At 56.0% G+C, this 57671-nt stretch carries 31 protein-coding genes (2 of these 31 cut by a window edge); 12 read left to right on the top strand and 19 right to left on the bottom strand.

Features of this window, described 5'->3' with window-relative positions:
* On the bottom strand, window positions 1-201 hold the 5' end (the start) of the coding sequence (gene araD / locus ABIE64_RS20055) for an L-arabinonate dehydratase (protein WP_114094859.1). The gene continues 1545 nt to the left of window position 1, outside the view; only the first 201 of its 1746 coding nucleotides appear in the window; its start codon is at window positions 199-201; its stop codon lies off the left edge, out of view.
* Between the two features lie 346 nt (window positions 202-547).
* Between araD and ABIE64_RS20050 the strand changes: the two genes are divergently transcribed.
* The 4 genes from ABIE64_RS20050 to ABIE64_RS20035 all read left to right on the top strand — a co-directional run bounded on the left by ABIE64_RS20050 (window position 548) and on the right by ABIE64_RS20035 (window position 4834).
* Entirely contained in the window at window positions 548-1594 is a 1047-nt protein-coding gene (locus ABIE64_RS20050; protein ID WP_354378385.1) for a hypothetical protein, read from the top strand.
* A 138-nt stretch (window positions 1595-1732) separates the two neighbouring features.
* On the top strand, window positions 1733-2158 hold the full coding sequence (locus ABIE64_RS20045; RefSeq protein ID WP_114094861.1) for a tripartite tricarboxylate transporter TctB family protein: 426 nt from the start codon (window positions 1733-1735) through the stop codon (window positions 2156-2158).
* A 26-nt stretch (window positions 2159-2184) separates the two neighbouring features.
* Window positions 2185-3690, top strand: a complete 1506-nt coding sequence (locus ABIE64_RS20040; protein ID WP_354378384.1) for a tripartite tricarboxylate transporter permease — start codon at window positions 2185-2187, stop codon at window positions 3688-3690.
* Between the two features lie 130 nt (window positions 3691-3820).
* Window positions 3821-4834: a LacI family DNA-binding transcriptional regulator gene (locus ABIE64_RS20035; protein WP_040059961.1), complete on the top strand. Its 1014-nt coding sequence runs from the start codon at window positions 3821-3823 to the stop codon at window positions 4832-4834.
* A 6-nt stretch (window positions 4835-4840) separates the two neighbouring features.
* On the opposite strand, the gene fdhD is transcribed toward ABIE64_RS20035, so the two are convergent.
* The 6 genes from fdhD to gstA form a co-directional block, all read right to left on the bottom strand.
* Window positions 4841-5641 carry a formate dehydrogenase accessory sulfurtransferase FdhD gene (gene fdhD, locus ABIE64_RS20030; protein ID WP_354378383.1) on the bottom strand — a complete coding sequence of 267 codons (801 nt, stop codon included), beginning with the start codon at window positions 5639-5641 and terminating at the stop codon, window positions 4841-4843.
* A gap of 8 nt (window positions 5642-5649) precedes the next feature.
* Entirely contained in the window at window positions 5650-5874 is a 225-nt protein-coding gene (locus tag ABIE64_RS20025; protein ID WP_071240620.1) for a formate dehydrogenase subunit delta, read from the bottom strand.
* 96 nt (window positions 5875-5970) lie between these two features.
* A complete protein-coding gene (gene fdhF, locus ABIE64_RS20020; RefSeq protein WP_354378382.1) occupies window positions 5971-8850 on the bottom strand; it encodes a formate dehydrogenase subunit alpha in 2880 nt (959 codons plus the stop codon).
* A 5-nt stretch (window positions 8851-8855) separates the two neighbouring features.
* On the bottom strand, window positions 8856-10412 hold the full coding sequence (locus ABIE64_RS20015; RefSeq protein ID WP_354378381.1) for a formate dehydrogenase beta subunit: 1557 nt from the start codon (window positions 10410-10412) through the stop codon (window positions 8856-8858).
* Window positions 10409-10888, bottom strand: coding sequence for a formate dehydrogenase subunit gamma (locus tag ABIE64_RS20010; protein WP_354378380.1), 480 nt, complete (start codon window positions 10886-10888; stop codon window positions 10409-10411). The genes ABIE64_RS20015 and ABIE64_RS20010 overlap by 4 nt, the downstream gene beginning before the upstream one ends.
* Before the next feature lie 221 nt (window positions 10889-11109).
* The gene (gene gstA / locus ABIE64_RS20005; protein ID WP_354378379.1) at window positions 11110-11724 is read right to left on the bottom strand and encodes a glutathione transferase GstA; all 615 of its coding nucleotides are present in this window, start codon (window positions 11722-11724) and stop codon (window positions 11110-11112) included.
* Window positions 11725-11825: 101 nt separating this feature from the next.
* On the opposite strand from gstA, the gene ABIE64_RS20000 reads away from it, so the two are divergent.
* The gene (locus ABIE64_RS20000; RefSeq protein ID WP_354378378.1) at window positions 11826-12707 is read left to right on the top strand and encodes a LysR family transcriptional regulator; all 882 of its coding nucleotides are present in this window, start codon (window positions 11826-11828) and stop codon (window positions 12705-12707) included.
* Window positions 12708-12729: 22 nt separating this feature from the next.
* Here the strand turns inward: ABIE64_RS20000 and ABIE64_RS19995 are convergent, their stop codons facing one another.
* The 6 genes from ABIE64_RS19995 to fhuF form a co-directional block, all read right to left on the bottom strand.
* Entirely contained in the window at window positions 12730-13617 is an 888-nt protein-coding gene (locus tag ABIE64_RS19995; protein ID WP_354378377.1) for a LysR family transcriptional regulator, read from the bottom strand.
* A 182-nt stretch (window positions 13618-13799) separates the two neighbouring features.
* Complete coding sequence (locus ABIE64_RS19990) at window positions 13800-15533, bottom strand: OFA family MFS transporter (RefSeq protein ID WP_354378376.1); 1734 nt, start codon at window positions 15531-15533, stop codon at window positions 13800-13802.
* 259 nt (window positions 15534-15792) lie between these two features.
* Window positions 15793-17820 carry a sensor histidine kinase gene (locus ABIE64_RS19985; RefSeq protein WP_354378375.1) on the bottom strand — a complete coding sequence of 676 codons (2028 nt, stop codon included), beginning with the start codon at window positions 17818-17820 and terminating at the stop codon, window positions 15793-15795.
* On the bottom strand, window positions 17820-19247 hold the full coding sequence (locus ABIE64_RS19980) for a sigma-54-dependent transcriptional regulator (RefSeq protein WP_354378374.1): 1428 nt from the start codon (window positions 19245-19247) through the stop codon (window positions 17820-17822). Before ABIE64_RS19980 ends, ABIE64_RS19985 begins: the two co-directional genes overlap by 1 nt.
* 203 nt (window positions 19248-19450) lie before the next feature.
* Window positions 19451-21526, bottom strand: a complete 2076-nt coding sequence (locus ABIE64_RS19975) for a TonB-dependent receptor (RefSeq protein ID WP_341364252.1) — start codon at window positions 21524-21526, stop codon at window positions 19451-19453.
* Window positions 21527-21786: 260 nt separating this feature from the next.
* Window positions 21787-22443, bottom strand: coding sequence for a siderophore-iron reductase FhuF (fhuF, locus tag ABIE64_RS19970; protein ID WP_354378373.1), 657 nt, complete (start codon window positions 22441-22443; stop codon window positions 21787-21789).
* Between the two features lie 234 nt (window positions 22444-22677).
* On the opposite strand from fhuF, the gene ABIE64_RS19965 reads away from it, so the two are divergent.
* Window positions 22678-24387, top strand: coding sequence for an ABC transporter ATP-binding protein/permease (locus tag ABIE64_RS19965; protein ID WP_354378372.1), 1710 nt, complete (start codon window positions 22678-22680; stop codon window positions 24385-24387).
* A gap of 70 nt (window positions 24388-24457) precedes the next feature.
* On the opposite strand, the gene ABIE64_RS19960 is transcribed toward ABIE64_RS19965, so the two are convergent.
* On the bottom strand, window positions 24458-25957 hold the full coding sequence (locus ABIE64_RS19960) for a CoA-acylating methylmalonate-semialdehyde dehydrogenase (RefSeq protein ID WP_037992680.1): 1500 nt from the start codon (window positions 25955-25957) through the stop codon (window positions 24458-24460).
* A gap of 147 nt (window positions 25958-26104) precedes the next feature.
* On the opposite strand from ABIE64_RS19960, the gene ABIE64_RS19955 reads away from it, so the two are divergent.
* The 4 genes from ABIE64_RS19955 to ABIE64_RS19940 all read left to right on the top strand — a co-directional run bounded on the left by ABIE64_RS19955 (window position 26105) and on the right by ABIE64_RS19940 (window position 52850).
* On the top strand, window positions 26105-26992 hold the full coding sequence (locus ABIE64_RS19955) for a LysR family transcriptional regulator (protein WP_354378371.1): 888 nt from the start codon (window positions 26105-26107) through the stop codon (window positions 26990-26992).
* Between the two features lie 360 nt (window positions 26993-27352).
* Window positions 27353-33760, top strand: coding sequence for a hybrid non-ribosomal peptide synthetase/type I polyketide synthase (locus ABIE64_RS19950; protein ID WP_354378370.1), 6408 nt, complete (start codon window positions 27353-27355; stop codon window positions 33758-33760).
* Entirely contained in the window at window positions 33760-49329 is a 15570-nt protein-coding gene (locus tag ABIE64_RS19945; RefSeq protein WP_354378369.1) for a non-ribosomal peptide synthetase, read from the top strand. Before ABIE64_RS19950 ends, ABIE64_RS19945 begins: the two co-directional genes overlap by 1 nt.
* Entirely contained in the window at window positions 49329-52850 is a 3522-nt protein-coding gene (locus ABIE64_RS19940; protein ID WP_354378368.1) for an alpha/beta fold hydrolase, read from the top strand. The genes ABIE64_RS19945 and ABIE64_RS19940 overlap by 1 nt, the downstream gene beginning before the upstream one ends.
* On the opposite strand, the gene ABIE64_RS19935 is transcribed toward ABIE64_RS19940, so the two are convergent.
* The 5 genes from ABIE64_RS19935 to ABIE64_RS19915 form a co-directional block, all read right to left on the bottom strand.
* Window positions 52847-53620, bottom strand: coding sequence for a 4'-phosphopantetheinyl transferase family protein (locus ABIE64_RS19935; protein ID WP_354378367.1), 774 nt, complete (start codon window positions 53618-53620; stop codon window positions 52847-52849). The two genes, ABIE64_RS19940 and ABIE64_RS19935, sit on opposite strands and share 4 nt — an antisense overlap.
* A gap of 99 nt (window positions 53621-53719) precedes the next feature.
* Window positions 53720-54280, bottom strand: coding sequence for a YcjF family protein (locus ABIE64_RS19930; protein WP_114094871.1), 561 nt, complete (start codon window positions 54278-54280; stop codon window positions 53720-53722).
* 101 nt (window positions 54281-54381) lie between these two features.
* Complete coding sequence (locus ABIE64_RS19925) at window positions 54382-55635, bottom strand: SPFH domain-containing protein (protein ID WP_354378366.1); 1254 nt, start codon at window positions 55633-55635, stop codon at window positions 54382-54384.
* Window positions 55636-55816: 181 nt separating this feature from the next.
* Entirely contained in the window at window positions 55817-56014 is a 198-nt protein-coding gene (locus ABIE64_RS19920) for a hypothetical protein (RefSeq protein WP_037992693.1), read from the bottom strand.
* Between the two features lie 44 nt (window positions 56015-56058).
* Entirely contained in the window at window positions 56059-56565 is a 507-nt protein-coding gene (locus ABIE64_RS19915; RefSeq protein WP_063094787.1) for a YcjF family protein, read from the bottom strand.
* A 206-nt stretch (window positions 56566-56771) separates the two neighbouring features.
* Here ABIE64_RS19915 and ABIE64_RS19910 point away from each other — a divergent pair, with 206 nt between their 5' ends.
* Both ABIE64_RS19910 and ABIE64_RS19905 read left to right on the top strand, forming a co-directional pair.
* On the top strand, window positions 56772-57566 hold the full coding sequence (locus ABIE64_RS19910) for a hypothetical protein (RefSeq protein ID WP_354378365.1): 795 nt from the start codon (window positions 56772-56774) through the stop codon (window positions 57564-57566).
* Window positions 57563-57671 carry the 5' portion of an MFS transporter gene (locus tag ABIE64_RS19905; RefSeq protein ID WP_354378364.1) on the top strand. It continues 1922 nt past the right edge of the window, so the window shows 109 of its 2031 coding nt (coding positions 1-109); its start codon is at window positions 57563-57565; its stop codon lies off the right edge, out of view. The genes ABIE64_RS19910 and ABIE64_RS19905 overlap by 4 nt, the downstream gene beginning before the upstream one ends.

Genomic DNA, 57671 nt, shown 5'->3' with positions numbered 1-57671 from the left:
ACGTTCGCGGAAATGAGCGTGGCACGGGTTCAATTCCGACCAGGTATTCAGAATTCCGATGACCGGGCGACCTGTCCAGTCTTCCGGATCAAGCCCCATCTGCATCAGACGCGAACGGTGACCAAACGAACGCAGATCGTCGGGCGCAAACCAGCGCGCGCTTCTAAGGTCTTCGGCAGATTTTTTTTGTTTTTCGGACATGGCGTTCCTCCCGTGTATCTGCCCTGCCGGGTGACTATGCACATGCAAACCCGACAGAACAATGCAATTTCATTTATGATGTCATGTATGCGCATACACATCAATGTTGTCAAGTTATCTTACAGGTATTTTCCCGTGTGAAGCCCATACAAAAAGACCAAATATTCCGGGATTGACAGAAGTTAAATCGACTTGTATGAATTTATGTATGCGCTTTCATTAAGCTTGGAATTTTACAGGCAACAATAACAAGAACAAGCAAAGCGCAGGCCTATCGGGAACCACCCCGGCCGGGCATCTCGGGCAAGGAGCCCTTATTCAGGATCGCGTCATTCGGGAGGAAACAATGACCGGACTTTTCAAAACCCTCGCCACTGCCGTCGGGCTTGCAGCCATGCTCGCAGCACCGTCTCTTGCCAACGCAGCCGACCTGCCAAGCAACGTTCGACTGGTCATCGGTTCGAAGTCAACCGGTGGCGACACCTATCAGAACAGCGCAATCATCGCCGAAGCACTTTCGAAAAAACTCGATATCAACGTCAAGGTTGATGCCGTTGGCGTGAGCGAAGCCTTCAAGGCACTTGATCGCGATTCACGTGGCACGACGCTTATGATGTTCCATGACGGTGCCTATATGGGCAACCTTTATGGCGTTCGCGGTTACGACAATATTTTTGAAAAATACAATGTCGGCGCCACCGTCTCGATCAATCCGGGCAACGCATACCTTGTCGCAAAAGACTCTCCGTTCAAATCAATGGAAGACGTCTTTGCCGCTGCGGCTGCCGGACAGCGCATTCGCGTCGCCATTCAGGCTGGTGGCGTTTCGGAAATCGGTCTTTCTGCAATGAAAAACGCAGCAAAAATCATGTATCCGGGCGCTGAAGAAAACATCGTCGCCGTCAATACCGGTTCGCAGGCAGATAAAAACCAGCTTCTGTTTGATCGTCAGGCCGATGTGATCAACGGCTCCGTACAGGCAAACGAACAGTTCACCCAGCTTCCGCAGGACGACCAGAAAGCGATGCGTTTCATCTGGGTAACAGCCCGTGAAAAAACCATCAAACAGGCAAATCCGGAAGGCATGGGCAACACGACCAGCGAAGAATTGCTCGGCTACACCACACCGAATGTAAGCGTCACGATGGACGGCACGAACGACTTCACCTTTGATAAAGAGTTCTTCTTCCTCTTCAACAAAGACATGGATCCGGCAATCGTCGAAACCATCGACAATGCCCTTGCCGAAATCTATGCCGAAGGCAAAATTCAGGAAACCCAGAAGAATTCCTTCTTCATTCCGAACTTCCTGCCATCGAAAGAAGCCTCTGCCTATCTTGAAGATAAAAGCGAAACAATCCGGAAAATCATCTCTTCGATTTCGACGAACTAGCCATTCCCTGTTGGCCCGGCCATCTGCCGGGCCAACAGGAACATCGACAGATGAAGACTATTCCGACAACCGTGCCCGCCGCTAAAACCGACACGTTTTCAGCACATTGGGCAGCGCGGGATAAGAAGGAGATACTTCATGTCACTGGAATCGCTTTTATCAGTGTCCATTGATTTCGATACATCGCACACGGTATTTCCAACCATCGTTGCCATTGTGCTTGGCATTTTACTGGTTGCGATACTGGCAACGCGCAGTCGCGCGATTTTGGCAACGGTTGGCTCCGTCTCCTGGTGGCCGGCCAAAATTGACCATATGCGTTTTTTCGGAACCCTCGCCGGTACCGTTCTTTATTTCATCGCCATGCCATGGGTGGGCGACTTTTATCCGAATACCGGCCTCGGGTTTTATATCTGTTCGATCCCCTACCTGTTTGCCATGAGCGTGCTTTACCTGCAGCAGCGCGATAAGCGGCATCTGCTGATCGCGGGCCTGAATGCCCTGATAGCACCAAGCGTTGTCTGGTACCTGCTGTCGGAACTTTTCAACATATCGCTTCCTTAAGCCAAGAACGACACGAGAGATTTGATATGGATTTTCTTTCCATTTTAACGCCGTTCTTCTTTACCCTGGTTGCATCCGGCACGGTGATCGGCATCATTTTTGGTGCGATCCCCGGGATGACGGCAACCATGGCGGTCGCGGTGTGTTTACCCCTGACCTATTCCCTTGGTCTGGAAAACGGTCTGGCCCTTTTGCTGGGTCTTTATGTTGGCGGCATTTCGGGCGGACTTGTTCCGGCTATTCTTTTGAATATCCCGGGAACGCCATCCTCAATCGCCACCACATTTGACGGCTACCCCATGACCCAAAAGGGCGACGGTGAAAGCGCCCTTCGGATCGCAGTCATTTCATCTTTTGTCGGCGGCATCATCAGTCTGGCGGCACTCTTCTTCTTTGCCCCCGCACTTGCCGACTTTGCGATCAAATTTTCATATGTTGAAAAATTCCTGATCATCTTCTTTGCGCTGACCGTTATGGCAGCACTTAGCAGCAACATGCTCGTTGGCGTTTTCAGTGGCGTGCTTGGTATCTTCCTTAGCCTGATCGGTGCCTACGATATTTCGCGCGGCGGCAACGGCGAATTGCGTCTGGTACCTGAATTTCTGGAATATTACCTTGAAGGTGGCTTCTCGCTGCTGCCGGTACTGATCGGCATCTTTGGCCTGTCGACCATCCTGATCGAAGCCGAAAGTGGCATGAAGGACGAAAAAGGTCTTTCATCGGTCAAGATCGGCAAAGGCAGACGTTTCGATTTTTCCGTATTCAAAGGTCAGTTCGTCAACCTGATACGATCTTCGGGGATTGGTACTTTTGTGGGAATTTTGCCCGGTGTCGGCGGCAGTGCCGCATCGATCCTGGCCTATAGCCAGCAAAAAAACTTTTCAAAAAATCCGGAACGCTTTGGCAAAGGCGAGCCTTCCGGCGTCATGGCATCGGAAAGTGCGAATAACGGCCTGACCGGCGGCGCGCTGGTACCGTTGCTTTCGCTTGGCATTCCCGGTGATTCGACAACCGCCATCCTGATCGGTGCCTTCACCTTGCAGGGCATTCAGGTCGGCCCCCTGTTTATCGGCAACAATCCGGTAACCTGGGATGCGATGATTGTTGCCATGCTTGCAGCAAACATCGTGATGCTGATTGTCATGATCTTTGCCATCCGGCACATCGCCAAGGTGGTGATGATCCCGAAAAACATCCTGTTTCCGATCATCTTGATGATGTGCGTTGTTGGCGCATACACCATCAATTACGGCGTGATGTTTGATGTCTGGACGTTGTTGATATTCGGTTTGTTTGGCTACTTTGCCCATAAAGTCGGCTTGGAAATCGCCCCCTTCATCATCGGTTTTATCCTTGGTCCGTCGGCGGAAATCTATTTCGTCAAAAGCATTGAATCGTTTGGCACGCTCTCGATCTTCTTCACCAAAAGCTGGATCGCGGTTCTGTTGTGGATACTGATTGCACTTTCCGTCTGGTTCTCGGTTGCAATTTCTCGCAAAAAGAAACGGGACCTGACGGCATCTGGCAATTAAGATAAAACGCGATTGCCATCCAGTGATGCCAATGTGCCGGTGCCCTCGGATCAAGCCGATGCCAAGGGCGCCTTCACAAAATGACTTCAACAGAGAAACCGTTTTGCCGAAAAACGAAACATCGCACACAATGTCTCAGAACAAAGAACACCATTCGGGCACCGTAACGATGGAATCCGTCGGGCGACTTGCCGGTGTGTCGCAGGTGACGGTTTCGCGTGCCCTTAACGATCCGTCCAAAGTCTCCGCAAAGACACTCCAACGCATCAAAGATGCAATCGAACTGACCGGTTATGTGCCAAACATGGTAGCCGGGGCCCTGGCATCCAAGCGAAGTCACCTGATTGTTGCCCTGATCCCGTCCATCACCAACTTCGCCTATTCCGAATTCATCAAGCATTTCATTCAGGTGATGCGCGGGCATGGCTATCATGTTCTGACTGCTGAAACCGGCCTTTCGATGGAAGAAGAAGAATCGGTCCTCGCAACCATGCTAAGCCGCCGCCCCGATGGCATCATGATGACCGGGATCAATCATTCGGCAAAATGCAAACGGATGCTTCTGGGATCCGGAATTCCGGTTGTTGAAATCTGGGACATGACGGAATCCCCGATTGATACCTGTGTTGGCTTTTCACATGCAAAATCGGGCGAAGAAACCGCGAAATTCGCGCATAAAAAGGGCTATCGCAATGCGCTGGCCATTTCGGCCGCCGACGAACGTGCGCTGCGACGTAAGGATGCTTTCTGCGAAACCTTTCGCAAGCTAGGCAACAATCCCGTCAAAGAGATATGCCTGGATAGTCCCGCCAGTCTGGAACTGGGACGAAAGTCGCTTGCACAGGCTATTGATGAGGGCTTCCAGAACGGCGTTGTCATGTGCAGCTCCGACCTGCTGGCGCATGGGGTCATCATCGAAGCACAGACACGCAATCTGCGCATCCCCGAAGACATTGCAGTGATCGGCTTTGGGAACCAGAATTTTGCCGCTTTCACAGTACCAAGTTTGACATCGCTTCACGTTGACCGGGCTTATCTGGGCTCTCAGGCGGCGACAGCCTTAATGGCACGCATCGACAAAAAGCCGCTGCAAAAAAACTGCATCGATATCGGATTTGAAATTGTCGAACGGGATTCCGCCTGATTTGGCTTAGGCAAAACGCCGGAACAAACCGCGCCGTTCGCGACAGATCATTGTCAATCCCGCCTGTCGCGCCAGATTGACCGCGGTTAATGTCGGCCCCGAAAGGGTTACAAGTCCGCCCACCCCGCATTGCACGGTTTTGGTGACGATTTCATATGAACAGCGGCTGGTCATAAGGATGAAACCACCGGCTTTATCAACACCCTGACGCACCACCGCACCAAGAACCTTGTCGAGCGCATTGTGACGCCCGATATCCTCGCGCACAATGCGGACGGAGCCAGTCGCATCGACAAAGGCACTGGCATGCAAAAGACCGCCGCCTTCGCGGTTGCGTGTCTGCTGATCGGGAAGGGCGTCAATCGCACCAAGCACGATGTCTTGTGGCATATTTGAAGGCGTCACCTTACCGATCCGGTCCATCGCCACCGCCTCAAGCGACTGCACCCCGCAAAGCCCGCAACCCGAACGCCCTTCAAGAGTGCGCTTACGGATTGCAAGCCGGTCCAGAATATCCTCATCCAGATCGGCCTCGATCACATAACCCTGCAAGGTTTTCCGCACATCACGCAAATTGATCTGCCCGGCATGATCGGCAATGCCTTCGGACAGGGCAAACCCGATCATGAAATCTTCAAGATCGTGCGGCGACACCATCATTACCGCGTGGGACGTGCCATTGAACGTCAGTGCCGCCGGGATTTCCGGCTGCAGGATCATCGGTGCATCACCAGTGCCATCGCCGCGCGTCACGGCACGCGCCGGATCATGGTCACGGCCATCAATGATGCGATTTGCCGATGTCATTTTTGCTGTCACGCCGGTTGTTTGACCTTGCGGATCAATGGGACGGCTTCGATCACCAGCGGATGGAAACCGCCATTGCCTCTTTCGATCATGTCAAAAAGCTGCTTGCGCATGCGCGGTTCCCAGAAATCGCTGATATGCCCGGCCACCCCCTCGACCCCTTCGGCGTGGGGTTTTGATGTGAAAAAGGTCGCGATCTGATTGGCCATATAGACGAGTTTGTCAGGTTCCATTAACGTTTAATCTCCCGCCGGAATTCTTGATTTTACGGACGAAAACACCCGGTTTCATGACACGATCCTATCATGAAACCGGGCAACATTTCGCGCCTATTCGGCCGCATCGACACGTGGAAGGATCCGGCGTGACTGTTCAGCCTGCTTGTCATACTCCACCTGCCATTCGGTCGGCCCGTTACTCGGCGTGACCTGAACCGCGGTAACCTTGTATTCCGGGCAGTTGGTCGCCCAGTCGGTATAATCGGTGGTGATCACGTTGGCCTGTGTGCCCGGATGGTGGAAGGTCGTGTAAACCACCCCCGGTGCAACCCGGTCGGTAATCGTTGCTCGCAACGACGTTTCACCCGACCGCGAGGCCAGACGGATCCAGTCCCCTTCGCGAATGCCACGCTGTTCGGCATCATGGGGATGGATTTCCAGCAGGTCTTCCTTGTGCCATGCGCTGTTTGCTGTACGGCGGGTTTGTGCCCCAACATTGTATTGCGACAGGATACGCCCGGTGGTCAGCAATAGCGGGAACCGCGGACCGGTACGCTCGTCAGTCGCAACATATTCGGTCACAACAAACTTGCCCTTGCCGCGCACAAACCCGTCGATATGCATCACTGGGGTACCCAACGGTGCCTTTTCATTGCACGGCCACTGAACCGAACCCTCGCGTTCCAGAAGATCATAATTGACCCCGGCAAAGCTTGGCGTGGTGCGGGCTATTTCATCCATGATCTGCGACGGATGGGTATAGCTCCAATCAAGCCCCATCGCACGCGCCAGATTCTGGGTCACTTCCCAATCGGCAAAGCCGTTTTTCGGGCTCATCACCTTGCGAACACGGTTGATACGACGTTCGGCATTGGTAAATGTCCCATCCTTCTCAAGGAAGGTCGAACCGGGCAGGAACACATGCGCATGATTTGCCGTTTCGTTCAAAAACAGGTCATGAACCACAACGCATTCCATCGCCGCAAGACCGGCGGCAACATGCTTGGTATCCGGGTCCGATTGCAGGATGTCTTCACCCTGAATATAAATACCCTTGAACGTGCCTTCGACAGCGGCATCAAGCATGTTGGGAATGCGAAGACCCGGTTCGTCATCAAGTTTGACGCCCCAGATTTTTTCAAACACGTCGCGCGTCGCATCATCGCTAATATGGCGATAACCCGGTAATTCATGCGGGAACGATCCCATATCACACGAACCCTGCACGTTGTTCTGCCCACGCAGCGGGTTCACACCCACGCCCGGACGCCCGATATTACCCGTCGCCATCGCAAGGTTGGCAATCGCCATTACCGTGGTTGATCCCTGGCTGTGTTCGGTCACGCCAAGCCCGTAATAGATCGCGCCATTGCCACCGCGCGCAAAAATACGCGCCGCCTTGCGTACGGTTTCCGCCGGAACCCCCGACAGGCGTTCGACTTCTTCCGGGCTGTTTTGCGGATCGGATACAAACGCCGCCCAATCCTGGAATTCATCCCAGTCGCACCGTTCGCGAATGAATGCCTCGTCAAACAGGCCTTCGGTAACGATCACATGCGCAAGCGACGTCAGAACCGCAACATTGGTACCCGGACGCAATGCCAGATGGGCGGCGGCCTTGATGTGCGGTGACTGCACCAGATCAATGCGACGGGGATCAATCACGATCAGCTCCGCCCCCTGACGCAACCGCTTTTTAAGGCGCGATGCAAAAACAGGGTGCCCGTCCGTCGGGTTGGCCCCGATCAGGATCACAACATCGGTGTGTTCGACACTATCAAAATCCTGCGTCCCGGCTGATGTCCCGAATGTGGTTTTAAGGCCATAACCGGTCGGCGAATGGCAGACACGCGCACAGGTATCGACGTTGTTATTGCCAAACCCGGCCCGGATCAGCTTCTGCACAAGGAAGGTTTCCTCGTTCGTGCAACGCGATGACGTAATCCCGCCAATCGCGGCCTTGCCGTATTTTGCCTGAATCGAACGGAACTTGTCCGCCGTGTATCTAAGGGCTTCTTCCCAACTGACTTCGCGCCACGGATCAGACGTGTTTTCGCGGATCATCGGGTTCAGGATACGGTCCTTATGGCTGGCATAGCCATAAGCAAAACGCCCCTTAACGCACGAATGCCCGCGGTTGGCCTTGCCATCCTTGTACGGCACCATGCGCACCAACTCATCGCCGCGCATTTCCGCCTTGAACGAACAGCCGACGCCGCAATAGGCACAGGTGGTGACGACCGAATGTTCCGGCTGACCGATTTCGATCACCGATTTTTCCTGAAGCGTTGCCGTCGGGCAGGCCTGAACACAGGCGCCACACGACACGCATTCTGAATCCAGGAAGTTTTCATGCATGCCCGGCGACACCCGGCTTTCAAACCCGCGCCCCTCAATGGTCAGGGCAAAAGTCCCCTGCACTTCCTCGCACGCCCGCACGCACCGCGAACAGACGATACATTTCGACGGGTCATAGGTGAAATACGGGTTGCTCTCGTCCTTGGCCATATAGCGCGGGTTTTCCTCGCCATTCTGGCGGGTCTTGACGTGGTTGCCCCCATCATAGCCATAACGCACATCGCGCAGGCCAACCGCACCGGCCATATCCTGCAATTCGCAGTCACCATTCGCCGCGCAGGTCAGGCAATCCAGCGGGTGATCGGAAATATAAAGTTCCATCACGCCTTTGCGGATTTTCTTCAATCTTTCGGTCTGGGTATGAACCACCATGCCATCCGCGACCGGGGTCGTGCAGGATGACGGGGTGCCATTGCGGCCTTCGATTTCCACCAGACACAGGCGGCATGAACCGAACGCATCGACCATGTCGGTCGCGCATAGTTTCGGCACCTGAATGCCCGCCTCCATTGAGGCCCGCATGATCGACGTGCCTTCGGGCACGGTCACATCAAATCCGTCGACATTAATTGTCACGGTCTTTTCGGATTTCGCGGCGGGGGTTCCGTAGTCGACTTCTTGTATCAAGGACATCGTTCTCACTCCGCGGCTATGTCAAGCGCATGGGGCTTGAAATCATCAGGGAAATGGGTCAGCGCGCTCATCACCGGATAGGGCGTAAACCCGCCCAGCGCACATAGCGACCCGAACTTCATCGTTTCACACAGATCGGCCAGAAGTTCCTTTTGCATTTCGGGATCTTCGCCGCGCGCGATTTTATCCACAACTTCGGTGCCGCGTGTTGATCCGATGCGGCATGGCGTGCATTTGCCACATGATTCAATCGCACAGAATTCCATGGCAAAACGGGCCTGTTTCATCATATCGACACTGTCGTCAAACACGACAACACCGGCATGACCGATCAAACCGTCTGCCTTGGCGAATGCCTCGTAATCAAACGGCGTGTCAAACAATTCGCGCGGGAAATATGCGCCCAGCGGGCCACCAACCTGAACCGCCTTGACCGGGCGACCACTTGCAGTACCCCCACCGATCTGATCAACGATTTCACCCAGTGTCAGGCCAAAGGCCGTTTCATAAAGGCCGCCATGTTTGACATTGCCCGCGATCTGGATCGGGATGGTCCCGCGCGAACGGCCCATGCCAAAATCGCGGTAATATTCCGCACCCTTTTCAAGGATTACCGGCACCGAACACAACGAGATAACGTTGTTAACAACCGTCGGTCGTGCCATGAAGCCCTCAAGTGCTGGAAGCGGCGGCTTGGCGCGAACAACGCCCCGTTTGCCTTCCATGCTGTTCAAAAGCGAGGTTTCCTCGCCACAGACATAGGCACCCGCCCCCATGCGGACTTCCATGTCGAACGCGTAATCCGATCCCAGAACCTTGGGCCCCAGCAGTTTGTTTGCTCGTGCGACTTCTATCGCTTCGTTCATGATGCGGATCGCATCGGGATATTCCGACCTTGTATAGACATATCCCTTGGTCGCCCCGGTCGCGAGACCGGCAATGATCATCCCTTCGATCAGAACAAACGGCTCGCCCTCCATGATCATGCGGTCGGCAAATGTACCACTGTCGCCTTCGTCGGCGTTACAGACGATGTATTTCTGATCGCCCGGTGCCTGCCGGACCGTATTCCATTTGATACCCGTCGGGAAACCGGCACCACCGCGCCCGCGCAGACCTGAACCCGTCACTGCCTTGACGATATCCTCGGATGTCATCTTAAGGGCATTTTCAAGCCCCTTGAGCCCGTCATTGGCACGGTAATCGTCAAGCGACACCGGATCAATAATCCCGCACCGCTGGAAGGTCAGGCGCGTCTGCGCCTTCAGGAACGGGATATCCTGCGTATGGCCAAGGTAACGTTTATGATCGCTACCGTTCAGGAAACCGGCATCAAACAGACTATCGACATCTTCGACCGCGACCGGGCCATAGGCCAGACGACCGCGCGATGTTTCGACCTCGACCATCGGCTCCAGCCAGTACATGCCAAACGAACCGTTACGCACGATCTTTACATCTTCGCCGCGTTTCGCCGCCGTCGCAGCAATGGCAGTTGCGACTTCGTCCGCACCAAGGGCAACGGAACCTGAATCAAGCGGGACGTAAATCTTGACTGTCATGATCCCACCTCGCTCAGGATGCGATCAAGGCGATCCTTGCTGACCCGTCCGATGACCTTGCCATCCACCATGGCGGCCGGCGCACAGGCACAAAGCCCAAGACAGAAAACCGGTTCAAGCGTCACATTCTGGTCGCTGGTCGTTTCCGACCAGTCGACTTTCAGTTTGCGCTTTGCATGATCGCTCAGATCATCCGCGCCCATCGACTGGCACGCCTCGGCGCGGCAGATCTTGATCACGTGTCTGCCCGGCTTTTCTTCACGGAAATCATGATAAAAACTGGCAACCCCGTGGACTTCCGCCCGGCTGAGATTGAGCTTCTTGGCAATGGTCTGAAGGGCACCTTCGGGAATAAAGCCGAATTCTTCCTGCACTTCATGCAGGATCGGCAAAAGCGGGCCTTCAAGCCCGGCCAGACCATCACAAATGGCACCGACCCGGGTGGTTACTTCCTCGGACGTCACAGATAAAGACATGCAGCCTCTCTCACAAAGCAGTCTTTGTTTATTTTTTCCAGTTTCGGCAAAACCGTCCCCGGGTTCAATAGGGCGTTCCCGTTACGCGATAGCAAAATCCTATCATAACCCTACTGAATCTAATGTTATTATCTGCGGTGAGGCTGGATATCTATCAGCGCCACACGCCGCTTTGGGCATATGACGCTGACTTTTCAGGTGGTTGGTGATGCGTCGCCTTTCTAAACGGTCGGGAATTGTGCTTCGCGTTTGCGTGCGGTGACAGCAGCGCGTCGCGCTGCAATTTTATCCCTATAGGCCGCTATTTTGGGCCATGTTTCCAGGCCGATTTCAAAAAAGCGCATCCAGTCCAATACGGTAAACAAATAGGCATCCGCGACTGTGAAATTGGCTCCCATCAGATAGGCACGATTTGCGAGATGATTTTCAACGAATTCAAACCGGGCGAATAGCCGCGTTTTGAAATGGAGTTTTACGTCCCGGGGCAGGGTTTTGTTAAATAGCGGGGCCGAACCGGCATGAATTTCACCGGTGATGAAGTTCAGCCATTCCTGCAAACGAACCCGTTCAAATGTGCCCGGTTTTGGGGCCAATCCGGATTCCGGCGCCTGATCGGCCAGATATTGCAAAATTGCGGCCCCTTCGGTCAGGATGTTGCCATCATCAAGCATCAGCGCCGCGACATATCCCTTTGGGTTTATGTCTCGATAATCACCACCGTCAGACATCACTTTGCTTTGCATGTCCACGCGCACAAGCGTGTAGGGCAATCCGGTTTCCAGTAGCACGATATGGGGCGAGAGCGAACAGGTATTGGGGGCGAAATAGAGTTTCATGACAGAGCCTTTGTCATATGTGGATAACTTCCCCGATATTGACGGCGGCGGTAATATAAGACAAATTACTTTAAAATTTTTATCTCATTATAATTGCTAATATGAATATCACACAAATCAGAAGCCTGATTGCGATTGCGGAAACCGGCAGCTTTACGGCTGCTGCACATCGCATTGGTATTACCCAGTCGGCCATGAGCCAGGCCATTGCCGGGCTGGAGGAAAATCTGGCGGTAAAATTGCTGGTTCGGCAACCCGATGGCGTGTTTTTGACGGCCTTTGGCGAAAGGGCACTTGAACACGCGCGACGTGCCATGAAACATCTAAACGCCATTCAAACGGAAGCCGCGATCGAGGCCGGGCGTCAGGCTGTTTCCCTTCGACTGGCGGCTTTTGCCAGTGTTTATGCCACCATATTGCCGCGTTTGATTGCGCGGTTTCGGGTGCTGTATCCCGATATTAATCTTACCTTGCTGGAAAGCGACGACAGTGAAATTGAAAACCTGCTGGCGGCGGGGCACGTGGATTTGGGGGTGGTTTTGAACCCGGCACCAGAGGATAACGCGCTTTTACTGGGGCAGGATGAATGGATGGCCATTTTCCCGCGTTCTCATTATTTGGCGCGGCGAAAAAACGTGTCTCTTGCCGATCTTGCCGGGCAGCCCTTTGTTCTGGCAACGGGGGGATGCCAAATTCATGCACAAAGCCTGCTGGCGGATGCCGGGCTGACATTGTCTGATATTCGTATTCGTGTCCGGGACTGGAGCAGTGCGATTGCGCTGGTTGGCGCAGGAGAGGGAATTGCTCTTGTCCCGGAATCTGCCTTGCCGGGCCATGACAGGATGACCGGGAAAAAAGCCGTGGCGGCAGTGCGGCTTGATCCGGGGCTTTATCGCCAATTCGGATTGCGGGCATCCCTGGCGGATAAAAAGTTACATGCCGCGCGATTGTTCTGGGAGATGGCAGAACGTCGTATTGCCTAACGGTGGCCGAGGGCAAACTGTCTTAAACCAGGGTGGATATTCTGGCGGCCTCTTTTAACAAGGCCGAAACCACAGGCGTTGCCGGTTCGCGATTAACCGCAATCAGGCCGATTTGATGGGTGGCATCAGGATCGGTGATGGGAATGGCGCGAATGCGGTCGGGCAGGCCAAAAGCCTCGATCATTTTTTCCGGCATGATGCTGGCCCAGTTGCCGGTTTGGACATGGGAAAACAGCGCAATCATGGAATCGGAAACCAGGGTTGGATTGGCTTCGGCCCCGGCCTCGGCCAGGTGACCATCAATGATGCGGCGGTTTTGCATGTCGGACGTTAACAGGCACAGGGGCAGTTTGCTGGCATCATGCCAGGTAATGCTGTCCTTGTGGTCATCATCGGCATGGATCGACGTCACCAGCAAATAGCGTTCATCATAAAGCGGTACTTTGGTGACACGCCCCACCGGCTCATTATCCAGATAGGTGATGCCGGCATCAACCTCCAGATTTTCCAGCAAGGTGCGAATTTCGCCCGATGTACGCGACAGGATGGAAAAGGTGATGTCGGGGTGTTTCTCGCGAAAGGGGGTTGTCAGTTCCTGCACCATTGCAAGCGCGGTGGGAATGACGGCAATTTTGACCTTGCCGGTCAGGCCCAGGCGCATGGCGCGCATTTCGTCGCGCATGGACCGTGCACTGCCAACAATATGGCGCGCCCAGTCCAGCACCCTTTCGCCTTCCAGGGTTAGCCCCTGAAACCGCGAGCCACGCCGCACCAGCATCACGCCCAACTGTTCTTCCAGTTGGCGAATGGCGCTTGACAGGGTGGGTTGGGTTACGCCGCATTCCTCGGCGGCATGGCCGAAATGTTGCTCGCGGGCGAGCACCATAAACATTTCCAGTTTGTCGATCATTCTTGCCCCGTCCCGGTCATGGCAACCATGCCGGTGCGTTTAAGGTGGTTTTGTTGCAGGCAGATTAACCGATTTGGGCGGCAAAGCTGCAACAAAACCTTTTTCTTCGTGTGGGTATTCTCGCAAAACCCGGCAAACGACGCACGATGATTCCGGTTGCCATCATCGTGCGTCTGCAAGGGTCAGGCCTTGGATGCCGCCGGGGCGGTGGCATCGCTCTCGTCTGCTGCGGTTTCCATGTAATGCTTGTCATGGATCGGCTTGACCAGCGCGTTGGCAATCAGGCCAATCACCAGCAAGGCCGCCATGGCATACATGGTGGTGTTATAAAGGCTTGGCGTCGGATCAACCGTCCCGGCCGGGGCGATTTCCATCAGACGGCCAATCGTCACGGTTTTGGCCGCAATCAGCTGATCAAGCTGTTCCATACCCGCACCGAACTTTGCCTGAAACGCTGCCGGATCGATCTTGGCAGCCAGCTCCTTGATCGAATTGCCGACCGATGTCTGACGCAGTTGGGTGATGGCAAGCGGGCCAAGCACGCCCGCGACACTCCATGCGGTCAGAAGACGACCATGAATGCCACCGACATATTTGGTTCCGAAAACATCTGCCAGATAGGCCGGAATGGTCGCAAAACCGCCACCATACATGGTGAAGATGATCATGGTTGCGCCATAGAACATCACAAGCCACGTCACGACCGGGTTCACACTGACCTGCCCCGCTGCATACGGGATCGACAGATACAGGATGATGCCAAGGATGAAGAAGCAGTAGTAGGTATTCTTGCGTCCAATATAGTCCGAAATCGACGCCCAGAAAAACCGGCCACACATGTTAAAGACCGAAATCATGAACACATAGGTCGCGGCAAAGCCGGAATTGACCACCAGCGGCAGGGTGCTGCCGAAAATCTCGCTCATCATGGTTTTGGCAACGCCAATCACCCCGATGCCTGCCGTCACGTTAAAGCACAGCACGATCCAAAGCATATAGAATTGCGGGGTTTTCAGGGCCTGATCGATATGAACGTTGTTCTGGGTGATCATGCGCTTGGATGCAGTATCCGCGGTCGGCGGTGTCCAGCCAGCCGGGAGCCATCCTTCGCGCGGTACACGATACGAAAACGCCGCAATGACCATGACGATGAAATAGGCAATGCCAAGCGTAAAGAAGGTCGCCGCCGCACCGGTATTGCCCGTGCCCGCAACATATACGCCCTGCTCGATCGTCACCGGCGCCGACGCAACCTGTGCCGCACCGGCGACAACAACCTCGACCATCTGGCCGCCGACTTCGGCCATACGCTTGCCGCCTTCGGTGACAAGGTTCACGGCACTTTCCGGGCCAAGATATTCCGGCACCTTATAGAAGAATGAAAGCAGGCTTTCCTTGATCGGCGTTGCGATCATCGCACCACCGCCAAAGCCCATGATCGCCATACCGGTTGCCATGCCGCGACGGTCCGGGAACCAGCGGATCAGAGTTGATACCGGCGACACATAGCCAAGCCCAAGGCCACAACCGCCAAGCGCGCCATAACCCAGATAAACCAGCCAAAGCTGATGGGTCGCAATGCCCATGCCACCGATGATGAAACCTCCGCCCCAGCAAAATGCGGCAACAACACCCACCATACGAGGGCCGACTTCTTCAAGCCATTTTCCGCCAAATGCCGCGGCCAATCCCAGAAATACAATCGCGACTGAGAAAATCCAGACAACAGATTGCAGGCCCCAGTCACCAGAGCTTGACGCAACCACGCCGAATTCCTTGATCAGTGGCGGGTTGAAAATCGACCAAGCATAGACAGAGCCGATACAAAGATGAATGGCGATGGATGCTGGCGGAACTTTCCAGCGATTGAAATCGTCCCCTGCGACGATATGTTCTTTTTTAAGGCGATCAAACATTTGTGTTTTTCCTCCCGGTATTATGTTCATCCGGTGGCCCCATCCCCCCAAATCGGATGAATGCTGCAAGGCCATATCGGTAAGACCCGGAAACCACACCGTCGCAATCGCTATGCCATTCAGCCTGTTGCCTGATTTTCTGGAAGTTTTGGAAAGACAATCATCATGTTGCAGCGCACGCGGGTGGACAAAATGTCCAACAAATTTTTACTGTGCAATGCACCATCCGGACAAAATGTCCAACCTAATGGCAGAACAATCAATCCGCTTCAGGCAACCAGATGGTGAATAACGTGCCCTTGCCTGGCTCGCTCTCAACCGCCATGGCCCCGCCCTGCCGGTCAATCAGGGTTTTGCTGATCGATAAGCCCAACCCCGTGCCTTCGCGGCGCTTGGTCGTATAGAAAGGATCGAAAATACGCCCCAGTATGTCGGACGACATCCCCGTTCCCGTATCGCGGATCGAAATGCGAATGCCAGGTTTTCCGTTTCGATCAAAATCCTCGTCAATCAGGGTCAGGGTGCCACTTCCGGGCATGGCATGCAGGGCATTGACCATCAGATTGACCACCACCTGCTGCAATTCCGTCCGGTTCATCAGAATAAGCCGTCTGGCCCGGCTCTCGCGCGCAACCTCGATATCGGCCTTGTTCAACAGATGCTGCACCAGCGGCAGGCAGTCGCCAATCACCTCGCCTGGTGAATGGCGTTCGACAAATCCGGCATATTCTTCGGGTTTGGCAAATTGCAGAAGCTTGGTGACAATCAGGTTGATACGGCTGACCTGTTCGTCAATCAGGCGGAATTCGGTTTCGGCAATTCGCACATTTTCGCCCAGTAAATCACGCACCACATCAAGGTTCCCCTGAAGCACCGCCACCGGATTGTTGATTTCATGGGCCACACCGGCGGTAATTTCACCGATGGCTGCCAGTTTCTCGGACATGATCAATTGCTTGGTCGTCGCTTCAAGCTGGCGGTTGGCTTCGCGCAGTTCGCTGGTGCGCGCATCCACCCGCGCGTTCAGTTCCTCGTTCCAGGCGCGCAAACGTTTGTCACGTTCCTGCACCTGATCAAGCAGATCATCAAGATGTTCCGCCACCAGCGATATTTCATCCTGCACCTGATCAATATGGGTTCGCGCGCCAAAGTCTCCGCTCTCGACCCGTGCAATCGTCTGGGTCATACGTTCAAGCGGCTTGAAAATACCGCGCGCCCATCGCAGGAAGATCGGAACGCTCAGCGTCGCGACAAACAGAAACGCCGCAATGATGATCAGAAGGCTTTCATATTTCGTCTGGGCAAACGGCGCTTCAAGGAACCCGACATAAAGCATCCCGACACGGTCGCCAAAGCTGTCCACAATCGGCTCATAGGCTGAAATGTACCAGTCATTGACGACAAACGCGCTATCAAGCCACACCTTGCCGTCTTCCAGAACATTCTGGCGCACCGCACTCGAAACACGGGTGCCCAGCGCACGTCGCCCTTCAAACAGCCGCACATTGGTGCTGATTCGCACATCATCAAGAAAAAGCGTCGCCGTCCCCTGACTGCCTTCCGGAAGGCTGCTTTCGCGGTAAACCAGATCATTGATCGTATCAATGAACACAAGGTTCTGGTTTAACAATATGCCCCCGACCAGCGCGCAATCAATGTCCTCCAGCCCCACCATCGGCAGGGAAACATGACTTGCCGAATGCACAACCATGCCGCGCGTTTCGGCATCGCGCGTGGTTGGCACTGCATTGGGTGTCGGCACCAGATCAAGCCGCGCGCGTGCCGCCAGATCGGGCGAAATCGCCGCCAGATCGGCATTGTCAAAGATGTCCACCCCGGTCAAGGACGCCCCCGAAAGGGCTGTTGCAATCACCGGCCAGTCGGCATCAAGGCGCGGGGTGGCCTGCCGGGGGGACGCCCCTGAAACAATCCCCTGCCGATTGGCGATATACAGGAAATCAAGACCAAGCTCGGCCCGCTTTGCCGCCAACAGATCATCGATCCGCGCCCGGTCCCCCGATGTCAGAACATCACGAAACGTCACTGATTGGCCAAGGGCTTCGATCTGTTCGCCGGTGGTTTCAAGGATATGAGTAAAATACTGATGGGCAATCGTCAGGTCGCCATTGACCTTTGATGTCAAAAGCGCGTCAAACTTGCTGTTCCAACGTACCATCATCACGCCCAGCAAAAGCGGCAGGATGACCAGTGTTGGCAATAACGCAATTGCCAGCAATTTGAACCGCACAGACCGGGTGCGTTTGGTGCGGCGGCCCGGCCACTGCATCAGTCGGCCCAATCGGCAAATTTGCGGTCAATTGTCTTGCGCGAAATGCCCAGACGCCGTGCGGCTTCATTACGATTGCCGTCGGTCTTGTGCACCATCGCCATAATGTGACGGCGCTCCATTTCCTCCAACGTTTCGTCATGGTCGGCATGTCCTTCGGCACCGGCCTGTTCATCACGAAACTCGGCCGGGAACCGCCCAAGGATCAGGGTGCGCTCGACAAGGTTGCGCAATTCGCGCACATTCCCAGGCCAGTCATATCGCGTCAATCCGGCCCGCACCGCCCCATCCATCGCCACTTGCGGCACGCCAAGCTGCTTGGAAAGTTTGTTCATGAACAGGCTGGCAAGTTCAAGCACATCATCCCCGCGCTCCCGCAACGGCGGCATGGCGATATGCATGACATTGATCCGGTAAAACAGATCGGCACGGAACCGGCCCGCTTCGACCTCTGCCTCCAGATCGGCATTGGTGGCAAAGACAAACCGCAAGTCGACCGGTGCCTCGCGCTCCGACCCTACCGGGCGGATACGGCGACTTTCAATCGCGCGCAAAAGCTTGCTTTGCGTCGCCAGCGACAATTCCCCGACCTCATCCAGAAACAATGTGCCACCCTGCGCATGCATGAAAAGCCCGTCGCGCGTTGTTTGCGCCCCGGTAAAGGCCCCTTTCAGATGCCCGAACAATTCCGCTTCGATCATCTCGGATGGAATGGCCGCACAATTGATTGGCACAAACGGCTTTTCGGCCCGGTCGGACAACGCGTGTAACGAGCGCGCGGTCACTTCCTTGCCCGTGCCGCTTTCCCCGGAAATCAGGATCGATGTCGGAAGGGGTGCTACCCTTGCAATGGTTTCACGGATTTCCTGGATTTGCGCCGAATAACCAATCAGCTTGTCGCGCAACAACACATGATCGGATGTCGCGCGCAATTCATGGCGTAAAACATGGTTTTCGCGCCGCAACCGCATCCGGTCAAGGCAGCGCGCCACCGCATTCAAAATCTGGTTGGACCGAAACGGTTTCAGGACAAAATCAACCGCCCCGGCCCGCAATGCCTTGATCGCGGTATCCAGATCGGCATAGGCCGTCATCAGGATCGCATCGGAAAAGAAACCTATTTCGCGCTGCTCGGTCAGCCACTCGACCCCGGACTTGCCCGGCATGATGTTATCAAGGATCACGACATCAAAATGATGCTGATCGAGAAGCTTTGTCGCTTCCTCGCAATCAGCGGCTTCCTCGACCCGTTTGGCGCGCGGTCCCAATGTGCGCACAAGGAAATTGCGCATCCCCGGTTCGTCATCGACGATCAGGATCGATGCTTTCTCCAGCCACGGCCCGAATTCCGGCCCCGGCTTGCCATCCGGTTGCGCTGCGGGTGATGGTGCCGCCAACTCCGGCGCACCCATTGCCGTCGATCTCATTGATATTCCTCCGCCGATCTTCCCGGTCATTTTGTTTTTATTTTTTCGAAGATTAGATCAGCAGCACATGAAAAGCAAAACCGTTGGTCGCATTCCTCAAAGTTCTTCGCGCAAGCACAATAAAAACCGGGCGGGAAACCAATGTTCCCCGCCCTATGAATTCTGAAATATTTTGGGCACTACGCCCCAGATAAAACGACGTTCTAGAACTCGTAACGCGCTGCCACCCCGAAAGTCAAAGGTGCACCAACATCGACGACTGTATCGCTCTGATTGGCTGTAACGTAACGCTCGTTAAACAGGTTTTTGACATAGCCGGTAAATGTCATGCTGCCAACGGCATATTCCGCATTCAGATTCACCAGCGTCACCGGATCGCTACGCCGTTCACCGACGACAGTCGAACCGCTAGTGATAAAGTTGGAAATGCTGTCATCCTGATAGACAACATTGGTTCCGATCATAAGACCGTTATCAAAGGTGTAATTGGCCCCGACGGATGCCTGATATTTCGGCGCAAACATGAATTCGTGGCCGCTATAATCAACACCGTCCGATACAAAAGAATTGTACTTGGTATCACTGTAAGACGCACCGGCATGCACAGAAAGTTGCGATGTGACCAGATATTGCGCCGAAAGTTCCGCTCCGGCCATCCGGCTATCAGCCGCATTGGCCACCTGGCGGTTGCCACTACTATCACGGAACGTAACCTGCTGATCGGTCCAGTCGGTGTAATAAATGTTGGCATTGGTCCGCAAACGACGGTTCAGCCAATTGCCACGCCAAGCCAGTTCATAAGTATCGGTAAATTCAGGATCATAAGGTGTATGAAGGGCAAGTGATCGAAGATTCACCCCCCCACTGCGATAGCCGCGCTGCCACGTAACCCCGACAAGATGGTTCTCCGTCACGTCATAACTCAGGCCCAGTTTCGGCAGCAAAACACTGGAGGTGATATTTTCGTTTGCAGAAGGGTCCGTCGCCAAATTAAGCGTATCAACCGTGTAGTCAATCCGGGTGTGGTTTTCCTCATGGTCCCAGCGAAGACCAGTAATCAGGGTCCAGTCATTAACGAACTCCCAGTTTGCCTCGCCAAACAGAGCATAACTGTCAATTTCAACCTTGCCCTTTTCATTCATGACGGTTGTCCCGCTTACGGCAAGCTTGTCGTCAATATCACTGGTCGTCCGGCCAAGATAGGCACCAAAGAACCCGGTAAGATTTTCATAATCATAACCAAGCCGAACTTCCTGACTGGCAAGGGTCTGTTCATGCTCGCGAAGAGCCGCCTGCGACGTTGTTGGCGTCCTGTCGAAATCAAGGGCAGCACTATAATCAACAAGTGTCGCCGAACTGATGCTGGTCAATGTCCATTCACCATCCAGATACCAGTCGAGCTTGCCCGTTACCGCATTCTGATCAAACTTGTGATAGGTTTCGGTATTCTCGTATACATTGAAGTAATCTGGCACACCGTCATTTGCATCAACCGCATTAAGTCCGGCACGCTGATCATTATGCGAAAAAGTCAGCAGCACATCGACATCATCCGACGGCAGGAACAATAGCTTCCCGCGCACATTGGCCGACCGCAAAGGATTGGCATCATCGCCCAATGTCGGGTTATTGATGTATCCATCCTCGGTTTGATAATCGACGGCCAACCGTCCCGCCAACCTGTCTTCAATCAGTGCACCATTGGCAAGTGCCGATGAACCCTTTTCACCATAGCGGCCAAGATTTCCCTGTACGGCGAATTCGGGGGTAAATGTCGGGTCTTTGGTTTTCATCACCACCGCACCGGCAAGCGAGTTACGCCCTTGTGTGGTCGATTGCGCTCCGCGATAAACTTCAACCTGCTCAACATCCCAGACCGAGAGCGGATTGGCCGTCAGCAGACGGTTACTTTGGATCGCATCGTCAACATAAACCGAAATCGCACCGTTAAGGGCGGCTGCCCCCTGTTCGTCAAACCCTTGGATCGGAACACCGCGAATACCCCAGTTTTCGTTGCCGGACTGAGTATAGACGCCGGGCGTACCACTCAGCACATCCTGAAGGGTCTTCGCTCCTTCTTTGCGGATATCTTCGCTGGTGCTGACCGCAACACTCGAAAGTGTCCTGTCCTGACTGCGCTGGATTTTTTCTCCTGTGACGATAACCTCTTCTAGCTGAATAACTTCCTGCGGCACTTCCTCGTCCGCAAATACCGGCGTGATACCCAGCGCGCTGGAAGCCACCGCCAGCGCCAAAGAGTTTTTACTGAAAACTTGCATTACCTTGCTTCCCATTCAGAACCACATTTTTTCAAGCGTTGCGGTAAAGAAGTCAGAAGGTTCACACTGTCCGTTTCCCGCCTTCCCCCGCTCCCTGAAACATCTGTTGCGAATGATTAAGCACGATCAATTGCAAATGACAATAGTTATTATTCGCTATAATAAGCACGTATTTTCAGTGAATTAGTTTTTTTGAGGAGAAGCACACAGAAGATGCAGATACATACCACCCAGACCGAGCCGATAAGTCGCACCTCAATTCAGCCATGCTCATGGTAAATGGACCGCAGATAGCTCTCCTGTTCGGCCAACGGCTGCCTGTGCAATCGCGGACATGCTTCGCATAAAACCTCCGGCTTTCCGACAACCGGCGTATGAAGCAGATAATGCAGACAGCAATGCTTCCTTAACGGGATGCTTGAACAAATATCCGGGACAGGCGAAGCAACAATACGTTGCAAGCTTCTAATCTTTAACCGGCCATCGGCAACAACCGGCGTCTCCATCCATTGATGGGCCTTGGAAAAGGTTTCGGGGTCCAGCGCATCGCGCAATCTGTCAAACGCCCCGTCCCAGACCGCGATAACGTTTCCCCACAGCACTTTGGTCGATACACCACCCCACGCGGAAATCGTCGCAAACAACGGGTCCAGATGGTCGTTTAACACGCGCTCCCAATAGCCTGCGATCTGGTCGGATGAAAATGACGGAAGCCGTTCCATGACCTTCAATGCCACAGGCCGGGCATCATCATGCAAAAGTTCGACATCCCCCTCCCAAACCCGGATTTCCAAATTTCGGGCCAATATTCCGGCCAATACCGCCGGGAACAGAACACTAAGGTAATTCATTGACCACTGGGACGCGACGGGAGGTCGCTTTGCTGCCGGATAGACCAAGGCAAACCGATCAAGCATCGGAAACAGAACGTCTTCCCGTGGCAGCTGCTGCAGCCTGACGGAAGAAAACCCGCAATGATCTGTCCGGATGACTTGACGGATGGGGGGCCATGTTTGGCAAAGCCAGTCTGGTAATTCCATAGCAAGCCCCCTGCTAAAAAATGAGAACGCCAATCAGTATTATTAGCATTGCGACCATAACGAGCTGCCTCTATAAACTCAATCTGATTTATCCCGATCAGTTGAGGCATCATGAATACTTTGCAGGGCTTCTGGCGACTTGCGCGCCCTTTCTGGACATCGTCTGAAAAAGTCCCTGCCCTGTTGTTACTGGCTGCGACCATCCTCATGAATCTCGGGCTTGTCGGGGTCAATATCCTGAACAATTTCTGGAATCTGAACTTTTATAACGCCCTGCAGGCTCTGGATTACGACGCCTTCCTGATCAGTGGCGGCCAGTTCATCCTGTTACAAGTCGCCCTCACGACCTTCACTGTCGCAGCTTTTCACTTTCAACAAAAACTGACGATCCGGTGGCTGCGCTGGTCAATCACAAACACGCTTCAGGATTGGCTGAAGGATCAACGATATCTCTTGTTGCAACTGGACTCTCCGGAAACAGATAACCCCGACCAACGCGTCGCCGATGACATTGATATGTTCATCGTCATTTCGCTCAAACTGGGGCTTGGGCTGATGACGGCCTTGGTATCACTTTTCTCGTTCTTGAATATTCTATGGAACGCGTCCGGGCTGGTCACAATCCCATTCGGAACCGAAAGTCTGGTTATTCCGGGGCTTCTTGTGTGGATTGCCTTGCTGTATTCAATTGCCGGAACGGGGGGCGCATTTTGGCTGGGGCGCTCTCTTCCCGGGCTTAATTTCCTGCAGCAACGCCGCGAGGCTGATTTCCGGTTTTCCCTGATGCGCCTTCGCGAACATGCGGAATCAATTGCGCAATATCGTGGCGAAAAAGCCGAAATGCGCACCTTCGCATCACGATTGGAGGCCGCCCTTCAGAACTTCTGGGAACTGGTCAAAAAACAGAAAATCGTGCTTGGCTATTCCACATTCTACATGCGCACGGCCACCGTGATCCCAATGTTCATCATGGCACCTCAATTCTTTGCCGGGGCATTTCCCCTTGGTCGGCTGACCCAGATCAGTGCCGCCTTCGGCGAAGTTCACGAAGCCATGGCATATCTTGTCCGGGTCTTCCCGCAAATTGCCGAATGGAAATCTGTCGTCGACCGATTAACCAGCTTCCAGAACAGGCTCGATGCCCTTTCCTCCAATTCCGGCGTCAAGATCCGCCATCAACCACATGCTTTCGAGATCAAGAAACTTAACCTGTGGCTTCCCGATGGCGAAAAAACGCTTCTGCGCGATTTTTCCCTGCAACTGACACCGGGGGATAGCCTTCTTATCCGTGCGCCATCCGGCTTTGGGAAATCCACAATGATCCGTGCTGTTTGCGGCCTGTGGAAAAACGCCTCAGGAAGTGCGGCTTACGACACCGAAAACGCTCTTATCCTGGCCCAGAAACCCTATTTTCCGCTTGGAAGGCTGCGCGATATTCTCTGGTATCCGCAAATTGCTGATGCCGACAATGATCCGGCCTTATCGCATGCTTTGCAACGGTTTGAACTGGGGCACCTGATCGAACAGCTCGATAACGAAACCGACTGGTCAAAGAAACTCAGCATTGGCGAACAGCAGCGATGCTCCTTTGTCCGCGCCATATTGCGCAAACCGAAAATTCTCTTCCTTGATGAAAGCACATCCGCACTTGATGAAAACGCGGAAACCCTCTGCTACCGCCATCTGAAAGAAGAACTGCCTGCGACAATTCTGATCAGCATCGGACACCGTGCTTCACTGGAACAATTTCATTCCAGAATTCTGGAACTTGATAAAGATACCAATGCCCTTTCTCTCGCCAGTCGCGAAGCATTGGCGTAAAGCGAGACATATCAAAAAAAGTGACAGCCCGTCGGGACTGCCACCTTATGTCTTCACGATCTTGCGAAAATCACTTCATCGTCGGCATGACGAATTCCGCACCCTTGCGAATGCCCGTTGGCCAGCGCGAGGTAATGGTTTTCAGGCGGGTATAGAACCGCACCCCTTCCATGCCATGCATGTGATGATCGCCAAACAGCGACGCCTTCCAGCCACCAAATGAATGGAACGCCATCGGAACCGGGATCGGCACATTGATGCCGACCATGCCGGTCTGGGTGCGGTTGGCAAATTCACGCGCCGTATCGCCATCGCGGGTAAAGATCGCGGTGCCATTGCCGTATTCGTGGCTATCAACAAGATCAGCCGCGGTTTCGAAATCATCGGTCCGTACGATCGACAGAACCGGACCGAAAATCTCTTCCTTATAAATCGTCATGTCGGGTGTGACATTGTCAAACAGGGTGCCGCCAACGAAATAACCGTCTTCATAGCCCTGCAAACGAATGTCACGGCCATCAACAACCAGCTTCGCGCCTTCTTCAACGCCCTTGTTGATGTAACCGACAACCTTGTCGCGATGCTGTGCCGTCACAAGCGGCCCCATCTCGGCGGCCGGATCTGTCCCCGGTGCAACCCGAAGCTCGTTAATGCGCGGGACAAGCTTTTCAACCAGCGCATCCGCCGTCGCCTTGCCCACCGGCACCGCAACCGAAATCGCCATGCAGCGTTCACCAGCCGACCCATATGCCGCCCCCATCAGGGCATCAACCGCCTGATCCATATCGGCATCGGGCATCACGATCATATGGTTTTTCGCACCGCCCAACGCCTGGCAACGCTTGCCCTGCGCAGTCGCGGTTTCATAGATATATTTCGCAATCGGGGTCGAACCGACAAAGCTGATCGCGCTGACATCCGGATCAAACAAAAGCGCATCAACCGCTTCCTTGTCGCCCTGAACAACGTTGAAAACGCCGTCGGGAAGACCTGCTTCGCTCAGCCATTCGGCGAGCAGAAGCGACGCCGACGGATCGCGTTCGGATGGTTTCAGGATGAAACAGTTACCGCAGGCAAGGGCGACCGGGAACATCCACATCGGCACCATGGCCGGGAAGTTGAACGGCGTAATACCGGCCACAATGCCAAGCGGCTGACGCACCGAATGGCTGTCAACCTTGGTGCCGACATTTTCGGTGAACTCGCCCTTCAAAAGCTGCGGCGCGCCGGTGGCAAACTCAACAACCTCGATCCCGCGGGTGACCTCGCCCAGCGCATCCGAAAGCACCTTGCCATGCTCGGCAGTGATCGCGGCGGCCAGTTCTTCGGAACGGCTTTCAAGGATACCAAGGAATTTATTGAGAATACGGGCACGACGCAGCGGCGTGGTGTTGGCCCATTCGGCAGCCACTGCACGTGCGCTTTCCACCGCGGCACGGACATCGGCCTTCGATGCAAGGTCAACCGTCGCACTCTGCTGACCGGTGGCCGGGTTGAACACGGCCGCTGTCCGGCCGGAAGTCCCGGCGACACGTTTGCCGTTGATGTAATGGGTGATCTGGCTGGACATTCGGCTTCTCCCGATAATCGTGATGATCTTTTGTTGCGGATCATAAGAAGACCGTCCGCAAAGTGGTTTAATTATGGATATGCATATGGATGCACATCAATTATCATTATTGCAAATTCGATGTGCAATTTTTAAAGTCAATAGATCATGGATTGGGACCGCATTCGCATCTTTCTGGCCGTCGCACGCCAGGGGCAGATCCTCTCGGCGGCCCGTCAGCTTGGCCTGAACCATGCCACGGTCGGTCGGCAACTGACCGCGCTTGAACAGGAACTGGGCACCAAGCTTGTCGAACGGCGCACCACCGGATCGGAACTGACAGAGGCAGGAAAGGCATTAATGGGTGCGGCAGAAGCCGCTGAATCCGCCTTCCTTAAAGTCGGCACCGCCTTCCCCAGCCGAGCAGAAGGCATCGCAGGCACCGTGCGCGTTGGCGTGCCTGACGGGCTTGGCAACTACTTTCTGGCGCGTGAACTGGCGGGCTTTGCGGCAAAACATCCCGATCTGGTGATCCAACTGGTGCCCCTCCCGCGCACCTTTTCGCTGTCCCAACGCGAAGCCGACATCGCCATCACCCTTGATCGCCCCAAACAGGGGCGGCTGGTGATCAAAAAACTGACCGATTACACGCTCAGCGTCTATGCCTCCCAAAGCTACATAAAACAATATGGCGCTATACGGTCTGAACGCGACCTGACCGACCGGCTGTTTGTCACTCATATCGAAGACCTGATTTACAGCCGTGCGCTTGACTACGCCGCCCGCCTTGGCAAACTGATGAAGCGCCGATTTGAATGCGGCAGTGTCGTGGCCCAGATGGAAGCAGTGCGCAACGGGCATGGCATTGGCATTCTGCATGATTACGCCACCCGTGATGTGGCCGACCTGGTCCGCCTGCTGCCCGATATCCGCTTTACCCGAAATTACTGGATGCTGCTTCATCCCGATACCAAGGACACCCGCGGGGTCGCCGCCGTCGCCGACCATATCAGCCGGGTCGTACGCGCCGCGCGTGACCTGTTCGTTGCCGACTGATGCAAACCGGGGATTTGCGAATCTGATGTCCCTACATGCAGGCAGATATCTTGCCGCGCTGAAAAACCCGATAAGAGCGCAACACTATACGAACGGCCGTGATCATCTGCAAAATCAGGTAAAAAGCGAGAAACAACAAGCTGTTCAGGCACCTTAACTGATCACCTTTGATTGTATTTTCACGGACTTAACTTATAATTCTTCGCTACGACCACTTGCATTCAGGATGTATTCCCGGGCATATTCTTTCGGATATGGTTGGGGATGAGCCATGTGGTCGGGGTCACACAAAAAGCCTGTTGAACAGGATTTCAAAAACCGCTTGCTGCATGGCGCAATCAACGTTTGAAAGGTCAGACGTTGCAGAAGCGCACAAACACGTTTGCGCCGGGGACAGAACGGCAGGGAAAACCGCTTACAACGCCGCAGTCGAGCATATGGCTTGACTGGGCCGAGGGCAACGATTGCGCAAATTACAATATTTGCAGCGTCATCCGGTTCGAGGGCGATCTTGATATTCCAGCCCTTTACAAGGCCATTGTCCAAACCGATCAGGAAAATGACGCCCTGCGTCTGCGCTTTGCATCAGAAGGCGGCAAACCGTTTCAGACCTTTGCCGATGACTGCCGCGAAACCGATTTCAGCGTCATCGATCTAAGTTTTACCGATGATCCGGTTCTGATCGCCAATAACGAAGTCGAAGAAATCCGCCGACGGCCACTTGACCCGGAAAACGGATATCATTGCCGCCATCGCCTGTTGCAACTGGGCACGGGACGTTACTGGTGGGTTCGGGTTTATCATCATCTGGTCTGTGACGGATATGCCGGGCATTTGATGGCGCAACGCGCGGCGGAAATTTACAGCGCACTTAAAACCGGTTCTGCCGTCCGCGAAAGCACATTCGGGTCCTATGGCGACTTTATCGCAGCTGACGCGACCTATCCCGAAACACCGGCCTATCAACGTGACCTTGCCTATTGGCAGGAACGCCTGCAAAACGATCACGCGATCACGCGGTTTTCATCGGACAAACCATCCGGAAAATTGGTTCAGGCCCGGCTGGAACAGACGCTGGATGGGCACGACCTTTCCAGACTGATACACACGGCCAAAGCCTGTGGCACATCGCCCACCGCGATTGTCATGGCCGCCTATTTTATCCTGCTGGGTCAGGTTACCCATATCAAACAACCGACCGTCACAATGCCGCTTCTGAACCGGATGGGACGGACTGAACGCCAGACACCGGGTGCCTTTTCCTATATCGTACCCTTCGATGCCGATTTGGGTAAACACACACGCTTTTCGGAACTGGCCCGCGATATCTTTGCCCGGGCACGTCGCGATGTCCGTCATATGCGCCTTGGCGCGCCGCGCATGCGTGCAGCACGTCTGGGTGCCCGGGGTCTTTCGGGCGGCGGTGCCTTTTTCAACAGTCTGGACGGCGCAGAACCCTTATACTTTGCCGGGCTGGATACACGCCGGGTCAATATCTATAACGGGCCAGTCACCGATCTTGGCCTGATCTATATGATGCAGGCCATAAGCCCAGGCCGGCAGGAAGCCGAAATCATCTGGCAATATGACACCGCTTGCCACGAAGTTAAATCCGTTACGCGCATCGCCGAACGTTTCCGTTATTTCCTGTCCCGCGCACTGGACGACCCGGAACAGGATATCGCGGCCATCGCCGCACCGCCGATGAACGAGCTTGCCATTATCCGCACGCTTGAAACCGGCCCGACATTCACAAGGCCGGCTCCGGGACGGCTCATTCCCGAACGCATCGATCATGCCATTGCATCACGCCCCGGCGATGTCGCCCTGATCACCGAAGATGATCACGAAGTCACGTTTGCAACGCTGGGCCATATGGCCAATGCCGTCGCCCACCACCTGAAACAATGCGGCATTGCACCGGGCGATTTTGTCGGGATGAACATTTCCCCCAGTGCGCAGCAAACGGCCGCTGTGATCGGTATCCTGAAATGCGGGGCAACCTGTGTGCAGCTTGATCCGTTGCAACCTATCGCGCGCAATGCGTCGATGACCCGCCATCTTGATTGCCGTCTGGTTCTGAGTGACAACACCGACACATGGCACAAAATCGGCGACACCTCCATCACGGTAAACGATATCAATGCCGTAACCGGCATTGACGGCAGCATCACCTTTGAAAATATCCATGCCGATATTTGTGGCGACGATATTGCCTTTGTCTTCCATACATCGGGTTCGACCGGGCAGCCAAAACCGGTTCCCGTTCATCACCAATCCCTTGCCGATAAAATCGACGTCGCCATTGCGCAATTCGGTATCGGATCACATGAAAACGGCAACCCTGAAATAATGGGTCTTTTCCCGTCGCTCGGATTTGATCCCTGGATGCTGCAATTCTGCGTCGGGCTGATCCGTGGCCATCGCATGTGGCTGATGACCCACGCGATACTCAGTGACGGGCATAAATTCTGGAACGGTGTGGCACGACATCATGTCACCCACATCATGTCGGTCCCGTCATTTTATGAAAGCGTGATTGATGCCGTTCCGGCAGATGGCGCTTTCAAATTGCGCCGTCTGATCACGGGCGGCGAAATCATGCAGCCAACACTCGTCCGCAGGCTTTATTCCGCGTTCGAAACCGTCGATATCTGGAACTGCTATGGCCCGACCGAGGCGACAATTCATGCCGCCGTGCATCTGATACCAAGGGACACCCAAACCAAAAGCATCCCGCTCGGCCGCGTCGACAAGGGTGGCTTTGTCCGGATACTTGACGAAGACGGAAAACGGGTACCACTTGGCGTCCCGGGCGAGATTTACCTTGGCGGCGCAGGACTTAACCGCGGCTATATCAATATGCCTGACGTGACGGAGGAAAAATTCGTCACGGATCCGACGGGCGAGACCGATGAAACCTTTTATCGCACTGGTGATCTGGTTTCCTGGGGCGAAGACGGGTTGCTTTATTTTCACGGGCGCACGGACGAACAGGTCAAAATTCGCGGGCAACGCATCGAAATCGGGGAAATCGAATACCAGCTTTCGCGCGTGTCCGGCGTCGGACGGGCTGCGGTATTGCATGTCAAAACCAATCATGGTGGCGAACTGATCGGTTATCTTCTATCCAACGCAAGCCCGTCGAAACGCCCGGACGCAGCAACCGTGCGCGCAGAACTGGCGCGCCACCTGTCCGATGCGGCCGTTCCGACCCGCATTGAATGGGTGGAAACGCTACCCCTCTTGCCGTCGGGCAAAATCGACCGCAAGGCACTTGCCGAATTCGCCCAAAACCCGGATGGCAAACAGCCTGTTGCGTCCAAAGCATCGCCCCCTGCATCCAGCAAACCCGATCAGGCGCGCATCCATCAACTGGCCGGTAAAATTGCCAGGATATGGATGGAGCTGATCGAAACAGACGAAATTGAATTTGACACCAACCTGTTTGAAGCTGGCGCCCATTCATTGCTGGTACCGCGCGCCCAGTTTGCCCTGTCAAAACTCGCCGGGCGCAACATTGCATCGGTGGAAATATTCCAGCACCCGACCATCAATTCCTTCGCACGTCACCTTTGTGCGGATGATCAACATGCCCCCGAAACCCCACAAGCCGAACCGGTAAAGCCCCAACGCAATGTGTCTGAAAATCACGACATTGCGATTATTGGCATGGCGATGCGCCTGCCCGGCGCGAATGACCGCGACGCATTCTGGTCGATGCTTGAAAACGGTATCGATCAGATAAAGGACGTCGATATTTCCCGCCTGCGCGCAATGGGCGGCGATCCGTCGGCGCTCGAAGACGCCGATTTCATCGCCCGCCATGGGATTCTTGACGATCTCGATATGTTCGATCCCACACCGTTTGCCATGACCGCGGGCGAAACCATCGAAACCGATCCGCAACAACGCCTGCTGCTTGAAGTCGCCCTTAGCGCTCTGGAAGACGGATCTTGCGATCCGGCGCGTGACGGCCCGGTCGGTGCCTATGTCGGCGTCGGTTTCCCGACCTATCTGATCGACAGCCTGCGTGATCGCCTGCGTGCCCGCCCCGATGCGATCCGGTATGGCATGACACTCGGCAATGACAAGGATTTTGCCGCCACACGGCTTGCCTACAAGCTGAACCTGACTGGCCCCGCCATCGCATCCTCGACCGCGTGTTCGACCGGGCTTGTCAATCTTGCCCTGGCAGTCAATGCGTTGCGATCCGGTCAATGCCGCGTCGCCCTTGCCGGTGGGGCGGCCCTTGGGCTTAGCCCGGCTGGCGGATATTATTTCACGCAGGGCGGGATCGGATCACGAAGCGGCGTTTGCCGCCCGTTTGACAGCAAGGCAGACGGCGTTGTCGGCGGCAGCGGTGCGGCCATTGTCCTTTTGAAACGCCTTGATGATGCCATTGCCGACAGGGACACCATCCATGCGGTGATCAAGGGTGTCGGCATCAACAATGACGGTTCAGCAAAGGCCGCCTTCACCGCGCCTTCTGTCGATGGTCAGGCAAAGGCCATTCAAACGGCCCTTGACGATGCCCAGATCAATCCATCCACCATCTGCTTTGTCGAAGGCCACGGAACCGCAACAGCCCTTGGCGACCCGATAGAGATCGCCGCACTGAACAAGGTTTATGCAAAAGCCGATACAACGCCAACGCATCCAAAGTGGCTTGGCTCGGTCAAGGGCAATATTGGCCATCTGGACAGTGCCGCCGGAATGGCCGGGCTGATCAAGGCCGTATTGGCAATCCGCCATCGGGTATTTCCGCCGACCTGCCATTTCAATCAACCGAATGAAAATCTTGGTCTGGATCAGGGACCATTTCAAATAAACAACACTGCTCAACCATTATCGAATAATGATGATGAACCGCTGCGCGCGGGCATCAGCAGCTTCGGGGTTGGCGGCACCAATGCGCATGTGATTATCGAAGAAGCCCCCCGTTTCGATGAACCGGCATCACGCCAGACACAAAACGATATTCCCCGTATCCTGCCCTTCTCGGCGGCAAGCGAACCCGCCTTGCAAAAACTTCTGGAAAACACCGCAAGCTGGCTTGACCGCAACGGATCAGACATTGCGATATCCGATGTCGCAAACAGCCTGTCACGGCGTCACGCCTATCGTTTCAGGGCCGCCATCGTTGCCACGAACATCAAGGCTGCGGTTTCAGCCCTGACCCATCCGAAATCGACCGCCCGCCATCAGGCCGTTGCCCAACGCAATGTCCCTTCCATCGCCTTCCTGTTCCCCGGTCAGGGATCGCAACGACCGGGCATGGCAAAAGGCCTTTATGAAGTGGATCAAACATCGGCAAAGATCATCCGCGATGCCTGCAAGCATGTGGCACAGACGGGCGGCCCCGATGATCTTTTTGAATTGCTGACCGTTCCCGATGAAAGCCCGGCAACATCAAGCCGCATGGCACGCACCGAAATCGCCCAGCCCGCCCTATTTATTTATGAATATGCGCTGGCAAACTGGCTGATCGAAAACGGCATTTTACCCGCCGCACTGGCCGGGCACAGCATTGGCGAATATGTCGCGGCCTGCATTGGCGGGGTCATGTCCTTTGAAGATGCGCTTCGCCTTGTGGTGATGCGCGGTCGCCTGATGGGGCAGACCGAACCGGGATCAATGTTTGCCCTGTCCATGACCGAGGCCGAAGTCGGTGATCTTCTGTCGGCCTTTGGCCCCGATCTGTCGATGGCTGCAATCAACGGCCCGCGTCAATGCGTGGTGGCGGGCAGCACCGAATGCATTGATGCGCTTGAAGAACACATCAAATCACAGGGTAAATCCGGGCGCCGGCTTGTGGTCTCGCATGCCTTCCATTCACGGATGATGGAACCGGTTCTGAATGAATTCCGCCATGTCGTCGCCAAAATCCGGTTAAACGCGCCAACCCTTCCGATCCAGTCCAACCTGACTGGCAACTGGCTGACACCCGAAGACGCCACCAATCCCGATTACTGGGTTCAACATCTGCGCAATGCGGTGCGCTTTGCCGATAACATCAAGGGACTTCTGGCCGAAATGCCCGAAACGATCATGGTCGAATGCGGCTTTGGCAACACGGCAAGCCGCCTTGCCATTGTCAATGGCACAGCGACCGGCAACAGCATTGCCCTGCAACCTGCCCCCGGCCCCGATGCCGCCCGAAAAACGGATGCCGCAATCACCGGGTCAAACGCACTGGCCGATGCGATTGCCCGGCTTTGGGTTATGGGAACATCGCCCGATTGGGACAGGGTCAACCAAACCCGTGATGCCCATCGCATTCCGTTGCCGACCTACGCCTTTGACCGACGCCGCTTCTGGCCGGAGAAGGCAACCACCGTGAACGCCGATCCCAAATCTATCGCCGTTGCCGCTGCCCCGGTGGAGGCCACATTGCCCCCGGCACAAAACCCGGCACAAAATACGTCCGATGCCCAAACCGAAACACAAGCGCAATCCGCCATTCTTGCCGTCTGGCGCGATATGTTTGGCGATCCGGCAATCGGCCCCGATGATGATTTCTTTGAACTTGGCGGGGACTCCTTATTCGCCGTACGGATCGCAACACGGCTTTCCGAAGTCCTGACTGCCGAAATTCCCGCCGCCGTAATGTTCGAAGGCCGCACCGTTTCAGGTGTTGCCAACCTGCTTGCATCCTTTGAGACAAACAGCCCGCCGACCAATGCCCGATCCGCGCCAACAGCAACGGCAACAGCAAAACCGGCCACAACAGCCCCCCGCCCGTCACGTGAACAGGGAGTTCTGTGATGAATACCGATCAGCTGTCACGCCGCACACAAACCGCGCGCAACCTGCTCGACAAACTCCGTCAGCGCGACATTGTGCTAAGCCTGCATGCCAACGGGCACGATCTTTGTTTTGATGCACCGACCGGTGCATTTGATGATGCCCTGAAATCCGAAACCCGTGACCTGAAGGCCGAAATCCTAAGCTTGCTGCGTGAACCTTCCGATGCCGAAAGTCATGACACCAAAGCAGGTCCGATCCTCAAATTCTTCCCGGCCCATCCCGCCATCGAAGGCCAATGGATTGCAAGACGTGACCAACCGGCAAGTGCAAATTACCATATCGTTACAGGCATCACCCTTCCCAAAGGAACCGGTTTCAATGCGGTCCGCGATGCGATTGCCGCCATCGTCAAACGCCATGATGCCCTCCGGTCCACCTTTGTCGAACAGGACGGGCAGCTGATCCAGCGCGTGCATGCCGATATGCCGGTCACTGTGCGCAAAATCGACACCACCCGAGAAATCCGCCATGATCTTTTTGATCTCGCGACGGGTCCTCTGGCCCGGTTTGGCTATATCGAACATGACGACGGAAAAGCCCCACAACTGGCCATGGCGATCGATCATCTGTGCTTTGATGGCCAATCGATCATGTTGCTGCAAAAAGAGCTTCTTGCCATACTTGCCGGAAACACGCCCGGAAACATCCCTGATATCGAAAAACTTGTGCGCAATGCACATCGCAATCTGGATCGGGAACGCGGCGAAATCGCGCGGAAATTCTGGTCGGCACGAACCGATAAACTGTTATCTGCCGGGCTGCCTGACGACCCGGCAGCAGAACGGAATGGCGACGGCAAACGCCTTCTGATCAAACTGACCGGCAAAGACGCCGAGGCTTTCGCAAAGCTTGCCAGCCATACCCGCAAAACAACCCAGACCACTCTCTGGGCCGCCCTGACCATCGCTGTGATCGCGCGGCACAAGGAAAACGCCACAGCCGTGATCGGGCTGCCTTTTGCCGGTCGCAGGGACAAGGAAACCATGCAGTCGATGGGCTGCTTTGTGAATGTCCTGCCCGTCGCGATCAAACCGGATATGGCAGATAATCTTGATGCCCTGACCAGACAGGTCGGGCACGAAGTTCTTTCCATGCTTGACGTGCAGGATTACCCCCTGTCGCGCCTGATGCATGATCTGACACAGGCGGCACAGGGCCCGACCGGCCTGCCATTCGATGCCGTCCATGTGATGGAATCCAGCGACAGCCCCTTCGTGATCGAAGATCTCGACTTCGGGGCGGGCAAATTCCCCCTGATGGTCGGCATGATGAAAAACGGCCCGGAAACATCTCTGGCTGTCGAATATCAAAGCCACGTCTTTGGCGAAGCATGGATCGAACGTTTTGCCAAACGTTTCCTGACCTTTGCGCGTGCGCTTGCCAAAAACCCGGAAATGCCGCTTGGCCTTGTTGATCTGCTGCCTGACGACGAACATGATCACCTGACCGTAGCACTTAACGATACCGCATCGGATTACCCGCGCGACTGCGGCCTTGGCGAATTACTCGCCCGTCAGGTCACCAACCCGGCCAACGCGGATAAAATTGCCCTGCAGGATCGCGACCGAAAAATCACCTATCGCACGTTGGGGCAACACGTTTCCGCCGTTTCTGCCGGTCTTGATGCCCTTGATGTTGCCCCCGGGTCGATTGTCGCCCTTGCCGCTGATCGTACCCTTGATGCGATTATCACGATACTTGGTATCGCATGGCATGGTGCGGCCTATCTGCCAATTGACAAATCTCTGCCTGCCGATGCCATTGCCGCCCTGATGGCAGAATGCGGTGCCCGTACTTTGCTGTGTGACAACGCCGAATTTGAACGCCTGTCGGGCCTGTCCGATCGCGTTCGTATTGCGCAACTGCCCGACGCCAACGCAACATCGGATGCGACCTTCGCCAAACGTACCGGCGATGATCTGGCTTATGTCATGTTCACGTCCGGCTCCACCGGTGCGCCCAAGGGGGTGCTGATCCCCAACCGGGCTGTTGCACGACTGGTGTTGAACAATCGGGCGCTTGCGTTTGATGAAACCGATGTGATGGCACAGGCCGCATCACTTGGCTTTGATGCCGCAACCCTTGAAATCTGGGCACCGCTTCTGAATGGCGGCAAACTGGTTCTGATCGATAACGAAACCCTGTTTGATCCAACCGCCCTTCGCAATGCCCTTAAAGGTGCCGGTGTGACCACCATGTGGCTGACCGCAAGCCTGTTTAACCGTATCGCCGATGACGCGCCAGGTTGCTTTTCCCCGCTCAAACGATTGCTTTCCGGGGGGGAGGCACTAAGCCCCCCTCACCTGCAAAAAGTCATGGCCGCCTGCCCGGACCTTACCCTGATCAACGGCTATGGCCCGACGGAAAACACGACCTTTACCTGTATCCATCCGATCACGCCACATGATGTAAATTCGGCAACCATCCCGATTGGCCGGCCGATTGGCAATACGCGCACCTATATTCTTGATACTGGCGGGCAACCGGTTCCGACCGGGGTCTGGGGTGAACTTTACGCCGCGGGCGACGGGCTGGCTCTGGGATATTCCGGCGCGCCCGAACGCACAGCCAAGGCATTCGTCACGTTCGATCATTTACCCGAAACCCGCCTTTACAAAACCGGCGACCGCGCGCGTTGGCGCTCAGATGGTGTGATTGAATTTGGCGGCCGCGGTGACGGGCAGGTCAAAATTCGCGGACACCGGATTGAAACCGCCGCCATTGAAAAACGACTGAGCCAGATTGACGGCATCCGCAATGCCTGCGTGATGCCGGTTGGCGTCGGTGCCGATGCCTTCCTTGGGGCCGCCATCGCCGCCGATCAGGATAACAGCAATGTCTGGATGCAGATCCTTGGCCGCAATCTGCCCGATTACATGATCCCCGAACGGTTTGTGGTGCTGGATCATCTGCCGGTCAATGTGAATGGCAAGGTAGATCGCAAACAGCTCCTTGGTGCCCTGGCCAATACGGCACCGCTTGCTCCCCAAACCGGCAACGCCGCCACCAGCAACGAACTGGAACAGATCGTTTCCGAACAATTCAGGACCCTGTTTGGCAACCGGGACATTACCGCATCGTCGGATTTCTTTGCCTTGGGCGGGCACAGCCTTGTCGCCATGCGCCTTGCCGGATTGCTCGAAAAATCCACCGGCGTCCGCCCGAAACTTCAGGATATCTTTGTCGCCCGAACAGTCGGCGGGATCGCAACCCTGCTTGCCAACCATAAACAGAATGGCAAACAATTCCTGATTCCAAAGGCAGATGGCCCGAAATTCCCGCTTTCAAGCGGACAGGCCCGCCTTTGGGTTCTGCAACGCATGCAGCCCGACATGGCGGTCTATTCCGTCCCGGCCGCGTTTGAAATCAATGGCCCGATTGATGCCGATGCCTTGCAGACCGCCCTTCATAAACTTGAAGAACGGCAACATGCGCTGCGCCTGCGTTTCAAATCCGATCCCCATCATCCTGATGGCGTCAGCCAGTATCTGGCACCGGTCGGTTCATTGAAACTTGGTCGCCATCAAATGGACGAAGGTCCCGCTCGCCTGTTCATCGCACGCGAAACTGTCCGTCCGTTCGACCTTGAAAACAAGCCATTGGCACGGGCCGATCTGATCACACTTGCCCCCGACCGTCACTGGATGCTGGTTTCCCTGCATCATGCGATTTGTGATGGCTGGTCGATGCCGACATTACTACGCGATCTTGCCGCCCTTTATGCCGCCGAAACCGGCGGCCCCGCCGCGCCCTTGCCGGAGCTCAACCGGCATTACGAGGATTTTGCAAGCTGGCAACATGGCTATTTAAGCTCGACCGGCGGCAAGGATCTATTGGCCCGCTGGAAAGAACGGCTGTTGCCCCTGCCTGAACCGCTGGCCTTGCCAACGGATCGCCGCCGTCCGAAGGCCCGCGGTTTTGCGGGCGATTTCCATGAAATTGCCTTTGGCGAGGACACCGCGCACCTGATTAATGACGCGGCGGATCGGCATGGCACAACCGCCTTTTCCATTCTGACCGCTTTGGTCCAAATCCTGATGTACCGCCAATGCGGGCAGACCGACATCCCGCTTGGCATGCTGGTGGCGGGCCGTGAACAGACCGCTCTTGATGATGTGGTCGGCTTCTTTGTCAACACCGTTGTCCTGCGTCAGAATGTCGATCCGAACGCCGGATTTGACGATCATCTGGCCCAAACCGGCAAAACCATCATCGATGCCCTGTCCGATCAGGCCGCCCCGTTCGAGGATGTTGTGGCCGCCGTCAATGCACCACGCGATCCTGCGCGCAATCCGCTATTTGATGTTCTGGTCGCCTGGCAGGACAGCATCCCCAACCTTGGAAAACTCGGCGATGCCGAACTCTCGCTGCTGAAAACAGAATTCCCGTTCTCGAAATTCGATCTTGCATTCTATTTCAGCAAACAGAACGACGCCCTGCTGTGTCAGATCGAATTTGATACCGACCTGTTTGACAAATCCACCATTCAGGCGATTTTCAACCGGCTTGAAATCCTTGCTGCTGCGGCCCTGTCCACGTCATCAAGCGCCAAAATCGCCGAATTGCCGATTTTGCCGGCCGACGAACGCGCCCGGATCGATCAATTCAATGCCACCGGTCTTGACCTTGCGATTGAACGCAGCATTTCCGAACCGTTCATCGATCAGGTCCGCGCCACGCCAAACGCACCGGCGGTTATCGGAACATCTGCAACGCTAAGTTATGAACAATTCGCCCGTCGTGCATCCGGGATTGCCGCAAAACTGCGTGCGGCATTGGTTGGTCCGGGTGATGTCATCGGCGTTGCCGTGCGTCGCTCAATCGATATGCTGGCCGCCATTCACGGGATTCTTCTATGCGGTGCGGCATATAGCCCCCTTGACCCCGATCATCCCGAACAGCGCCGCACGGATATGCTTGATGATCTTGGCTATCCGCGCGTCATCACCACCGCCGATCTGGCCGATCTGTTTGACGCCGATAAAGTCCTGATCATCGATGGCAGCGAAGATGCCGATATCCCTGATGCAATCAACGCACCCGATGACCTTGCCTATGTGCTGTTTACCTCCGGCTCGACCGGTCGCCCAAAGGGTGTCGAAATCGCCCATCGGGGTGTTCTGAACCGCATCCTCTGGATGCAGGACGCCTTCCCGATTGGCCCCGAAGACGTCATTTTGCAAAAAACCCCGATCACATTCGATGTGTCGGTCTGGGAACTGTTCTGGTGGTCATGGAAGGGCGCTCGCGTTGTTCTGCCTGATCCGGGTGTTGAACGCGATCCGCAACAACTTGCCCAGGCCATTCGCGATCATGGCGTCACCACCATGCATTTCGTGCCTTCGATGCTGGCAAGTTTCCTGTTCTCGGTCGAACACGGGCTGGTCGACATCGAACATCTTGGCAGCCTCAAACGCGTTTTCGCCAGTGGCGAGGCGCTCGACCCGGCACTGGTAAAGCGCTTCAACGATCTGTTGTTTGATCGCTTCGGAACCGAACTGCATAACCTTTACGGCCCGACCGAGGCGACGGTGGATGTCACCTGGCATGCCTGCTCGCCGCTTGAAAATCCCGATATCGTTCCGATTGGCAAACCGATTGCCAACACCACCATTCGCATCCTTGATGACAGGCTTGGCGACATGCCGATTGGCATTGCGGGTGAAATCGTGCTGGGTGGGCCGCAAATTGCACGCGGTTATCGCAACCGCCCGGAACTGACCGCTGAAAAATTCCCCGACGATCCCCGCAACCCGGGACATAAACTGTATCGCACCGGCGATCTGGGGCGTTTCCTTGCCGACGGATCGGTCGAATATCTTGGCCGGATCGATCATCAGGTCAAAATTCGCGGCTTCCGCATCGAATGCGGCGAAGTCGAAACCACGATTGAAAGCCACGATCTGGTTGAACGCGCCCTGGTCAAGGCGGTGCGGGTTGGCGAACTTGATGAATTGCATGCCTTTGTGCTGGGCGATGGCGACCTGACCATTGGTGTCCTGCGCGATCATCTGCGCACCCGCCTGCCCGAATATATGATCCCTGCGCGTTTCTTTGCCCTTGATCATCTCCCGCTTACCAGCAGCGGCAAGGTCGACCGAAAGACCCTTTCGGGCACACCGATGGCCGGTTCACCCAAAACCGCCAGCCGGAAATCAAAACCGGCTATCGCGGCAAAGCCCGACGCCGAAAATCATGATGTGGCAAATCTGGAACGCGTTCTGCAACGATTGTGGCAGGAAATCCTGCCCGGTGTGATGGCGGATCGCGAAGACGGTTTCTTTGATGTCGGCGGCAATTCGCTTTTGCTGCTGCGTCTGCATGAAAAAATCAATGCCCGCTGGCCCGGCAAGGTCAGCATTGCCGATCTGTTCGCCAGTGCCACCATCGCCCGCCAAGCTGAACTTCTGGCAGGGCTGGATCTCGCAACCGACGATCTTGCGTCGGCGCAGGGTGCCCGGCTTGCCACCGACGAACCGATTGCGGTGATCGGTATCGGACTTCAGCTTGCCGGGGCGGACGATATCGAAACATTCTGGGCCGATGTTGCTCGCGGGGCGGATCGCGTCCGTCCGCTTCCACCCGAACGCGATCATGAAACCCGCGACATGATGGCCGCCATTGGCCGTTCGGTTCCGGCCCGCTTCCGCGAAGCCGCCTATCTTGACCGCATCTTTGATTTCGATCCGGGCCGTTTCCGCATGGCACCCGCGGATGCCGCCCTGATTGACCCGGAACAACGCCTGTTTATCGAAACCGCCCTGATGGCGATGGAAAATGCCGGTTATGGCGGGCAGGCCCTGCGCGGTAAAAAGGTCGGCATTTTTGCCGGTGGCGGGGCAAACCCGGCATGGCGCGTTGCCATGGAACATGTCGCGCGTGACAAGGCCGAACAGGTCTTTGCCCTTAACGTGCCGTCAAACATGGTCACACGCCTGTCCTTCCTAAAGGACTGGCACGGCCCGGCAAGTATCGTCGATACCGCCTGCTCGTCATCCTTGGTCGCGGTTCATCAGGCCTGCCAGAATTTGCGCAGCGGCACATGCACCATCGCCCTTGCCGGTGGCGCAAAACTGATCCCCTGCCCGCCCGATGCGGACGGCGGCTTTACGATTGATTCTTCCACCGCCCGCACCCGCGCCTTTGACGACAGCGCCGATGGTACCGGCATGGGCGAAGGCAGCGTTGTCTTTGTCCTCAAACCGCTTGGCAACGCCATCGCCGATGGTGATCTCGTCCATGCCATCATCCGCGGCAGTGCCGTCAATCAGGATGGCGCCTCAAGCGGGGCCGCCGCCCCCAACCCGGCCATGCAGGCCGATGTCATCCGGCAGGCCGCGCAAACGGCGGACATCGAACTGGGTTCCATATCCTATATCGAAGCCCACGGTACCGGCACATCGCTTGGCGATCCGATTGAAATCGATGGCCTGACCCGTGCATTTGCCGGAAGCACGGATGAACATGGCTTTGCCCTGATCGGCTCGGCCAAGGGGAATTACGGCCATCTTGATGGGGCGGCGGGGGCCCTTGGCCTTGCGCGCGCCATCATAGTATTGCGCTTTGATCAGGCCCCGCCACAACCGTTCTTTGAAACCCCCAACAGCCGGATTGATTTCGCCCGGGCCCCGGTGCGCCCGACCAATCGCCTTGAACCCTTGGCAGATCGCGGCGCGCCAAAACGCGCCGGTGTCAGCTCCTTCGGGCTAAGCGGCATCAACGCCCATGTGATCCTTGAAGCCGCCCCGAAACGCAGTGCAAATCCACAGGATGGAACACAGGATGAAACCGCGCAAAACGGGACCTTCATCCTTGCGCTGTCTGCTGCCAACGAGGCGGCATTAACCGATTATGCAGCCAAACTGCATCGTGACATCGCCAGGGACACCACCCTTGATGTCCGTGACATCTGCCACACGCTTGCCACCGGGCGCGATCAGCTAAAGCATCGCTTCGCCGTTGCGGTGTCGGATCGCGACAGCGTTCTTAACGCTCTTGCCGGGTTGATCGCGGGTGACACGACACATTGCGCGGCCCCCAAACCTGCCACTGGGGCATCATCGGTTTCTGCGGTTTCGACCAATCCTGCCGATGCAACCGCCAACGCTCGTGAATGGCTGGCCGGTGCGAACCTGATCTGGCCCGACGACACGCGCGCGCGCCGCGTGTCCCTTCCCCATGCACCTTTTGCGAAAATCGTTTGCAAACCGGTCTTTGGCGACACCCGGGCCCCTGATACCACCATCATGACCGGCCCGGTCGAAACCGAAAGGGGCCGCTGCTTTGCCATTCCGGTCGCCTCCCCGTCCTTCTGGCCGACAAATGAACATCACCTGAACGGACAACCGACACTGGTCGGCATGGCGGTTCCCGCCATGATCGCAACAGCGGCCCGAAACGGGACAGGCGACCAAACCGTTCATATTTCCGACCTTAAATGGCAAAAGGCCCTTCTTCCCAATGCCCTGCCCGATGGTACGGCAACGCTGCTGCTTGGAAATGACGGTCATGTAGAACTGGGTGGCCGTCTGAAAAACGGCAAATGGTCAGTCTTTGCCACCGCGCGCTGGGCCAATGACGCGCTGGAAAAGAACCGGACAGACAATTCGCCGTCGCTTGATCATGTACGGGCAAAATGCACCTTGCAGGCCCATGTTCTGCCCCATGCCCCCCAGATCGGCCCGATTTCGATCAGCGACCGCTGGGATTGCCGGATGTCCATGCATTACAGCGCGGACGAAACCACGGCGATCACGCATCTGAAACTGAAACCGCAATATCATGCCGACCTGCGCGACTGGATCATTCATCCGGCCATGGCCGATATTGCATGCAGCATGATTCTGACGACCGAGGATAATGGCTCTCTCCCCGTCGGCATTGACGAAATCACGCTGCACGCCCCGTTTAGCGGCGATATCATTGTATGTGCCGAACGTCGTCACCCGGGCCAGGCCGACTTCACCTTCTTTGATGCCGACAGCCACAAACTGCTTCTGACCATACGCGGCATTCGTTTCTCGGGGGATGTTAACGGCAAAGCCGCATCCGCCATACCGGAACTGCTCGAAATTGACTGGTTGCCGGGCACGGTTGAAATGCAACCGGTTCCCGAAAACACCATCATGATTGCCGATGGCGATTTCTGGCCGATCCCGCCTGCATGTCAACGCGTCCATCCCGATATGCTCGGCAAGGATATGCTGGCAAAGGCACAAAACGTCATTCTGGCGTTGCAGCCGGGCGAAGACATCGCCCTTCGCACCGCCCGATGCCTGCGCGATATCCTGCGCTCGATGCGCGGACGGATGCGGCTTGTCGTTGCCGGAAGCGGTGCCTATCAGATCGACCGCGATACCGTTCCGGCCTCCCCGGATCAAAGTGCCGCTGCCGGTGTTGCCATCGCGGTGGCCGCCGAGGAACCGCGTCTTGCCCTTTCCTTTACTGATATCTCACCGTCTGATTTCATCGCGCATGTCGGTGGTGAACTGGCAGCCGATCATGGCCGCGATCCGGTTTCGGTTTATCGCAATCAGGTCCGTTATCGCCGCAAACTGCGCCCGATTTCAGGGCACGATAACCTGCCGCAACCCAACTGGCCCGATCATGGCGTCTGTGTCGTGACCGGCGGCACCGGTGGCTTTGCCATGGCCCTTGCCGATGAAATGGCTTTGGGCGGCAAAATCACGCTTGCCCTTCTTGCCCGTCGCGGTGAAGACGGTCTTGATGCCATTGCGCAGTCTAAACTGGCCGACCTGCGCGCCAAGGGTATTAAAGTATCAATCCACACCTGCGACGTTGCCGATAAAAACGCCCTGTCCGATACCCTTGCCACGATCCGAAATAGTCTTGGCCCGATCACCGCCATCGCGCACGCCGCCGGGCTTGCTGATGGCGGATTCCTTGCCGTGCGCGACATGGATGCGTTCGACGCCATCATGGCCGCCAAGATCAAGGGGGCCCGTCATCTTGACGTCCTGACCCTAAACGACCCCGTGCAGGCCTTTGTCATGTTCGGCAGCCTGACGGCCATCGTCGGTGTACCCGGTCAGGCGGCCTATAGTGCGGCCAACGCCTTCCTTGACGGTTTTGCCCGTTACCGCAGGTCACAGGGCCGCCCGGCACTGACCATCGACTGGTGTGCCCTTGCCGATCAGGGCATGGCGGCGCGCCACAATGTACCGCTTCAGGACGGGGCCGCCATCACCCCGCAACAGGCCCCGGTCTTCTGGCGCGATGCCATGTACAGCACGGCCGCGCAGCTTGTCGTGCTTGATCCGGCTCTTGCCGGTGAAACAGCCGCACAACCGGAAAAACCCGTGACCACACCGGCATCTGTATCCGTCACGGCACCGGATATCTCGCAAAAGATCGCGGCCATCTGGGCCGAAACACTCGGCTATGATGCCATCGCACCGGATGATGATTTCTTTGCTCTTGGCGGGGATTCCATCACCGGCATGCAGATCGTTGATCGCATCAATGCCGAACTGAACCTGTCGCTGGCGATTTCGGACCTGTTTGCCGCACCGACGGTATCCGTTCTGACGGCCCAATTCGCCCCGTCACCGGCGGGCGATGTCAACATACCTGAAATATCCGATCATCGTGACGCGATATCGGACGAAAAGGCCACTCCTGCGGAAAAAATTGCAAAAATCTGGGCCGAAATCCTTGGTTATGACACCATCGACCCGGACGAGGATTTCTATGCCCTGGGCGGCGATTCCATCACCGGCATGCAGATCGTTGATCGCATGAATGCCGAACTTGCCTGCAATATCGGTCTTGCCGATCTGTTTGAAACCCCGGCGATCACCGCGCTGGCCGCAAAAATATCGCCATCCGTTGAAACGGCGGAACTTCCCCAGTCATCGGCAAATCCCCCAGCCGAAGAAACATCTCTGCCATCGGCATCAAAACCCGTAAAGGCAGCAACAGAAACCGGGATCGAAACCGATCCGCGCCGCGCGCCTGAAATGGAATTCTATCCGCTGGCCCCCGAACAGGTTTCCGTGCTGCATGCCGAACATAGCGGCAATATGGGTACGGCCTTCAACCTGCCGCATGCCTTCATGCTTGATGACAGTATCGATCTTGATCGCCTGCGCGATGCCATCTCCCGCCTGACGGAACGCCACGAAATCCTGCGCACCCGGTTGATTGCCAATGGCGATGACTGGGCGATGAAAATTCTGCCACTTCATGACGCCCTGCCCGATCTGACGCCAATTGAACTTGCTGCTTCGCTATCGCTTGCAGATGTCGGCGCGGACCTTGTCATGCCGTTCGATCTGGCAACGGAAATCCCCGCACGCTGGCGTCTGATCTGCGCTGCCAACGGTCAAAAGGCACTGTTCTTTGATATCCATCACACGGTTTGCGATGGCTTTACCATTGAAATGCTGCTGGGGGATTTGCTGGCCCTTTATCGCGGGCAGGTCTTGGCACCACTCCCCTATCAGCTTCGCGATTACGCGTATTGGAGCCAGCAACCCGAAAGCCTCAAGCGGCTTGAAACGGCACGTGATTACTGGCTTTCCCTCTATCAGGGGCCGCTTCCGAAACTGGATCTGCCGTCTGATCGCAGACGCCCGGCCTTCCACAGCTTCAGGGGCGAAATCGTCGCGTTTGAAATTGATCCGGTCTTGCTGAAATCGGCACGGAAATTCGCATCAGATCAACGCGTCACCATGTTCTCGCTCATGATGGCGACGTGGTTTGCCGTGCTTGGCAGGATCACCGCAACCGACGATCTGGTGATAAGCGTCCCGGTCAACCAGCGCGACGGGACGGGTTTCCGCAATGTACCGGGCATGATGGTATCGCTTTTGCCGCTTCGCATGCAGATTGCCCATAATGAAACCTTCGCATCCCTACTGCACAAGGTGCAAAACCACCATATCGATGCGCTACGCCACCGGGCCTATTTCCTTGATCGGCTGCTCGATGATCTCTCGCCACCTGCCACCCCCGAACGCACCCTGCTGTCCGAAATATCCCTGTCTTACATGAACTATGCGCAGGGCGATTACGGACCGGATGATCAGGCCAAATCCATGCTCCCCATCGGCCTTGGCCGGCAGCAATGCAAAAACGATCTGGCGATCTTTGTCCGCGATCTGCCCGAACGAATGTCCATCTCGTTTGACTATTATGCCGATATGTTCGATCAGGCGCGCATGATCGAACTCGGTCACATCTTCACAAAAACCCTGCAAAAACTGGTTACGACGGAAACTACCGCGAAAACCATACCGATTGCCGATCTTGATCTTCTGCCCGATGATCAGAAAACAAATATCGAAATCTGGGAACAGGGTCCGCAACCGGAAACCAGCCTTGATGCGGACACGAATGCCGGGATCTTTGCGATATTCGCCAATCAGGCCTCCGTCACCCCCGATGCCCCTGCCATCCGCGATAACAACGGCACATGGACCTTTGAGGAACTGCATGCCGATGCGCGCGCCATTGCCCACCGCCTGCAAACCGCCGGGGTCAAACCGGGCGATCTGGTTGCGATGCATATTGAACGCGGTCGTCCGGCCATTGCGGCAATTCTTGGGATTACCGCCATCGGTGCGGGATATGTCCCGCTTGATCCGGCTTATCCGGCGGCGCGCAATCAATTCATCCTGTCAGACAGCCGCGCCAAACTGGTTCTGGTCGACGACATCGGATATGACGCGCTTGATGCCCTGTCCGAAACCGGCGGTCCATCCTCGCAACGGATCAATATCGCTGGCATTGCCCCGGCACCGGCGGACTTCACCCTGCCCGAATTGACCAACCCTGACAGTTTGCCTGCCTATATCATGTATACCTCGGGCTCGACCGGAACGCCCAAGGGGGTTCTGATCGAACAGGGGGCCGTGCGTCGGCTGGCATTTGGGGCGGATTACGCCAAAATCGTCGCTGGTGATGTTGTGGCACAGGCGGGGCCGCTGGCATTTGATGCCTCGACCTTTGAAATCTGGGCAACCTTGTTACGTGGGGCGGAAATCGCCGTAATTGACCGGAATGACCTGCTTGATCCGGCCAAATTCGGCGATGCTCTGTCGCAATTTGGTGTCACGAAAATGTTCATGAGTGTCGGCCTGTTCAACCGTCAGGTCGATCATGATCCCCGCACCCTTGCCGGACTTGATATCCTGATGATCGGCGGGGATGCCATCAGCAAACAGCATGTCAGAACCTTTATCGCCACCTGCCCCGATGTCACGGTTCTGAACGGCTATGGTCCGACCGAAAGCACCACCTTTGCCGTTGTCGGCCCGATCGCCGAAAATGATCTGTCGGGCGATACCGACGCCACCATCATCGGCAAACCGATCCCCTTCACCAAAACCCTGATCCTTGATCAGAACGGTCAACGCGCGCCCGTCGGCGTCTGGGGCGAATTGATGATTGGCGGGGCGCGGCTGGCGCGCGAATACTGGCAACGCCCCGACCTGACCCGCGAACGGTTCATCGCTGATCCCGATCACCCCCGCGAACGGCTCTATCACACCGGCGACCTTGCCCGCTGGACCCACGATGGCCGGATCGAATTTGGCGGCCGCCATGACAATCAGATCAAATTGCGCGGCTTCCGTATTGAACTGGATGAAATAGAACAGCAGCTTCAATCCGCACCCGGCATCAAAAATGCCGTTGCCCTGTTTGATGCCACCGCGCCTGACGGCGGTGTGATCATCGGCTGTATTCAGACGGCACAGGGGCAGGATATCGATTTCCCTGCCCTGATGACGTGGCTTGGCACACATCTGCCCGGCTACATGATCCCGGCGAAATGGCATATCGTCGATACCATCCCGATCACCGCCAATGGCAAGGTGGATCGCAAGACATTGCTCGAAACGGTGCGCACGCAATCAAGTGCGCTGGCCCTTGACGGCGGCACAGATACCCCGCCCGCCACCCCGGCCGAGGAACTGGTTGCCGATATCTTTACCGAGGTTTTCGCAAGCCCCATCCGTAACCGGCACGCAAGCTTCACCCAGCTTGGCGGTCACAGCCTGATGGCGATCCGGATCGTAAACCGCATTGCGGATCGGACCGGCAAACGCATCAGCATGGCCGACTTCTTTGCCGATCCGACGGTTGCGGGGCTGGCCCGCCATATCGAAAATGCCACCCTCGATATCGCCGCCACCGGCAATGGCCAAATCCCGCGCGCCCCGGCAATGGAACATTACCCGGCCAGCCACGCGCAAAAACGGCTTTATCTGCTCTCAAAGATGGACGGCAACAGCGGTGCCTATGGCATGCTTTATGTCTTCCGCTGCACCGGTGATTTGCGGGCCGATATCCTGCAATCCGCCCTGACCCGTCTGGTGGACCGTCATGAAACATTGCGCACGGGCTTTGCCGAACAGGACGGCACGATCACGCAGAAAATCCACGCCACCACGCCGCCTGCCGTCGCGTTTGATGATCTTTCCGGTCATGGCGATCCGGCCCGCGAAGCCCTTCGCCTGACACGGCTTGAAGCCGCAACACCGGTCATCCTTGACCAGCCGCCCCTGATCCGCGGGCGTGTGATCAAGGTGGCGGCAAATGAATGCCTGATGATCCTGATGACCCATCATATTGTCGGCGATGGCTGGTCTTCGCGCATCCTGATCAATGAACTTGGCGCGCTTTATGATGCCGTTCTTCATGAACGGAACGCTGCCCTGCCGCAACTTCCGATCACGTATAAGGATTTCGCCCATTGGCAATCCAAACAGAACTGGGCCGATGCGGCGGATTACTGGCGTCAACAGCTTGCCAATGCCCCGGAACAGATCAATCTGCCAACGGATCGCCCTGTGCCGGAAAAACAATCCTTCCGCGGCGCGCATGTGCATCTTGCCCTGCCCGATGATCTTTTATCGGGCCTGCATCGGCTTGCCAGCCTGAACAAAACAACCCTGTCATCGGTTGGTCTGTCGCTGTTTTCCGCCATGCTCTATCGCCTGACGCGCCAAACCGATATGGTCATCGGCATGGGGGTTGCCGGGCGCGAACGCATGGAAACCGAAGGCCTGATCGGCTTCTTCGTCAATGTCCTGCCGATCCGCATGCAGCTTGACGACGACACCGATCTTGGCGATCTGATCCGTACCACCCATATCAATATTGCCAATGCGCTGGACCGGCAGGATTTCCCGTTTGATGAACTGGTTCGCGCGGTTGCGCCAAAACGCAAATCCAACCGCCAGCCATTGGTCAATGTGGTGTTCGAATATCAGCGCTTCGAAGCCGTAAGCAACTTGGCACAAACCGACGGGACACAATCCGGCCTGCCGATGCTTGCCCCCGATGCCGACGGCATCCTGCCATCCAACATGGATGCCTTTGTCGATAACACGACGGCCAAACATGACATCATTCTGTTCCTGACCGAAGAAGCCGGTCAGGCACGCTTCACCCTTGAATATGATACCGATCTGTTCGATGCGGAAACCATGCAGCGCTGGTTGGCCTTCCTTGGCAAATTCGCCGCTGCTGCCGCACAAAATGCCCAAAGGGACGCATAATGAAAATCGCCGATTTCGATTTCGAAACCCTCGATACACCACCCGGGGCAGACAACCAACCCGATCACCAGCCATTGGCAACAACCGGCAGCATCACTGATCGGTTTGCGAAGATTGCCGCAGCTCATCCGCATCGCATCGCAACCCGCGATGAAACCGGCGAAATCAGCTATGCCGGACTGGACCGCCAAAGCAATCGTATCGCGCATTTCATTGCCGGACTTAACCTGCCCGTCGGCTCGCTTGTCGGTGTGATGACCGGGCGCAACCGCCATTACATCGCAGCAACCCTTGGCGTCCTGAAGGCAGGCCTCGCCTTTGTGCCGCTTGATCCGAATGTGCCGCTGATCCGCCGCACCACACTGGTCCGCAATGCAGCGCTACCGCTGATCATATCCGAAGGCGCTCATATCGGCGATCTGCACCAGTTGCAGTGGCGCTGCAAAACCGTCACCGATATTCTATGCCTTGACCATGACGATATCGATACCCTGACGGAAAATCACGGCTCCCTGATGTCGGTCGAACTGTGGGATCATCTGGCGGGTGACGATGCCGACAACATTCTGGCGGGTGGCTGGAAAAGTGCATTCACCGGGCAACCAATTGCACAAAGTGCCATGGATGCCTTCGGCGCAAATGCGCGGAACAAGGTCGCCGGTCTGGTATCGCGCGATGCCCGTGTGCTTGAAATCGGCTGTGCGTCCGGCTTCACCATGAAACACGTCGCTCCCGTGGTCGGCACCTATGTCGCGACCGATCTGTCGCGCCGCAACGTCGAACGGACCGAGGCCCTGGCGATCAATCTTGGCATGACCCATGTCATCGGTCGGCAGCTTGGCGCACATGATATCGATGTTTATGAACCGGGCTCGTTCGACCTGATCATTATGAACAGCGTCATCGAGAACTTCCCCGGCTACGGTTATCTGCGAACCGTCCTGGCAAAGGCAAAAACCCTGCTCGCCCCCGACGGGGCCATTTATCTTGGCAATGTCTGGGATGCGGATCGCCGCGATGATTACCTTGCCGATCTGGCGCAGTTTGCCCGTGACACGGCGGGCAAGGGCTACAACACCCGTCTCGATTTCCTCGAAGACCTGTTTGTTCCACAATGCTTCCTTGAAGACTGGGCACGCGAACAGGGCGGCTTTGCCGCCAAACGATCCGCAATCGATGCGGACGGGTTCGACCCGGCCCCCTACACATTCGATTTCGTCCTGACAACGGATGCGGCCCAACAGCCCGCCCCGTCGCAAAAACGACGCCACGATCTCGCCGTCCTGAATGCCGCAAGTGATGCGCACACTGCAAGCATCACCAGTGCAAACGATCTTGCATATGTCCTGTTCACCAGCGGCACCACCGGCACGCCCAAAGGTGTTCAGATCGAACATGGCTCGGTTGTAAACCTGGCCCAGTCGGTTCTTGATACGCAGTTAAAACAGATCGGTGCCGATGATCCGGACCGCGTCCTGAACCTGACCTGTATCGCGCCCTTTGCCTTTGACGGCTCCATCGTTCAGATTTTCGCCGCCATCCTGAACGGGCATTGCCTGAACATCACCGGATCGGCTACGCGAAGCGACCCCGAAGCCCTGCATAACCTGATGGTTGCCAACGCCATTGATCAGCTTGACGCAACGCCAAGCCTGTTTTCCCTGCTGCTCGACTACTGGGAAGAAAACAGGCTTTACTGCCCTGCAAGGATGGTGGTTCTGGGCGGCGAAGCCGTGTCCACCCGAATGGTCGAACGTTTCTTTGCCCTGCCCGGTCAGACCGACCGCAAACTGGTCAATGCCTATGGCCCGACAGAATGCTGCGTTTCATCGGCGCAATATGTAATAACCGCGCACAACCATAAACAGATTCTGCCGCCCCCCATCGGCAAGGCCATTCAGGGCGTTCATATTGAAATCTGCGACGATATGGGCCGTCCGTTACCCGATGGGGTTCCGGGCGAAATCCGCATTGGCGGTGCCGGTGTCGCGCGCGGCTATCTGAACGACCCCGCACTGACCGCACAGAAATTTGTCACCGATCCCAACGGCAAACGGTTCTATCGCAGCGGCGATATGGGCCGACGGCGCAGTGACGGTGAAATCATTTTCCTTGGCCGTGAAGACGGTCAGATCAAGGTCCGCGGCAACCGCATCGAACTGGGCGAAGTCGAACATGCCCTGCTCGCCCATCCCCATATCCGCCGTGCGGCCGTGGTGGCCCATGACCGCCACCAGAACGGCAATGTTGTCCTGGTCGCCTATGTCGTCACCGATGACGATGCCCATGCCGATTTCGATGTCGCGGCATGCCGGGCAAAACTTGAACAGGCCCTGCCGAACTATATGGTGCCCAACCACCTGATCACGATGGATGACCTGCCGCTGACCGTAAATGGCAAGATTGATCTTTCACGCCTTCCCATCCCCGAAAATACCGATCATGCCACAAGCACCACCGCAAAGCCGCTTGGCAGCGACCATGAACGCACCGTTGCCCGCCTGATGGGCGAAGTCCTTGACTGCACTGTCGATGACGCCACCGCCGATTTCTTTGAACTCGGCGGTCACAGCGTCCTTGCAGTTCAGTTCCTGTCAAAAATCAACAAGGTTACCAACGTCAAAATCCCGCTCGGTGATCTGTTTACCTGTGCCTCGGTCGAAAAACTCGCCGCGCGCATTTCCGAACGCGAAAACGAAAGCGACGCCAAAAGCCCGATTGTCACCGTCAATGCATCGGGCACCAAACCACCGATGATCTGCTTCCATCCGGTCGGCGGCAATGTGCTGTGCTATCAAAACCTTGCCCGTGAATTCGGCCCCGATCAGCCACTTTACATGGTCGAAGCCCAAGGCCTCGAAGAAGGCCAGAATTTGCAGCCAACGGTCGAGGAAATGGTGGCCGCCTACATGCCCGCCATCCGCGAAACCGTTCCCAACGGCCCGATTCATGTCATCGGATGGAGCTTCGGCGGATTGCTGGCGTTTGAGGCCGCCTTCCGCATGCAGCAGGCCGGCTTTGATGTACGCAATATCATCCTGCTCGATGCGATTGCCGTGCCCGATGCGGTCCGCGCCATCCTGCGCAAGGGCGAGGCAGAATATCTTGCCGATATCTTTGCCGAGCTCGGCCTTGTCACGGTTGACGAATTGCGTCCGTTAACGCCTGAGGAACGCATCGACCTGTTGCTCGAACGCGGCAAGAATTGCGACCTTCTGCCCGACGAGGCAGATCGCGGCACCATGCGCCGCCTGCTCGCCGTGTTCCAGAATAACGCACTCGCCGCCGTCCATTATGTCCCGCCAAAAATTGACGGGATTGATGTCCTGCTGCTGCGTCCGACAACCGGAACCCGCGCCGCACCCAGCATCGAAGGCGATCAATATAGCGGCTGGCAAAAGGTCGCGGGCGACAATCTGACCCTCGAATGGGTCAGCGGCACCCACGGATCGATGATGTTCGATCCCCATGTGATCGAAGTCGCCGAACGCATCCGCCTTCATATTGAAAAAAAGCTCTAACCCCAGAGCATGCTTGAGAGCAGGCTTGCCGGATCGAACTCCGTTTGATCCGGCAATGTCAGGCCAAGCCACCCCTGCGCACCGGGCCAGATGAGGGTGCGATACTGGCCGAAATTGGCATATCGCACCTCAAAACAGGCCCCCTTGCGATCAATTGATGACGGCGCGTAAAGTCCAAGCGGCGTCATCATCCCCGTGGTAATGGTCTTGGCCAGGCTTTCGCGCGCCACCCAAAGCAGGCAGGCCGCCCCGTGGTCGTCAAGATCATGGGCGCGGATCATGTCCCGCACGTCGGGGGCGATCCCGTCAAGAATTGCGGGCACATCCGTGATCGTCGGCAGATCGACATCAATGCCCAACGGATGGGCACGATGAAAAACAACGGCAACCGCAAACCGATCCGAATGCGACAGCGAAACCGACATGCCCTGCAAATCATCCCCGCCGCCAACAATGATCGGCTGATCAAAAACCCCCGATCCTATTTCAATCGATTGCGGATCAATCCCCGGAAAATACGCGCTCAACGCCGCCTTCGCCGCCAACCGTCCATGAATAAAACTTTTCCGGCGGCGATCATGCCGGAACCCCGCCAATCGGGTCTTTTCGGCGTCGTTCAACTGGCTTTCTGCCAGTGCGGTGCACCTGGCATCGTCAAGCCCCTCCAGATCAATAACCGCCAACACCGCGCGCAGGATATCGGACGGTGCAAATGTTCCCGTGCCTTTCGGGCGCTGGAACATAAGGCGATGGGTTGTGATCGGGAACATCCGGGTGGCCTTTTATGCATCATCAACAACAGACAAAAAAGAATGCCCAAAGCACGCTTTGGGCATTCTCGAAATATGGTCTGAAAACCCGACGATCAATCAGGCTTTGGCGGTCGTTGCACCCGCTGCCGGTTTGGCCGTGGTTTTGCCGCCTTTGACAAATTCGGACGCCTTGCGTTTGCCGTCTTCGAATTCGTCCTTGAAACGACCCTTCATTTCATCGGCATCGAAATCGTCAACCGTTCCGCCCTTGGCAAAGTGCCAGGCAAAAACACGCCCCAGCGCATAGGTGCAGGCACCAGCAAAGGTCGGCATTGCGACAACGCCAAAGATCGTGCCAACAACCGGAACCTTGCGAACCAGTGCCGCCGTTGCATAACCGACACCGGTCATCGGCAGAACCGTTGCAACCAGGGTCGAAATCGAACTCTTGATCGCGTTCTCAGAGAACGGAACACCGTAAATGTCGCAAAGCTTTGCAAGCATCCGCACCTGGATCGTGCTGCTGGTGGCCATTTCAAGGAACGGGATCGGGACAAGACCACCAACCGCAGCATAAACGCTATGACGATGGATGCAGTCACGGGACTGGGCACGAATTTCATCCGCCTTCGCGACGGCCAGTTCTTCAGTCTCTTCGATGGTTTCTGCTTCGCTCATTATCGCCTCTTGAATTTGTACCTGTAAGTTGATGGTCTGCACGCAAAATCTATTCTTCAACTTTACCTGAACTAACCTGAAGTAGCAACGCACAACACCCTTTATTTGCTACCGGTTTTTGAAATTTCAGGCTGCCCCGCACTCTCATGTTTCGCGGCAGGTTCCATGTCGCTCTGTTTGACAACACCACCCCCGTCACCACTGGTCGGATCAAACAGCGGGGCAATCGATTTCAGAACATCACCAGCCGTTTTACCCGTCGTTGAAACATCCTCTGACGCCCCCGCTGTCGGGGCTGTCGGCTTCATCGACGGTGTTACCGGCGGTGTGGCCGAATTTGCCGCACCGGGGCGCGCACGTTTGTCCGACGGATCGACCGGGGCACGAACGCCCGGCGAAATCGCATTTTGCGGCGCGATTTCCTGCGACCGTGCATTAAGCGCCCCGGAATTCGGCAGGCTTTCCGCCGTATCGTTCACAAGCTCCGCCCCCGAATCTGAATCCGGTGTGCTGGCCGTCGGCGAATCTGCGGTATTGAGGATCACGGGCAGGCCATCTTTGCCACCAATGATGATCGTCTTGCTGTTTTTCGATGTCGCAAGCGTCATGGTGGCTTCGATACCGCGCAGGCGAAGATATTCCTCGGTAATCGTTTTGGCGACGATATCCTGGAATTCCCGAATACCTTCCGCCTCGATCTTCTTGCGTTCCTTTTCCTTTTCCTCGCGCGCCAGACGGAAATCATATTCCAGCATGGCCTGATATTGTTCAGCCTTGCGTTCAATCGCATCCGCAACGCGTTCGGGCAGGATCACGGAACGGATCAGAACGTCTTCAACCGTCACCAGCCGCCCCTGAAAACTCTGATTGACCAGTGATGATCCAAGCTCGTTGACCATCCGTTCAAGGATTTCGGCCTGAATGAAGGCACGGGTTTCGGTATAAAGCTGTTCAGGCGTGTAACGCGAAATCAGTTCACGCGCATGCGATCCGATTTCCGGATACACAAGGATTTCCGCATAATTCGGCCCGACAAGCTTGTGCAGCATCCCGACCGCTTCGCGATTGATCCGATACCGCACCGCAATGTCGACTTCCATCGACAGGCCGTTCGATGAAATGGTGTCATAAACTCGCGCCTGATTTTGCAGACGCGCGTCATAGATATACATTTCATCCCACGGGAAGATCATGTGAATGCCCTCCCCATAGCTTTTGTCAACCACCGTCCCGCCAAAGAACCGATACCACATCACCGCCACATGCCCGGCAGGCACGGTAATGAAAATCTGCGGTGCCAACGCGAAAATCGCGATCAGCAGGAACAGAATCCCGATCAGAAATGTCGTGCGCAACCGCCGCAGGCGTTCCCCCGCGCTAATGAAAAAGCGCCGCCAAAAGATCGACCACCGCCCTCTTTTGCGGGCGGTTGCGTTTTGGTCTGGTGCACCGGGTGCGACTGTCGCGCTATCAACCATTCATCATCTCGTCGTCGGATTTATCGTGACGCATGCTGATCGCCCGTCAGTCATCATCTTATTCATAATCAAGGTCTTTAAGCTTTTCACGAAGCTCCCGCGACGGGCGCGCAACAATCTGAACCAGAAAATCACCAATCGGGGTGATCACAATCGCCAGCAGGAAATGCCCCAGAAATCCGAACGATGTCCGGCGGCCAAGCATGCCGCAAACAATGCAGGCCAACAGATAAATTACAATCAAAATCAAATGCATCGTTTCGCCACCCGAATTCCTGTTATTGCGCGATTACGCGTTCTTCACGCCGTTTTCTCGTCCTGATCGAATTTCAGGCCTTCCTTGAATTTCCGGCGAAAATCGGCCTCCGCCTTTTGGGCGTCAAAATCCGCCATCGTCCCGCCCGCGGCGTAATGCTGCTGAAAAACCCGACCAAGCGCATAGGTAAATGCCGCATTGAAACCCGGCATGGTGACAATGCTCAGTGTCGATCCGACAACCGGCATCACCTTGGCAATATTGGAAAATATCCCCGTCCCCAAAAGAGCCCGCCCCAAAACGCCGCTGGTAATGCACGCGGTTAAGGCCGCAATCACGGATTTGCCACTGCTTTTATTGAACGCAACACCGTAAACATCGCTCAGTTCCGCCAGCATTTTAAGCTGCACGGCAACCGTCGCTGCAGAATCGAGAACAGGAATCGGAACAAAACCGGTCCCCGCCGCCCAAAGGGCATTGCGTTGCACAACACCACTTGCAATCCGGTGCTGTTTGCGCCGTTTCAGCACTTCAAGCGTTTCAGCCCCCATAACGTCCCCCGGTTTATTGTCCCGCGCCAAATCATAATCGCTAACTATCAGCACTGCAAACCGAATCAAGGTTTTATACAGCCTTGACCCCAACCCCGATGCAATCAACCATATGGTTTGTGAAAGCCGCTTTCTGAGGATATAACCGGCTTAACAGGATCATGTTTTGAAAATATTTTGAAAATATATCTCGCCGGAGACACGTTTTGAAGCTGTCTACCAAGATCGGGCTGGCCCTTTTCCTTGTGCTTGCAAGCGCACTGAGCATGACCACGGTCCTGAACTATCTGCGATTCGACCAGACCCTGCACACCCTTCTGGCCCAGCGCATGACCGTGATCCTCAATGAAACCAGTCAGGATGTCCTTGCCGGGATCGATCTGGGCTTGCGGCTGGAAAACATGGAAAACCTTCAATCGGTCCTGAACCGGCGTCTGGATATGGCCAACGATATCCGCAATGTCGCCGTTCTGGACTGCAACGGCACCCCAATCAGCAACGCCACCCGGTCCCCAGACAGCCCCCCCAATGATCAGGCGCTCGCTGGCGCGGCAATATCGCAACAGACACGTGATCATTGGATCGATTTCACACCGGGGATCGCCACCGCCGGACAGGTCCTGCGCGACAGCCTTGGCCAATGCGCGGGTCTGGTCGTCATAACCGCAAACTCGCAGGCCTCCGAAGCCAAACTTGCCAATGCCTTCTCTGAAATGTGGAAATCGGCGGCCTTCGGCATGGGCATGATTGTGCCCATCCTTGGCGTCCTGTTCATTCTGATGCGCCGTCGCCATCGCGTTTTCGAAGAACTGCACGAAGATCTGGCGCGCGCTGTTGCGGGCAAGGCCCCCAATATCCGCCCCCATGATGGCGATGTCCTGACCCAAAGCGAAATCGAACTGATTTCCCTGTACCGCGAAATCCGCGATCAGTTGCCCCACGATACGCAAAATGACGGCACCGAACGCACATCGAAAACCCCGGCGGAGCCCCTGAAATGACCTCCTCTGCCAATCCGAAAACCAAACCCGATACCCCCGCATCCCCTCATGGCGGCAATATCCGAAGCCGTCTTTTCCCCAAGGGCACGATCTGGATTCTGCTGC

Source organism: Thalassospira sp. MBR-102, assembly GCF_040549275.1.
In the GTDB taxonomy this organism is placed as follows: Bacteria; Pseudomonadota; Alphaproteobacteria; order Rhodospirillales; family Thalassospiraceae; genus Thalassospira; species Thalassospira xiamenensis.
Note: the sequence above shows the minus strand (reverse complement) of the source record. Positions and strands in the feature narration are given on the sequence as shown.

Bases quoted from the DNA above. Each gene is read 5' to 3' on its own strand.
- ABIE64_RS20050 (WP_354378385.1), top strand. From the start codon at position 548: ATGACCGGACTTTTCAAAACCCTCGCCACTGCCGTCGGGCTTGCAGCC.
- ABIE64_RS20045 (WP_114094861.1), top strand. From the start codon at position 1,733: ATGTCACTGGAATCGCTTTTATCAGTGTCCATTGATTTCGATACATCG.
- ABIE64_RS20040 (WP_354378384.1), top strand. From the start codon at position 2,185: ATGGATTTTCTTTCCATTTTAACGCCGTTCTTCTTTACCCTGGTTGCA.
- ABIE64_RS20035 (WP_040059961.1), top strand. From the start codon at position 3,821: ATGTCTCAGAACAAAGAACACCATTCGGGCACCGTAACGATGGAATCC.
- fdhD (WP_354378383.1), bottom strand. From the start codon at position 5,641: ATGACATCGGCAAATCGCATCATTGATGGCCGTGACCATGATCCGGCG.
- ABIE64_RS20025 (WP_071240620.1), bottom strand. From the start codon at position 5,874: ATGGAACCTGACAAACTCGTCTATATGGCCAATCAGATCGCGACCTTT.
- fdhF (WP_354378382.1), bottom strand. From the start codon at position 8,850: ATGTCCTTGATACAAGAAGTCGACTACGGAACCCCCGCCGCGAAATCC.
- ABIE64_RS20015 (WP_354378381.1), bottom strand. From the start codon at position 10,412: ATGACAGTCAAGATTTACGTCCCGCTTGATTCAGGTTCCGTTGCCCTT.
- ABIE64_RS20010 (WP_354378380.1), bottom strand. From the start codon at position 10,888: ATGTCTTTATCTGTGACGTCCGAGGAAGTAACCACCCGGGTCGGTGCC.
- gstA (WP_354378379.1), bottom strand. From the start codon at position 11,724: ATGAAACTCTATTTCGCCCCCAATACCTGTTCGCTCTCGCCCCATATC.
- ABIE64_RS20000 (WP_354378378.1), top strand. From the start codon at position 11,826: ATGAATATCACACAAATCAGAAGCCTGATTGCGATTGCGGAAACCGGC.
- ABIE64_RS19995 (WP_354378377.1), bottom strand. From the start codon at position 13,617: ATGATCGACAAACTGGAAATGTTTATGGTGCTCGCCCGCGAGCAACAT.
- ABIE64_RS19990 (WP_354378376.1), bottom strand. From the start codon at position 15,533: ATGTTTGATCGCCTTAAAAAAGAACATATCGTCGCAGGGGACGATTTC.
- ABIE64_RS19985 (WP_354378375.1), bottom strand. From the start codon at position 17,820: ATGCAGTGGCCGGGCCGCCGCACCAAACGCACCCGGTCTGTGCGGTTC.
- ABIE64_RS19980 (WP_354378374.1), bottom strand. From the start codon at position 19,247: ATGAGATCGACGGCAATGGGTGCGCCGGAGTTGGCGGCACCATCACCC.
- ABIE64_RS19975 (WP_341364252.1), bottom strand. From the start codon at position 21,526: ATGCAAGTTTTCAGTAAAAACTCTTTGGCGCTGGCGGTGGCTTCCAGC.
- fhuF (WP_354378373.1), bottom strand. From the start codon at position 22,443: ATGCTTGATCGGTTTGCCTTGGTCTATCCGGCAGCAAAGCGACCTCCC.
- ABIE64_RS19965 (WP_354378372.1), top strand. From the start codon at position 22,678: ATGAATACTTTGCAGGGCTTCTGGCGACTTGCGCGCCCTTTCTGGACA.
- ABIE64_RS19960 (WP_037992680.1), bottom strand. From the start codon at position 25,957: ATGTCCAGCCAGATCACCCATTACATCAACGGCAAACGTGTCGCCGGG.
- ABIE64_RS19955 (WP_354378371.1), top strand. From the start codon at position 26,105: ATGGATTGGGACCGCATTCGCATCTTTCTGGCCGTCGCACGCCAGGGG.
- ABIE64_RS19945 (WP_354378369.1), top strand. From the start codon at position 33,760: ATGAATACCGATCAGCTGTCACGCCGCACACAAACCGCGCGCAACCTG.
- ABIE64_RS19940 (WP_354378368.1), top strand. From the start codon at position 49,329: ATGAAAATCGCCGATTTCGATTTCGAAACCCTCGATACACCACCCGGG.
- ABIE64_RS19935 (WP_354378367.1), bottom strand. From the start codon at position 53,620: ATGTTCCCGATCACAACCCATCGCCTTATGTTCCAGCGCCCGAAAGGC.
- ABIE64_RS19930 (WP_114094871.1), bottom strand. From the start codon at position 54,280: ATGAGCGAAGCAGAAACCATCGAAGAGACTGAAGAACTGGCCGTCGCG.
- ABIE64_RS19920 (WP_037992693.1), bottom strand. From the start codon at position 56,014: ATGCATTTGATTTTGATTGTAATTTATCTGTTGGCCTGCATTGTTTGC.
- ABIE64_RS19915 (WP_063094787.1), bottom strand. From the start codon at position 56,565: ATGGGGGCTGAAACGCTTGAAGTGCTGAAACGGCGCAAACAGCACCGG.